The sequence below is a fragment of the Kitasatospora sp. NPDC036934 genome (assembly GCF_055608425.1).
On record NZ_JBVJQR010000005.1, the window covers coordinates 111,759 to 167,321 of the forward strand.

Here is a 55,563-nt window from a genome sequence, read left to right on the forward strand (position 1 = left end):
AGTTGACGCCGTACGCGACGACCACGATGACCGGGGAGGCGAGCACCTTGGCCATGGTCGCCGAGTCGGCGCCGCGCGCCCGCCACCAGGCGTAGAGCATGAACAGCGCGAACAGCCCGAGGCCGATCGCGGACCAGACCTTGATCAGGTCGTCCAGCCAGTGCGGGGCCGACTGCGCCCACCCGTTGACCCGGGTGTAGAGGCTGCCGTCGATCCCGCTGCCGTCGTAGACGGCCAGAGCCCGTGAGGACATCACACGTCACCTCCGTGACGGCGCACCTTACGGGCGCGGAACAGTTCAAGAACAATGGGGAGCACGGAGACAACTACTACCAGACCGATGATCGGCAGCAGATACTGGTCGATCCCGGGAATCGAGGATCCGAGCCCGTACCCGGCCAGCACCACGCCGACCGTCCAGACCGCACCGCCCGCGACCTGCCAGACGGTGAACGAGCGGACCGGCACTTCGAGTACGCCGCAGAGCGGATTCAGCACCGTACGGACCACCGGGATGAACCGGGCCAGCACGATCGCCTTGCCGTGCCCGTACTTGGCCAGCAGTTCCTCGGCCCGCGCCACGCCCTCCAGCAGGCTCCTGCGCTCGGTGCGGGAGAGCAGCGCCCGCCCGCCGCGGCGGCCGATCAGGTAGCCGACCTGCGCCCCGGCCAGGGCCCCGACGAGAGCGGCGGGCAGCACCTGCCACAGGTGCAGCTGCGGGCCCTTGGTGGCGCCGGGCACGCAGAGCAGGCCCGCGGTGAACAGCAGCGAGTCGCCGGGCAGGAAGAAGCCCACCAGCAGGCCGGTCTCGGCGAACAGCACGACGGCGATGCCGAGCGCGCCGAAGGCGGCGAGCAGCGAGGACGCGTCCAGCGGGTTCACCGCGAGGTGGGAGCCCGCGGCGAGCTGGGACACCGGATCGGCAAGGAACTGGAGCAAGGCTTGCGGACCTCCCGTACGTTGGGGGGCGGTCCCGCCGCGGTTCACCGCGGAACGCACCCCGACCGTCTACAGTGACGTAGACGGTCTACATGACTGTAGACGATAGCTGGAGGAAGCGCCGCCATGTCCGACGTACCGTCCGCCCGCCGGCCCGCCGGGGAGCTGGAGGCCGAGGTGCTGGCCGCCCTCTGGTCGGCCCGGCAACCGATGACGCCGCAGGACGTCCAGACGGCGCTCGGCGGGGACCTCGCCCGCACCACCATCGCGACGATCCTGGCCCGGCTGCACGACAAGGGGACGGTCGAGCGCACCCGGGCCGGCCGCGCCTACGCCTACATCCCGACCGTCCAGGACACGGCGGGCCTCGCCGCCCGCCGGATGCACACCGAGCTGGGCCGCGAGGCCGACCGCTCCACCGTGCTCGCCCGCTTCGTCTCCGACCTCTCCGCCGAGGACGAGCAACTGCTGCGCGCACTGCTCGGCGACGGAGGCGACGGGGCCCACGGAAGCGACGGGGCCCACGGAGCCCACGGCCGGCCGGGATCGGCGGGCACACCGTGATGCTCGCCGTCTGGGCGCCGCTGCTGCTGCCCTTCCTGACCGTCCCGCTGGCCCGCCGCCTCGCCGAGGCACTGACCCCCCGCGCCGCCGCCTGGCTGCTGGCCGGCACCGCCACCGTCCTGGCCGCCGGCACCCTCTGCTCGCTCGGACTGCTCGCCACCGCCGGACTGCTCCAGCTGCCCCCGGTCGCCGCCCTCGGCCACCTCTCGCTGCCCTGGCTCACCGCCGCCGCGCCCGGCGCCCCGCTCGCCGCCGCGGCGGCCGGCCTCGCCCTGGCCGCGCTCGCCGCTCTGGCGGTCCGCACCGCCCGCCGGCGCCGACGGGAACTGCGCACCGCCCGCGCCGCCCTGCCGACCCCGGTCCTCCCCTGCGAAACGGCCCTTCCCCACGACACCGGCGCCGAAAGCCACGTCCCCGGCCCCGGCCACAGCAACAGCAACAGCAACAGCAACAGCAACAGCAACAGCAACAGCAACAGCAACAGCAACGATCCCGGCCACGGCCCCGCCGAGACGGCCGGCGACCAGCATCCGGACATGCGCCCCTGGCACGCCTCCGTGCGCGGAGCGCGCGCCACCCGGAGTGCGCGGGGCACCGTACGGCTCCTGCCGGACTCCGCCCCCACCCGGCTCCGTCGGGCCCTGGAGCGGCTCCGGCACCCCGCCGACCACCCGCTCACCGTGCTGGACGACGACCGCGCCGACGCCTTCGCCCTCCCCGGCCGCCTGCGCCGCCCCGGCCGAACCGGGGAGCCGGGCCGGATCGTGGTCACCTCCGGGATGCTGCGCGCCCTCAGCGGCCCCGAGCGCTCGGCCCTGCTCGCCCACGAGCGCGCCCACCTCACCGGCCGGCACCACGTCTTCCTCGCCCTCGCCGAGCACGCCGCCGACCTCCACCCGGCGCTCCGCCCACTGCGCGCGCCCCTCGGGTACCACCTGGAGCGCTGGGCCGACGAGGTGGCAGCCGCCCGGGTCGGCGACCGCGCCGTGACCGCCCGCGCGGTCGGCCGGGCCGCCCTCGCCGCGAGCCGCTCACCCTGGCCGGCCCGCCCCACACTGGTCGCCGCCGCCCACTCCGGTCCGGTCCCGCGCCGGGTCGCCGCCCTGCTCCAGCCCCGCCCGGCCGCCACCCCGGCCACCCGGCTTCGGGCCGTCGCCGCCGCCCTGGCCGTCTGCCTGGCCCTGACCACCGGCGCCACCCTGGAGGCCACCGCCGACCTCCACCACACCGTCGAGGCCGCCCAGCACGAGCCCGGCACGGAACGCTGAAACCCGCCCCGCCGGGCCTCGCCTCAGACCCACCGCACCGCCGCCGGACCGTTTCCGTACCGACCGGTATGCGGACTTGGCAGACCCCATCCCCACACGCCCACCGCACCCGTACGCTTTCGTCAGCGCGTCGACCCCGGCGCGTCCTCGAACGGCGGCGAGGAGCAACGCGAGTGCGGCAGACCGGACGGCAGTCCCGACGACCAGAGCGCCGCACACCGCCGACCGCGGCAGAACTGGCCAAGGTTCACGAGCGCACCCTCGACGCCGCCGCCGCCCGCGAACTCACCCTCCCCGATACCGGCGGACCCAGCGGACCCGCCGGCCCGGGCCGCCCCGACCGGCTCGAACCCCGCCCCGAGATCGGCGACTCCTGGGCCCGGCTGCGCCGCCTCGGCCTCGACCCCGACAGCGGCGCCGCCACCGTCCTGCTCGGCCCCGCCGAACTGGAGCAGCGCCGCCGGGCCAGCGGGCTCGACAACGTCATGCCGGTGCTGCGCGAGACCCTCCTCGAACCGGTCGCCCAGGCCCCGCTGATCCTCGCCATCGCCGACGCCGAGGGCCACGTGCTCTGGCAGGAGGGCGAGCGCGGGCTGCGCCGCAGCGCCGACCGGATCGGCTTCGTCACCGGCGCCCGCTGGACCGAGGAGACCGTCGGCACCAACGGCATCGGCGTCGCGCTGCGCGCCCAGCGCCCGATGCACGTCCACTCCGCCGAGCACTACCTGCGCAGCCACCACACCTGGACCTGCGTGGCCGCGCCCGTGCACGACCCGGCCACCGGCCGACTGGTCGGCGCGATCAACCTCAGCGGCCCGGCCCACAACGTCCGCCCGTACCTGCTCCAGCTCACCGCCACCGCCGCCCGGCTCGCCGAGACCGAACTGCGCGCCCACCGGCTGGAGGCGCTGAACCAGCTGCGCACCCTCGCCGCCCCGCTGCTGGCCCGGGTCGGCGGCCCGGCCCTGGTGGTGGACGCGGCCGGCTGGACCGCCGCCGCCGCCGGGCTGCCACCGCCCAGCCGGCTGCGCGTCCCCAGCGAGGGCTGGGCCCCGGCCGCCGTGCACTGGGTGCCGGGGCTCGGCGAGTGCGTGCTGGAGCCGCTCGCGGACGGCTGGCTGGTGCGCCCGGTCCGCCCGGCCGGGGGCGACGAGCCGGACGGCTCCGGCACGCTGAGCGCCGAGCGGGCCGAGGGTGCCCGGATCCTGCTCGACCTGCGGCGGCCGGACCGCCCCGAACTGTCCGTCCGGGGCGCCGCCGACAGCTGGTCGCACCCGGTCAGCCCGCGCCACGCCGAACTGCTGCTGCTGCTCGCCACCACCCGCGGCGGCAGCACCGCGGCGCAGCTCGCCGAGGCGCTGTTCGGCGACGCCGGGCGGACGGTGACGGTCCGCGCCGAACTGTCCAGGCTGCGCCGCTACCTGGGCGGCCTGCTGGCCCACCGGCCGTACCGCTTCGCCGACTCGGTGCTGGTCACCGTGGAGGGACCGGAGGATCCGTACGACCTGCTGCCCTCCTCCGTCGCCCCCGCCGTCCGACGGCTGCGGGCCGAGCTGGCGGCGGGCCGGGGCCGGCTGCCGGGCGCCGCGGCGCCGGTACCTCAGCCGCCCGCGAGCAGCGCGAGCAACTGGTCGTCGGTGGGCCCGCAGTCGCGCTCCGCCTCGGCCGAGACCAGCGCGTAGGTGCGGTCCAGCCAGGACTGCACCCGGGGCCTGGAGGCTTCCAACAGGGCGCTGCCGTGCGGGGATTCGAGCGCCAGGTGCAGCGTCGAGCCGTGGCAGGGGCAGTAGGCCGGCCACAGCTTGACGTCGCCCTGGCCGCTCAGGGTGTGCAGGCCGTCGCGCAGCAGGTCGCGGGAGAACACCCAGTCCGCCTCGTCCGGACGCCCCACGTGGAAGGTCAACAGCACCTCGTACGGGCGGGCGGCGTCGAAGCGGAACCGGGTGCGCACCTCGCCGACCACTTCATCGCCCAGCGAGATCCGCAGCACCAGGACCTCCTCCACCGCCGCCGGAGCGGCGGTGGAGCTGCCCCCATCGCCGCCCGTGGGGGTGGCGGCGAGGGGAGCACTGGAGGCTGCTGACAGCGGGTCGGGCGGCATGACGGTCTCTCCGGGAACGGCGCGGGATGCCATCAGCCTGCGCCACCGGCGGCCGGGCGGGCAAGGGTTGCAAGGGGGTTGCAATAATCCCCGACCGGCGTAGCGGCCCCTTACCGGACTTATCAGAGTGACCGTCAACTTCCTTTTCCCACACGGGCGTCCGGAAAATCGATGGCTGCCGTCCGACCCTCGGCCACCCGCTGGTACGCTCTCCCCTCCCGACGCGGGCCCGACGCGGAGCCGGCCCCGGACGGCCGAATCCGGGCCCGGCGGCGGCGCGTGGGACAATACGGCGACGCGACGGCGACTTCGGGGAGGGAGGGGTCCGGTGGCTGTGCGTGGGGAGACCACGTGGGACGTGCAGCACGAGCCCGCACGGCAGGGTCGGCACGGCCGACCACGCCCGTTCGGCGGCCGGTTCCGGCTGCCCACCCTGCGTTTCTCCGGCGCCGCGATGGCGATGTCCACCGTCGTCGGCATCAGCATCGCCACCACCCTCCTGCTGAACGAGCAGCAGGGCATCGGCCGGCGGGCCGGCGTCGCCCGGGTCGGCACCAGCCCGCCGCCCAGCCCGAGCGGCACCGACCAGGCCGATGCCGCCACCGACCGGACCCACGACACTCCCGCGCCCAGCGGCCGTCCGCACACCCCGAAGCCCTCGGGGCACGCCCCGGCCCGCCCGTCCGGTCCGGCGAACGCCGCGGCCACGCCTCCGGCCGGCCTGCGCGCCGGGACGGCGGCCCCGGTCGTGCCGCCGACCGGCGGGCAGGCCTCCGCCGGGGGCGACCCACGGTCCGCGGGCGACTCCCCTGCCACCGACTCCCCCGTGGGCGCCACCGGGACGGACGGCCGGGCGGACGCCGGGGCCTCCCCCTCCGCCCAGCCGTCCCCGCCCGCCACGCCGCCCACCGGGCAGCCCGGCGCCGGACAGTCCCCGCACCCGCCCGGACTCCAGCCGACCACCTCGGCCCGTCCGGGGCCCGGTCCGGTCGGCGCCGCCACCGCCGACGCCCCCGAAGCCGGCACCCCCGGGAGCACCGGCAGCCCCGGGAGCGGCAGCCCCGGGAACACCGACGCCCCCAAGAGTGCGACCACCGGCCAGAACGGCGCCGACAGCGCCGACGCCACCACCCCGGAGGACGACCGGACCCTCACCGGCACCGGCCTGACCACCACCGTCGGCCGCGACGGCATCCGGCACGCCCTGGACCTCTCGGTGGCCGAGCCGGTCACCGCCCTGCAAGCCGAATTCCGGCTCGCCACAGGCGAGTTGGCCCCCGGAAGTGGCGCCGCCTGGACCGATCTGCCAGGCGCCGTGGTGACCACCCAGCAGGAGCGCGGCACCCTGGTCTACCGCTTCACCACCCCGCCCGGCACCGACGTCAAGCCCGGCCGCTACGGCTTCGTGGTGCGCGGCAGCCGCCCGGCCGAACCGCCCGGCCCGATCGGGCCGGTGCGCAAGCCGGCTCCGCCGGAGGGCTGGAACGTCGCCGCCTTCGGCATCGAGCACCCATGGGCGGTCGCCGCACTGGGCGGCTTCGGTCCGCTGTCACCGCAGCCCGCCCAGCAGTTGGCCCACCAGGCCCGCTGAACGGCCCGCTGAACGTCCATCGTCTCGTCCGACGATCAGGTAGCTCATGGGCTCATCGCCGCACCCTCGTTCGTTACTGTGGGCAGCACCCGGCCCGACGCCCCACCGGCCCCGGCCCGGGCCGCCGTTCCGCACCCGAGGAGGAGTCCTTGTCCACCGTCCTGACCCAAGGCGGCAACGCACCGCTGACCGCCGCGCGGGTGACCGTCGAGGTCACCGCGCCCAAGGCGCTGGACGTCTCCGGCCTGCTGCTGACCGACGCCGGCAAGGTCCGCTCGGACGCCGACTTCGTCTTCTTCAACGCCCCGCACGGGCCCGGCGTCAGCCTCCGCCCGGCCTCCGTCGGCGCACCGGACGCGATCACCGTCGACACCCCGGCCGTCCCCGCCGACATCAGCAAGATCGTGGTCACCGCCAGCCCGGCCGACCAGTCCGCCACCTTCGCCGGGATCGAGCCCACCGCCACCGTCCGGGACGCCGACACCGGCACCGTCCTGGTCACCTTCACCCCGCCCCGGCTGGGCCTGGAGACCGCGCTCATCGTGGTCGAGGTCTACCGGCGGGGCGGCGCCTGGAAGGTGCGCGCGGTCGGCCAGGGTTACGCGGACGGCCTGGCGGGCATCGCGACCGACTTCGGCGTCAGCGTCGACGACTCCCCGGCGCCGCCCCCGCAGCCCGCCGCCACCGCGCACCCGGCCGCCGACCCGTCCCCGGCGAGCGCGCCGACCGTCCAGATGCACTCCCCCGCCGCGGCGCCGCTGCCACCCGTCCCTCCGGTGCCTCCCGTCCCGCCGGTCCCACCGGTCCCGCCGGTCGACCCCCGGATCGCCCTCGCCACCGTCCCCTCGATGCCCGCCGCACCCCCGGCCGCGACGGCCCCCGCCCCCGACCCCGCCGAGCGCCCCAAGGTCACCCTGGACAAGGGGCGGGTCAGCCTGGTCAAGGGCAGCTCCGTCTCCCTGGTGAAGAACGGCCGCCCCTTCCTCTCCTCGGTCCGGATGGCCCTCGGCTGGGAGTCCGCCGCCCGCGGCCGGGACATCGACCTGGACGCCTCCTGCCTCGCCTTCGACTCCAAGCACCAGCGCCTGGAGACGGCCTGGTTCATGAAGCTGACCATCTTCGACGGCGCGGTCGCCCACTCCGGCGACAACCTGGTCGGCGGGGACGGCGGCGACGACGAGGCGATCACCGTCCACCTGGAGGGCCTCCCGGCCGAGGTCCACGCGCTGGTGTTCGTGGTGAACTCCTTCTCCGGCCAGAAGTTCACCGACCTGCGGAACGCCTACTGCCGCCTGGTGGACGTCCGCACCGAGGAGGAGCTGGTCCGCTTCGACCTCACCCACTCCGAGCCGCGCACCGGCGTGGTGATGTGCAAGCTGGTCCGCCGCCCCACCGGCGAATGGGAGATGACGGCGCTCGGCGAGTTCGTCGACGGCAAGACCGCCCGGGCGATGATCGAACCGTCCGCCGCCCTCCTCTGACGCCGGGCACACCGCCGAACGCGACACCGGACACAACGCCGGGCACAACACCCGACACAACCCCGAACGTCAAAGCCACGCCCACCATTTCACCCCCCTGGGGCATCAAGTCGTCCACGGATCGGCTCGATTGACTCTCAGGGGGGTGAACCGCACTCTCCGCCGCGTCCTGCACCCGCATGCCCGTGCACCCGTTGAGGAGAGACCGTGCCCCGATTCCCGTCCCGCCTCGCCGTCGCCGGCACCGCCGTCGCCCTCACCCTCGGCCTGACCGCCCCCACCGCCGTCCACGCCGCCGCCAAGCCCGCCACCCGCGCCGGCACCCTGAACTGGGCCGCCCTCGGCGACTCCTACACCTCTGGCGTCATCGAGGCCACCGGCGACCTCACCACGCCCCAGGACGGCTGCGCCCGCACCACCGGCTCCTACCCCGAGCTGGTCCGCCGCGACCTCGGCTCCCTGGTCGACCTGCACAACGTCAGCTGCAGCGGCGCCACCAGCCCGGACGTCCACATGAACAAGCAGAGCCCGCTCGGCCGCCCGCTCCCGCCGCTCGGCAGCGACCCCAACGCCCCCTACCCGCCCGTCCCGCCGCAGATCGACGCCGTCGACCCGACGAGCGACGTGGTCACCGTGGGCATCGGCGGCAACGACCTCGGCTTCGGCCAGATCCTCAAGGACTGCATCGAACTCGGCGCCGCCCACTTCGGCCAGGGCACACCCTGCAAGGACAAGTACGCCGCCCAACTTCCCGGCCGCCTCAACCAGTTGCGCACCGACTACGGCACCATGCTCACCGCCCTCCAGGCGAAGGCCCCGTCCGCCAGGATCATCACCGTCGGCTACCCGCACCTGGTCCCCGAGGACACCGCCCGCTGCCAGTACGGCAACCTGCTGCAGTTCGCCACCTTCACCCCCGGCGACCTCGCCTGGGCCCGCACCGGCATCCTGGAGCCGCTCAACCTGGCCATCGAGCAGGTGTCCTCGGCCCACCAGGACACCTACGTCGACCTCTACCCCGGCTCCGCCGGGCACAGCGTCTGCGACGCCGACCACTGGCTGGACGGCGTGCTGACCAGCGTCGTTCCGCTCAAGTACGCCCTGGTGCACCCGAACGCCAAGGGCCAGTCCTTCGCGGCCACCCAGGTCGAGAGGACCGCCCTCGGCGGCTGACCGAAAACCACTGGCGCGACCCGCCGCCGAGGATCATCCTGGCCCGATGCTCATCCGCGAAGCCACCCCCGAGGACTGGTCCGCCATCTGGCCGTTCTTCCACGCGATCGTCGCCGCCGGCGAGACCTTCCCCTACCCCCTGGACATGTCCTCCGAGCTGGGCCGGGAGTGGTGGATGCACTCCGACCCCGACCGCACGGTGGTCGCCGTCGACGACGACGGCACGGTCCTCGGCACCGCCACCATGAACCGCAACCGCCCCGGCAACGGCGGGCACGTGGCCAGCGCCAGCTACATGGTCGACCCGGCGCACCACGGCAAGGGCATCGGGCGGGCCCTGGTCGAGTACACCCTCGACTGGGCCCGCCGAACCGGCTTCCGCGCCATGCAGTTCAACGCGGTGGTCGCCAACAACCACCACGCCGTCCGGCTCTACCGGTCACTGGGCTTCGAGGTCGTCGGCACCGTCCCCGACGCGTTCCACCACCCGGTCGACGGCTACGTCGGCCTGTACGTCATGTACCGCCCGCTGTAGGGGAGTTCGCCGTAGGGGAGTTCGCCGTAGGGGAGTTCGCCGTAAAGGAGCCTCCCGCAAGGGAGTCCGCTACTCCTCGATCGCCCCGCCGACCCGCCGCAGGTGCTGCCGGAAGCTGTACGACGGGTCGGCGGCGCGCCCCTCCAGGTACTCCTCGAACCGGGTCTGCTTCCGCAGGTTGTCCCCGGCGACGATCCGCGCCGCCTGCGCCCGCTCGGTCCGGGCGATCCCGGCGGCCGCCGCCAGCACCTCGCCGGCCCGGTCGGCCGGCACGAACAGCACCCCGTCGGCGTCGGCGAACACCACGTCCCCGACACCCACCAGGTGGGGCCCGAACCGCGCCGACTCCAGCGCCTCCGGCTCCCGCCCGTCCAGCCGCAGCGGCCCCACCGGCAGCGCACCGTAGCTGAACACCGGCAGCCCGATCTCCACCAGCTCCGGCGTGTCCCGGTGCAGCCCCCACACCACGATCCCGGCCACCCCGGCGGCCCGCGCCTCCAGCACCGCGAGGTCCCCGATGCAGGCCTCGTCGGTCCGCCCGCCGTTGTCGATCACCAGCACGTCCCCGTCCAGCGCGGCCCCGTACGCCTCCAGGAACACGTCCACACTCCCGTAGTGCCGCACCGGCAGCACCCGCCCCGCGACCCGCGCCCCGGCCACCACCGCCCCCACCCCCGCCGGCGCCGCCCGCACCCCCACCCCGAGCCGCACACACGCATCCGCCACCAACGGCGTGGACAGCCCCGCGAACTCCTTCAGCATCACCAACTCCTTCCAGTAAAAGCCCAGTTGGCCAGCACCGGGATCCTATGCCAGGCCCCGAACCCACACCGTCGAGTGATAGTCCGCCGTGCACTGCATCACCCTGTCAGGCTGCGAACAGCGCGACGTCCATCCACACCGACAACGGGATGTGGGCCCTGCCCGGCGGCAAGATGGACCTGGGCGAGTCCCTCGGCGACTGCGGCATCCGCAAGACGTACGAGGAAACCGGCATCCACATCGAGATCACCGGCATCGTCGGCACCTGCACAACCCCGGGCACGTCTTCGCCTACGACGACGGGGAGGTCCGCCAGGAGCTCTCCATCTGCCTCCTCGGCCGACCGGTCGGCGGTGAACTGCGCGTGTCCAACGAGTCCCACGAGGTGGCGTGGTTCACCCCGGCGGAGACAGATGAGCTGCCCATGGTGCAGGACTTCCTCCACGGCACGGTGCTCGTCCGCGCCGCCAAAGCCCTCACCCCCGCGCAGGCCGCCGAGTACGACAAAGCCGCTGGCTGAACGGCCGGCACCGACCCCTACGAAACGCCCGTACGCGCGGCGAGTTCCCGCACACCAGCCACTGTCACCGGCGCGTACAGCAGGTCCGCCGTCAACGCCCGCAGGGCCGGGCGGCGGACCTCCTCCGGCGCCGCCTGCTCGGTGAACCGCAGGGCCGCGAATGTCCTGCGGTGGTCGCCGAGGTGGTGCCACATACGGGCACCCGGGCCAGCTGTCGAACGGGTTCCCTGGCGAGTGCCCCGGCCGGGCGCATCCCCATCCCGATCCTCATCCGGAGGAGTGCGTCATGAGCGCAACCCAGCTTCTCGAACGCCCCGCGGCCCCGAACCCGACCCACCCGCCGACCCCGCAGCCCAGTAATGTGCCGGACAGCGACCGGACCACGTCCGCCGTGTCGTGCCCGGTCTGCGGGTCGGGGTCCACCTACCAGACCATGGACGGCCGTTGGGGTTGTACTGCGTGCGGCTCCAGCTGGGGCTGAGACGGCCAGGAGGGCAGCCAGCATGTTGATCTGTGCGCAGTGTCGCACCGCGAAGGCGGCGATCGAGGACCTCGACGTGCAGCCGCCGCGGCCCTGGTGCCTCACGTGCGCCACAGCCCTCGTGCGCGCAGGTGACCCGGTGATCAACTACCGCTCGCTCGGCGACCAGGACGAGTACGGATCTGTTCTCGTCGGCGGCAGCACGGCCGCACTGCGATTCCGCTGATCAACACGATGAAGCGCCCCTGCTCTCCCGGAGGAGAGCGGGGGCGCGGTGGTTCAGTGAATGAGCGGGGCCATCGAGGCGACGACGGCAACAACAGCAGCGATGGCCGAGATCGTGGGCAGCGGCCAGCGGTTCGCCTCCAGGTGTCTCAGCCGGGACTCGTGGGCGGCGAGTCTGGAGTCGGCATCCTTCCGGTCACCCACGGGAGCGTCCAGCTTCGACTCCAGGCGGACCAAGCCGTCGCAGATCCTCCTCACCTCCTCATGCATCTGCTGCGGCGTGACGACGATGCCCAGACCTGGCAGCGACGTACTCACCCACGGCTCCCGGCCGGCGGGACAAGCGGCACGGGCGAAGCCATCCTCAGCCAGGACGGCAGCAGCCGGTCCACCGCCGGCAGGGCCATCACCCGGGTGATGCCGGCCGTGACCAGGAGCCCGTTGGCGATGCCGGCCGTGGTCTGCGGGACGCCGGAGGCGCCCACGATGAGCGGGGCCGCAGCAGCGAGGCTGAGGGCGTCCTGCACGACGGTTCGGATGGTGCGGCGGGTCGAGTCGCGCATGGTCAGCCCTTCGGGGTGGTGTTGACGGTGAGGGTGATGCCCGCGGCGAACTTCGCGGCGATCGTGTCCGGCGCCGAGTCAACCTTCTGCGAAACCGTGGAGAGTCCCGTCGCGTTGAGCTTGTAGTCGAGTACGTGGACAACTTCACGCCGGTCAAGGTGACACTCCCCTGGCGCGGCCCCGGCGGCCCGGAGAGCGGCGAGCTGACCGTCACCCTCCTGATGACCACACGGTTCGGCAACCCGATCAACCAGTCGTCGTGGAATTACGACGCCTGGAAGGCGGCCCTGTGCAACGCAGGCCTCATCGAACCGTGGGACAGCACCCGCGCGTCGCACCACCGGGGCGGCTGGGAGGCGGCACGCGAGTCTGGTCGCGGTCCCGGCTGGCCAGGGTACGGAACGGCCCGCACCCCCCGTCAGGGGTGCGGGCCGTTCCAACCTGCCGCCGGGGTCAGCTACGGGTGGCCATGGCGCGCAGGAAGAAGGTGAGGTTGGCCGGGCGCTCGGCGAGGCGGCGCATGAAGTAGCCGTACCACTCCTGGCCGTACGGGAGGTAGACCCGCATGGTGTTGCCCTCCTCCGCGAGGCGCAGCTGCTCCTCGGGGCGGATGCCGTACAGCATCTGGTACTCGAAGGAGTCCCGGGTGCGGTTGTTCCACTGGGCCAGCTGGCCGGCGATCTTGATCATGTTGGGGTCGTGCGAGGCGATCATCGGGTAGCCCTCGCCGGCCATCAGGATCTTCAGTGCGCGGACGTACGCGAGGTCGACCTCGTGCTTGCCCTGGAAGGCGACCGACTCGGGCTCCTTGTAGGCGCCCTTGCACAGCCGCACCCGGGAGCCGGCGCCGGAGAACTCGCGGCAGTCGGCCTCGGTGCGGCGCAGGTAGGCCTGGAGGACGACGCCCAGCCAGGGATAGTCCGCCCGCAGCTCGCGCGCGATGGCGAGGGTGGAGTCGGTGGTGGTGTGGTCCTCCATGTCGAGGGTCACCGTGGTGCCCGCGTCGGCGGCGGCCTCGCAGATGCGGCGGGCGTTCTCCAGCGCGATCTTCTCGCCGTCCACCGGCAGGAACTGGCCGACGGCCGACAGCTTCACGGACACCTCGGCGCCGGCCGCCAGGCCGGTCTCCTTGAGGGCCTTGAGCAGGTGCTCGTACGCCTCGGCGGTGCCGGCCGCCTGGGCCGCGTCCTTGGTGTCCTCGCCGAGGTGGTCGAGGGTGACCTTGCGGCCGGTCGCGACCAGGTCGTCGGTCGCGGTGACGGCGTCGTCGAGGACGTCACCGGCGACGAAGCGCTCGACTATCGCGTGGGTCGGGGGGAACTTCTCGACCACGGTGCGGACCTGGGGGGACCGGGAGGCCGCGAGAAGGGCGGAACGGAGCATCGTGACTCCAGGAGCTGGTGTTTCCAAGGGTGGCAGAAAGAGCCGGGGCGGCGGTACGGGGGTGGAGCCGCCGCCCCGGCGGGGCGATGCCCGGCTGCGGGGCCGGGCATCGCGGGTGACCGTTGGCTACTGGCGCAGAGCGGTCGAGAACGGGCTGGTCAGCCCATGTGCGGGTAGCGGTAGTCGGTCGGCGGGACGAAGGTCTCCTTGACCGAGCGGGTCGAGGTCCAGCGCGTCAGGTTCTGCTTGGCGCCGGCCTTGTCGTTGGTGCCGGAGGCCCGGCCGCCACCGAAGGGCTGCTGGCCGACGACGGCGCCGGTCGGCTTGTCGTTGATGTAGAAGTTGCCGGCGGCGAAGCGCAGCTTGTGCATCGCGTCCTGGGCCGCCGCGCGGTCCTGGGCGATGATCGCGCCGGTCAGGCCGTAGGCCGACACGGACTCCATCTGGGCCAGCATCTCGTCGTACTTCTCGTCCTCGTAGACGTACACGGCGAGGATCGGGCCGAAGTACTCGTCGCGGAAGTACTCGGAGGCCGGGTCCTGGCAGACCAGGACGGTCGGGCGGACGAAGTAGCCGACCGAGTCGTCGTACGTGCCACCGGCGAGGACCTCGACGGAGTCGTCGGCCCGGGCGCGGTCGATGGCGGCCTTGTTCTTGGCGAAGGCGCGCTCGTCGATGACGGCCGACATGAAGTTGGACAGGTCGGTGACGTCGCCCATGGTGAGGCCGTCGACCTCGGCGGCGAACTCGTCCTTGAGGCCGGCCCAGATCGAGGCGGGGACGTAGGCGCGGGAGAGCGCCGAGCACTTCTGGCCCTGGAACTCGAAGGCGCCGCGGGTCATCGCGGTCTTCAGCACGGCCGGGTCGGCGGACGGGTGGGCGACCAGGAAGTCCTTGCCGCCGGTCTCGCCGACGATCCGCGGGTAGGTGCGGTAGCCGGCGATGTTCTCGCCCACGGAACGCCACAGGTGCTGGAAGGTGGCGGTGGAGCCCGTGAAGTGGATGCCGGCCAGCGCCGGGTGCTTGAGCGCGACGGCGGAGACGTCCAGGCCGTCGCCGGTCACCATGTTGATGACGCCCTTGGGCAGGCCCGCCTCCTCCAGCAGCTGCATCAGCAGGTGCGCGGAGAACTGCTGGGTCGGGGAGGGCTTCCACAGCACCACGTTGCCCATCAGCGCGGGCGCGGTCGGCAGGTTGCCGGCGATCGCGGTGAAGTTGAACGGGGTGATCGCGTAGACGAAGCCCTCGAGCGGGCGGTGGTCGCTGCGGTTCCACACGCCGTCCGAGGAGATCGGCTGCTCGGCCATGATCTGGCGGGCGAAGTGCACGTTGAAGCGCAGGAAGTCGACCAGCTCGCAGGGGGTGTCGATCTCGGCCTGCTGGGCGGTCTTGGACTGGCCGAGCATGGTGGCGGCGGCCAGGGTCTCGCGCCAGGGGCCGGCCAGCAGGTCGGCGGCCTTGAGGAAGATCGCGGCGCGGGAGTCGAAGGAGAGCGCCTGCCAGGCCGGGGCAGCGGCCAGGGCAGTGTCGATGGCCTCCTGCGCGTCGGCCTGGGTGGCGTTGCGCAGGGTGCCGAGCCGAGCCGCGTGGTTGTGCGGCTGGACGACGTGGAACTCGGTGCCGCCGCCCATCCGGCGCTCACCGTTGATCGTCATGGTCAGCTGGACCGGCTCCTGGCCGCCCAGCTCCTTCAGCTTGGCCTCCAGGCGAGCCCGTTCCGGGCTGCCGGGGGCGTAGCTGTGGACCGGCTCGTTCACCGGCGCGGGGACCTGGGTCACAGCGTCCATAGAGCGCACGCTCTCCTTCGTTCAATGCGGGGGGATTGCCTGCGCGGGTCACACGCGGGCCACAGCACGAACGCTATTCCTGCCCACCCGGCCACTTGATTGGCCGGGCGGCTAAATTCCCCCGTACGGCGTTGTCCGGCCCGACGAAAGCGGTCACGCCGCGGTCACGACCACCCGTCAGGCGGCCCGACCGGAACGCCCCGCCGACCCCACCGGCACCACCCGCCGCTCCCAGTCGATCCGGTACCCGTGCACCGGCCGGAGCATCCTCTCCGGGCTCATGACCGTCCGCATCATGATCGGCGCGACCAGCCGGAACAGCAGCCGCCCGACCGGCCCGGAGGCCTTCTGGCTGTTGGTGCGCGCGGCATCGGCGGCGATCTTCTCCACCCGGGGCCGGCGCAGCGCCTCGTACGCGGCGAAGGCCTCGGCGTGGTCGGGCAGGTCTCGCAGGCAGCGGGCGAGTTCGACGGCGCTCTCGACGGCCAGCGAGACGCCCTGGCCGGAGCTGTTGGACGGCGCGTGCACCGCGTCGCCGACCAGCACCATCCGGCCGCGGTGCCAGTGCGGGACGGACGGCATGATCTCCAGCCGGGGGAAGGCCTCGACGGTCCCGGCGTCGGCGACCCGCAGCACCTCGCGGGCGGGCAGGTCGTCGGCGTGCAGTTCGCGGCAGCGGCGCAGCCACTCCTCCTGGCTGAGCGCGCGCACCTGCTCGGTGGTGAGCTGCTCGGGCTGCGGGATGTTGCTGAACCAGGCGGTGCCGCTGCCGTCGGCGAGGCTCCAGTAGCCGAAGAAGGCCCGGGCGCCGTTGGCGAAGTGCACGGTCTCGCCGCAGCCGGCCCGGCCGGGGAGCCGGTACGGGCTGTAGCCGCCGACGCCGAGCAAGCCGGTGTACTTCGCGGCGGGCGCGGCCGGGTCGATCAGGGTGCGGACGGTGGAGCCGGTGCCGTCGGCGCCGATCAGCAGGTCGCCGGTGGCGGTGGTGCCGTCGGCGAAGTGCGCGGTGATGCCGTCGGCACCGTCCTCGACGGCCACCAGCCGCTTGCCGTAGCGGATTTGGAGGCCGGTCTCGCCCAGTCGCCGCTGCAGCACTTCGTACATCTCGGCGCGCCGCATCAGCCGCCCGCGCGGCAGGTCGGCGAGGCCGGCGAACTCGGCCAGCACGCCGCCCTTGCCGTCCTCGATCACCATCGGGCCGACCGGCTGGCCGACCCGGCCGAGCTCGGCCTCCAGTCCGACGGCGGCCAGCGCACCGAGCCCGTTGGGGGCGATCATGAAGGTTCCGCCGATGCCCTCGGCGGAGTTCTCGTAGGCCTCGAAGACCTCCGCCTCGATGCCGGCCTTGCGCAGCGCCAGCGCCATCACCGGACCGGCGATGCCGCCGCCGATGACCAGGGCCTTCTTCGCGGATGTAGCGGACGTAGCGGATGTAGCGGACGTACGGGTGGTGCTCATTCCAGGCTCCCCATGAACTCCTGCAGGGTCCGGTTGAACTCCGGCTCCCCGATCTGCGCGATGAGGTTCTCGGTGTAGCGGCGCTCGGCCTCCAGCAGCGCCAGGGCGTACTCCTCCTCGACGACGAACATCGGGTGGACGTCCGCCTCGACGGCCTGGCGCAGCAGGGTGCGCGAGGTGTCGATCCGCGCGTCCAGCGCCTCCAGCCGCCGGCCGAGCAGGGCGGCCGACTCCTCGGTCGGCAGCACCACGAGCAGGCAGAGCGCGACCCCGAAGGCCGGGTACTCCTCCTGCGGTTCGGCGAGCCATTCGCGCATCCAGTCGAGGAGTTCCGTCCGGCCCTCGGGCGTGAGGGCGTAGACGGTGCGCTCCGGCCGCTGGGTGTCGCGGACGGTCTCCTGTTCGGCGACGAACCCGGCCTTCCGCAGCTGCTCCACGACCATGTAGAGCGAGCTGCGGTTGTACTTGATGTTGCGGTCCTTGCCGTGCTCCTTGAGCCGGCGCCCCATCTCGTACGGGTGCATCGGCTCGCCTCCGAGCTCGGCCAGGACCGCGAGGGCCAGGGGGTTGGAGACCTTGCGTCGCTTCGCCACGAGAACGTTCCTCATCACTTGGTCAGTACTGACTATCCATTCTCAGATAGTCAGAGTCAACTATTCAGGAGTAACCATCGCCGGGACGGCCCACAAGTCTGTCCGCCCGGCTAAAATCAACCACACCCCGTTGTCCGCCCGGATGAACCGAACGCCCGGGGCGAACCGGGCCGGCCGAACGAACCGAACGAACCGAACGCTCGGACGCACGCACCGGACCGCCCTGACGGATCGGACCGGACCGCCCGGACGGCACCGGATGAAGGAGGCCCGGAATGACCACCCCCGGCCTCCCGCTCCGCCGGCTGCTGATGTCGCTCGGCGAGCCCCTGGTCGAACTCCAGGCCGCCCCCCAGGGCCTGGACGTCCCCGTGCGCGACGTCGCGATCCTCGACCCGGAGGACCCCCCGACCGCCGCTCCCGGCGAACTCGTCCTCGCCATCGGCGCCCGAGGCCGCGCCGCCCTCCCCGCCCTGCGCGCGGCGGGCCGGGCCGGCGCCGCCGCCGTCGCCGTCAAGCTGGATGCCCCCGGCCAGGCCGACGCCCTGCGCGAGGCCGCCACCGACGCGGGTGTCGCCCTGCTCTCGGTGCGCCGCGAGACCCGCTGGGAGCACCTGGACTCGCTCGCCCGGGCGATCATCGCCGGCCCCGACGCCCCGGACTCCCCCGGCGCCCCCGAGCCCAACGCCGGCGACCTCTTCTCGCTCGCCCAGACCGTCGCCGTGCTCACCAACGGCATCGTCTCGATCGAGGACACCTCCAGCCGGGTCCTCGCCTACTCCCGCTCCTCCGACTCCGACGAGGTCGACGACCTGCGCCGACTGTCCATCCTCGGCTGGCAGGGCCCGGAGCCGTACCTCTCCAAGCTCCGCGAGTGGGGCATCTTCCAGCACCTGCGCAGTTCGGACGCCCCGATCGCGGTCGAGCCGCACCCCGAGCTGGGCCTGCGCCGCCGCCTCGCGGTCGGCATCCGGGCCGGGGCGCAGCCGCTGGGCACCATCTGGGTGCAGGAGGGCGCTCAGCCGCTGGCGCCGCACGCCGAACAGGCCCTGGTCGGCGCCGCCCGGGTCGCGGCCGCCCAACTGGTGCGCCGCCGACGCGAGTTGTCCGCCGACGTCCGACTCACCCAGACCCTGCTGACCGGACTGCTGGAGGGCTCCACCGGCCCCCAGTCGCTGGCCACCCACCTCGGACTGGACCTGCGCCGCCCGGCCACCGTGCTCGCCTACGCCGCCCGCACCACCGAGGCGCTGCACCGCTCCGACGTCACCGGCCTGATCTCGGTGCACACCGCGGCCCGGCACCGCACCGCTCTGCTCGCCCCGATCGAGTCCCGGGTCTACGTGCTGCTGCCGGAGCTGCCGGCCGGCCTGCCGATGACCACCGTGCGCGACTGGGCCGCCGAGGTGGTCACCGCGGCCCGGGAGCACCTCGGCATCCCGTTGCGGGCCGCGATCGGCTCGACCGTCGAGGGCCTGTCCCAGGTGCCGGACTCCCGCGCCCAGGCCGACCGCATCCTGGACGCGATGGGCCGCGGCGGGGTGGACCTCGACGTCGCGGCGCTGATCGACGTCCAGGCCGAGGTGCTGGTCAGCGAGATGCTGGCGCTGCTCCAGGAACGCGGCGGCCTGCGCGACCCCCGGCTCACCGCGCTCACGGCGTACGACCGCCGGCACGGCACCCGGCTCGCCGAGTCGGTGCTCGCCTGGCTGGACGCCCTGGGTGAGGTCCGGGCGGCCGCCGACGCCCTGCACATCCACCCCAACACCCTGCGCTACCGGGTGCGCCGCGCCGAGCAGTTGACCGGCATCGACCTCGCCCAACCGCAGCAGCGACTGCTGGCGATGCTGCAACTGCGGCTGCCCGCGGACGAGTGATCCGCGGGCAGCACCGCACCTGACGTTGCGTCAGGCGCCGTATCCCTGACCCCGCTTGTGCCCGTTCAGCCGGCGCCACGGCCCGCTGACGGCCAGCTGGATGCCGGGGGTCTGGATGTTGGCGAACAGGGTCCTGCCGTCGTCCGAGAAGGTCACCCCGGTGAACTCGCTGAACTCGGGCTTCTCGGCGCTGCCGATGTTCAGCTCGTTGCGGGCGATCGGGTAGACCAGCCCGTCCTCGGTGGCGCCGAACAGGTGCGAGACGCCCTCTCCGTCCTCGGCGATCACGATGCCGCCGTACGGCGAGACGGTGATGTTGTCCGGGCCGTCGTAGTTGTCGTGGTCGCCCCAGACGTCCTGGTTGACCCCCAGCAGCACCTTCAGCGTGATGGTGCGCCGCGCCGGGTTGTAGAACCACACCTGGCCGTCGTGCTGCAACGGGCTCTCCGAGCGGGCGTAGCTGGAGACGAAGTAGAAGCCGCCGTCCCCCCACCACATGCCCTCCAGCTTGCGGGCCCGGGTGACCTCGCCCTCCTTGAACTGCTTGCGCACCGAGACGGTCCGGGCGTCGCGGTCCGGCACCTTGACCCAGTCGGCGCCGTAGACGGTGCCGACCTCGGTGGCGCGGGAGAGGTCGTCGACGAACCGGCCCCGGGCGTCGAAGACCTTGAAGGCCTCCAGCACACCGGCGTCGGCGGCGAGCTTGCGCAGCTGGAAGCGGCCGTGCCTGAAGCCGACCGGCGGGGTCCAGCGGAACAGCAGGCCGTTCGGGTTGGAGGCGTCCTCGGTCAGGTAGACGTGGCCGCGCTTCGGGTCCACCACCACGGCCTCGTGGGCGTACCGGCCGAAGGCCTTCACCGGCTGCGGGTCCCGGTTGTAGTCGTCGTCGAAGGGGTCGACCTCGAAGACGTAGCCGTGGTCCTTGGTGAAGCCGTTCTTCCCGGCCTTGTCCTCGGTCTCCTCACCGGACAGCCAGGTGCCCCACGGGGTCACGCCGCCCGCGCAGTTGGTGGAGGTGCCGGCGATGCCGACCCACTGCTCCACCGAGCCGTCCCGCTTGGCGTGCACGATGGTGCAGCCGCCGGCCGCGCCCGGGTCGTAGACGTGCCCCTCGGTCAGCGGCACCGGGTACGGCCAGTTGGCCCGGGCGCCGGACAGCTCGTGGTTGACCACCATCAGGTTGCCGCCGCGCTCGTCCTCGAAGGCGGAGGTGCCGTCGTGGTTGCTCGGGGTGAACTCGCCGGTGCGCAGCCGGGTCCGGCCCGCCCGGTTGAGCACCTGGTACGAGAAGCCCTTGGGCAGCGCCAGCAGCCCGGCCGGGTCCGGCACCAGCGGGCCGTAGCCGATCGCGGCGCCGCCCGCCGCGTTGGTCCCGGCGGCACCGGCGGCGGCCGTGACCGGGGCCTCCCCGCCGACCGGCGCGGCGATCGCACCGGGGGCGCTGGCCAGCGCCTCGGCACCACCGGCGATCAGCACGCCGGCCCCGACGAGGGTGGAACGGTTGACGAAGTCCCGGCGGGACAGCGACATGGCAGCAACTCCTGAGGGGTGTACGGGCGTCGAGGCGGGTCGTCGACGCCCAGCAGAGACTCCGCCGCAGGGGTGAACCCGACATGACGACCACCTCACCACGAGGCGACCATTTGCCAACCGATGACTCGCCCATGACCCTCGCTTTACCCGGAGTCGGTCAGCCGCCCCCGGTCAGCCGCCCGGCCCGCCACTGCTCCCAGGCCGACAGCCACAGCTGCTCCACCAGCCGGTGCTCCTCCCAGCCACCGGCCCCGACCGCCCCCGGCCGCTCCCGCCACAGCTGCTCCCAGGCCCGCTGCGCCGGCAGGCTCGCCACCTCACTGGCGAACACCGTGTACCGGACGACCTCCTCGACCGCCGCTTCCCCCTCCGCCGTGCCGACCAGCCAATGCGTCTGCTGGGACAACCGGTTGAGGTGGTTGACCATCGACGTCACCGCCGCCGCGGCCTCCTCCCGGCTCTCCGTGGCGAGCCGCATCTGCTGGCGCACCGCCGCCTCCCAGCGCACCGCGCAGACGTCCCCGCGCAGCCCGCGCGGCAGCCTCGGCGTCCGCCCCACCCGCACCTGCGCCTCGATCGCGGCGGCCTCCGCGATGCTCTGGGCGATCAGCTCCCGGTGTGCCTCCAGTCCGGTGGCGGGCGGCAGTTCGCGCTCCTCGACCGGCACGTAGCGGGAGCGCCGGGAGGCCAGGTCACGCAGCAGCTCGGTGCGTCCGTGCAGGTAGCGCTCGAAGTCCCCGATCCCGCCCAGCTCCACCCCGCCGGGGGGCAGCCCGCGCCCGCACACCGTGACGGCCTGGTCGCCCACCCGCAGCCGCCCGGCCCACACCGGCCCGGCCGCCCCGACCCCGTCCGCGCCGGCCGCGTCCGCCCCCACGACGGCCACCGGCCAGTCCTCGTGCACCTCCACCGCGCACGGCTCGCCGTCCACCGTGATCCACTCGCGCAGCGCCCGCACCCGGCCCGGCCCGTCGCCCTCGTCGACGCCCAACTGCTCGTAGACCCGGTCCCGTTCGTCCTCGACCACGTCCTCCAGCTCGGGCAGCACCTCGCAGCTGTCGGCCCCCGGCCGGTAGGTGCGCACCGTCACGTACGGCCCGACCGCGGTGCGCCAGTCACCGCACTGCACCTCGACCCAGCGCAGCTCGCCGCCACAGGTCTCGAAGGCCGCCAGCGCCTCGCCCCGCCCCTCCGGGCCGGCCACGCCGTACACCGGGAAGTCCACCGCGGCGAGGGTCCGACGGGAGAACTCCTCCTGGTCGGCGAAACGGTCCTGCCCGGACGGCCGCTCCGGCCCCGACCGCTCGGCGTCCCACTCCTGGGGCCCTCCGCCGCTCTCCCGCACCATCCTCTGCCGCACCCCCGAGTCCTCGCGCCCGCACCGCTGACGCCACCTTACGTGCCCGGAGCTGCCGGGTCATCAGCTCGACTGCCGTACGGGAGCGGTGGCCGTGTCAGTCGGCCAGGTTGTCAGCCGCCCTCCCTACGCTGGGCCGCATGACCGCACAGAACAACACGGAGCAGGCCGCCTTCCCCGCCCGGATCAGCATCGTCACCCTCGGCGTCACCGACCTCGAACGCAGTGCCCGCTTCTACCAGGACCTCGGCTGGAAGCGCTCCGCCGCCTCCAGCCCGGAGATCGTCTGGTTCCGCACCGCCGACTCGGTGCTGGGCCTCTTCCCCACCGAGGAGCTGGCCGCCGACGCGGGCGTGCCCGCCACCGGGGAGCCCTCCTTCCGCGGCGTCACCCTCGCCGTGAACCTGGAGTCCCCCGCCCTGGTGGACGCCGCCCTGCGCGCGGCCGTCGAGGCGGGCGCCGTGGTGGTCAAACCGCCGGTCCCGACCAGCTGGGGCGGCTACTCCGGCTACTTCGAGGACCCGGACGGGCACCTGTGGGAGCTGGCCCACAACCCGTTCTTCCCCTTCACCGAGGACGGCTCGCTGGACCTCCCGTAGCGCGGTGTCCTGCGGATCCCGGCCGGATCCGCCGGACACCGCCGGGCGGCTCAGCCCTTGGACCGCGCCTTGAAGGCCGCCTTGCGCGCCTCCTTGGCCAGCGCCCGGTCCGTGTGCAGCTCCCCGATCGCCTCCAGGACGTCCGCCGTGTACGGGTGGTCGACCCGCCACAGCTCACCGAACCAGGACGCCGGATCGCCCTTCACCGGCAGGTCGGTGATCAGCTCGCGCAGCAGCGCCGCGTCGCCGCCGCTGTCCAGCAGCTGGGCGGCGAAGGTGTCGACCACCGTCCACAGCGCCATCGCCCGGTCCGGCACCGGTACGTCCGACCGGCCCAGCGCCGACAGCCAGGCCCGCGCCGAACCGCCCAGCTCCGGGTCGTCCAGCACCTCCCGGACGGCCGGCTCGGCACCGGCCCCCAGCAGGTTCAGCGCCGAGACGCACAGCATCCGGCGCAGCGGCCCGTACGCGTCGTCGCCGCGCGCCGCCGCGAGCAGCTCCCGCGCCGCCTGCTCCGGCTCCCGGTCGGCCACCCAGACCCGCAGCTCCTCCTCCGGCAGCACGTTGGCCGATTCGCACACCCCGCGCAGCAGCTCGGCGGCGTCCCCCTGGGCCAGCTCACCGACCAGCGGCGCGTCGTAGCCGTCCTCCAGCAGCCACTGCCGGATGCCGTACTGGCCGAGCGGGGTGAGCCGGACCAGCCCGAAGCGGGCCGACTCCTCGTCGTCCAGCGGCGCCTCCCCGACGACGGCGGGCTCCTCGCCCTCCTCCTCGTCGAACAGCTCCGGGTCGATCGGCCGGTACTCCAGCAGGCCCAGTTCGGCGAGGTCGCCCAGCATCGGGTCCAGGGCGACCATCACGTCGGTGATGTCGCCGAGCAGCTCCTCGCTCGGCTCCTCGCCCTCCGGCACCACCAGCAGCGCGGCCAGCACGCCCAGCGGCACGGTCTCGTTGCCCGGCTCGGCGAAGGCGGTGGTCTCGTACAGCACCTGGAGCGCCTCGTCGAGCAGCTCGGCGGCGGCGTCCCGGGCCTCCTCGACCTCGCTCAGGGCATCCTCGTCCTCCTCGGACCGCCCCTCGCCCTCCTCCTCGTCCTCCGGCAGCGAGTCGGCCTCCACCGCCAGCTCCCGGACGATCCCGGCGGCGGTCAGCCACAGCTCCAGGACGGTCTCCGGGTCCCCCTCCTCGGCGGGCTCCAGGTCCGGGCCGGGCACCGCGACGTGCTCACCGTCCTTGGTCGTGCCCAGCTCCACCAGGTCCAGGTCGCAGGCCAGCGACCAGGCCCGCAGCGCCTCGACCTCGGCCTCCTCCGGCACCTCGCCCTCGGCCGGGGCCAGCCCCAGCAGCCGGGCGACCGGCGCCCGGTCCTCCTGGACCAGGTCACCGAACTCGTCCACCACCCGGTGCGGGGCCGCCCAGCGGGCCAGCGCCAGCGCGTAGCCGAACATCGGCACCGCCTTCGCCTGCTCGGCCAGCTCTCGCTCGGCGGGCAGCTTCACCGGCGGTACCAGCACCGCCGCGTCGTCCAGGTCCTCGTCGTCCAGACCGTGCGCGGCGAACGCCCCGTAAAGGTCCTGGAGCTCCAGGTCCGCGGGCAGGACCGCCTCGGCCGCACCCTCTCCCGCCGAAGCCCCGGCGTTCTTCCGACGTCGTCCGGCCATCGTCGTGTGCTCTCCCTCAGCCAGCGGTCCGCTCGAACAGCTCCGCGTGTCGATCTACCACCTCAGCGTATAGGCCGGGCACCCCCGATGCCCGGCCTCAAGGGGCGCACACAGGGGCGCGCGCCGCTTCCGCGCGCCCACCCCTTATCCTTCGCATTGGTACCGCGCACAACCCCGCGCGGGCCACGGGCAACGAAGCCCCTTCTCTCAGCTCACCCGCTCCACCAGGGAGCCCCGCACCGCGGCCACCACCACAGCGCCTCCGGAGGGGCGTGCCGGCACACCCCGCCGACCCCGGTGGCGCCCGGCCACAGGAGATCCCTGCCATGGCGGACCTCTCCCCCGCCGGCTCCGCGCTGCGCGCCGCGCAGCTCGACGGACGCCGACTGTCGGAGGCCCTGCTCCCCCTGGAGCTCGCTCCCCGCGCCCAGCTCCAGCTCGCCGCGATCAGCCGCTGGAACGCGCTGCGCGGCATCCGCGTCGGCCTGGTCGCCGGCGCCCTGCTGCTGATGCTGATCGGTGCCAACCTGGCGACGCCGATCTACCCGATGATCCAGCAGCGCCTGGGCCTCGGCCCGCTCGACACCACGATCCTCTTCACGATCTACGTCTTCGCGCTGGTCCCGGTCCTGGCCGTGGTCGGCCACTGGTCCGACCACCTCGGCCGACGCGCCCTGATCCTGCCCGCCGTGGCGCTGGCCGCCGCCGGGGACGTCGTGTTCGCCACCTCCACCAGCTTCTGGCAGCTGGCCGCGGGCCGGGCGATCCAGGGCATGGCCGTCGGCCTCTCCACCGGCGCCGCCGGAGCCGCCCTCGGTGACCTCCTTCCCGACCACCCGACCCTGGCCGCCAAGCTCACCCTGGCCTGCTCCGCGGGTGGCGTCGCACTCGGCCCGGTCGTCGGCGCCCTGCTGGCCGGCGGCTCCGACCCGCTGCTGACGCCCTTCCTGCTGCACGCCGTGGCCCTGCTGGCACTCTGCCTGCCCCTCGCCCTGGTCCACCCCCGGATGCCCGGCCGCAACCGGCCGCCGGCCTCCCCGCCGCGCATCACCACCCCCGCCCACCTGCGCCCCCAGCGCCTGCGGCTGCCGCGCACCGGGCGCCGCGAGTTCCTGCTCGCCGCCTCCGCCGGGTTCATCTCCTACGCGGTCTTCGGCGTCTACCTCAGCCTGGCCCCGGCCTTCTCCGCCAAGCTGCTGCACACCCCCTCCCACCTGACCGGCGCCGTGGTCGCGGCCCTGCTGCTCGGCTCCTCCGCGATCGCCCAGCTGCTCGTCCCGCCGACCGCCGACCGTACGGTCATCGCCCTCGGCATGACCGGCCTGGCCACCGGCCTCGCCCTGGTCGTCGCCGCCGGCTACACCGGCACCCCCGCCCTGCTGTTCATCGGCAGCGTCCTCGGCGGAGCCTGCCAGGGCGTCGCCTTCCGCTCCCTGTTCACGACGGCGGTCGCCGCGATGAACCCGGAACGCCGTGGCTCCGAACTCAGCGCCCTCTGGGTCATCGTCTACCTCGGCAGCTCCCTCCCCATCGTCATCGTCGGCGCCCTGGTCAAGACCTACGGCCTCCTCCCCGCCATCAGCGGCTTCGCCACCGTCGCCGCCGCCCTCTGCGCCGCCCTGGCCCTCGCCGTCGCCCGCAAGCCCAGGCGCACGGCCTGACCCCATCCACGCGCGCACCGCTGCCCGGGACCTCCTCATCGGAAGTCCCGGGCAGCGGCGTTTCCGCAACCGGGGAGACCGCAGGGTGGTCATCGAGTTCGCCGCGCGCATACGGCGATTCCGGCGAGGCCCGTTACCCGGACGCGACGACATACGACATACGACATGCCCCGACCCTGGCGGCCCGCTGGTAGTAACACCGCCGCCGCACGGATGTTCTCCCCGAAGGGAGGAATCGCTGCAGAAAGGTCGACGGAAGAACCACGGAACCGAAGCCCACCCGCCCGCCCACGGGAGCGGGTACCTTCCGAGTACGGCCGTGCCCGGAAGGGGAACAGCGTGACTCAGTGGACCGACTACACCACAGGCGAGCGCATCAAGCTTCTACGCGGACCGGACATGACGCAGGAGCAGCTTGCCGAAGCGTCCGGCCTTTCCGTGGCGACGATCCGCAAGGCGGAACGCAACCTGGGCGGCAGCCTCCAGACGCTGCTGCGAATCTCGGCCGCACTGCACACGGACGTGTCGGTCATCCTGGGCCAACAGGCCCCCCGCCGCGCGATGCACGGCGTCGACCGGGCCATGATGCGCGAGCTGTCCCGGGCCGTCCACGACACCGCCGCGGGCATCGGCGTCGATGTGCAGCCCCCGTCCCCGGCCGAACTCGCGGCCGGACTCGCCGCCGCCTGGGAGGCCTATCGCTCCGGCGACTACGTGGGCGCAGGAGTCCGCGTCGCCCCTGTGCTGCGCGAAGCCGCCGCCGCGTTGCGGGACGCCCCCGTCGACCAGGGGAGTACGGCCGCAGGCATCCTCGCGGATGCCTACCGGCTCGCCGCCTACGTGGCGAACCAGTTCGGCGCCCGTGATCTCGCGTACGCCGGAATCGGGCATGCGCAACAACAGGCCGACCGCGCCGGGGACAGCGTCCGCTCGGCCATGGTCGCATCCGGCCGGTCGTGGATCTACGTGCGGGATGCCCGACTCGACCAGGCGGAGGAGACTGCGCGTACGTCGTACGAGTCGATCGAGCCCAGGTACGGGGATCGGGATCTCGGAATGCTCGCCACCTACGGATGGCACGTGACCTTCGCAGCCGTCGTCGCTGCCCGTCAGGGGGATGTGGATGGCGCCGACGATCTACTGTCGCAGGGGCTTGCAGTAGCCGCCCGGATGGGCAGGGACGTCATGGTGAACGGCACGGCGTTCGGGCCGGCAACGGTCACCGCGCAGGCGATCGGAATCTCCGTCTCCACCGGTCGGCCGGGCAAGGCGCTCAGCCTGTTCCAGTCGATCGGCGACACGAACTCGCTCACGCCGTCCGCGCGCAACCGGATGCTGCTGGACGTGGCGCTCGCACAAGCCGAGACCCGGCAGTCTGACACGGCCCTCGACACGCTGCTTGAGGTGTGCTCGGCCGCGCCCGGTTGGGCTCGGCATCAGGGATTGCCCGGGGTGATCGCGCAGAAGGCGAGCGCGGGTAGCGCCACCACGGCCAAGTTGCGCAAGCTCTCATCGTTCCTCGGAACATCCGTGATCATCAGCTGAGTGATACGCGCCGTATCACTCGGCACCGGTACGACTTCGGGAAGTGACACATCCCATCCGTTCACGGACAGTAAGAAATCGGCAACAGTGGGCGCATGCTGACGCTCCATCAACAGCGCCCGACGCCCACAAGCGTTCCGGTCGCCCCATACGTCACAGCGACGAACCCGATCATCAGCCGCACCCGGGGGCTTCGGTGACGACGGCACTCGCGCATCATCTTCCGCGTCCGGAAACGGCCCTGCGCTGCCCAGTCTCCGCCCTTGGAGGAGCAGCATGATGCACTCCACTGCCCGATATCGACACCGCATCGCCCGTCGGCCGAGGACGGTCGTTGTCCAGGCTGACTCCTTCTGCAACCTGGACTGCGCCTACTGCTGCCTGCCCGACCGCAAACGGCGGACACCGATGCCGGTCGCGGTCGCCGAGGCAGTGGCCCGCTCCGTCGCCGAGTTCGCCGATACCGCGTCACCGGAGCCGGTCGAGGTGGTCTGGCACGCGGGCGAACCGCTGGCCGCCGGCCGCACGCGGCTCGCGGAACTGCTGGCCCCGTTCGAGCCGTTGCGGCAGGCCCGGTTGGTCGAGCACTCGGTGCAGACCAACGCCGTACTGATCTCCCCGGCCTGGTGTGACTTCCTCACCGTGTACGGGTTCCGCGTCGGGGTGAGCATCGACGGCCCTTCCGCCCTCAACCGTCAGCGCGTTGACCGGGCCGGGCGGTCGGCCTTCGACCGGATCATGAAGGGCATCGGGTGCCTGCGCGAGTACGACGTGCGATTCTCGGCAATCGCCGTCGTCAGCGCGGAGAGCATCGGCAACCCCGAGGGTCTGCTCGACTTCATGGCCGACCTCGGCTGCCACACAGTGGGTCTGAACATGGAGGAACGGGAAGGCGTCAACACCGACCGGGCGATTCCCACCGCCGAGCAGGCCCGAGCGTTCTGGCGCAGCACCATCGCCTGGTCACGCCGCAACCGCGACCTGACCATCCGCGAGATCGACCGACTCGGCGGCTACCTGCGGGACGTCCGCGCCGGACACCGGGCTGCCTGGGATGGCGTGTTGATCGACCCGATCCCGACCATCGCCTCCAACGGCGACGTCGTCCTGCTTTCGCCTGAACTCGCGGGGATCACCGACCCGGCCTACGAGGACTTCCGGGCCGGGAACGTCCTGGAACAGAGCATCGGCTCGATGCTGGACCGCGCCCACCACCTGCGCTACGTGCGCGAGTTCCTGGCCGGACTGGACGCGTGCGAGGCCACCTGCGACGTCTTCGACTTCTGCCGAGGGGCCCAGGCCGGCAATCGCTACTTCGAGAACGGCCGCCTGGACACCACCGAGACGAACTACTGCCGTGTGTCCCGACAGGCCCTGGTCACCGCCCTGTCCGATACGGTCCACGAGGAGAAAGCCGCATGACCCTGCTCGAACTGCTGGCTGCCAGCAACACCGCCGCCGTCGCCGACCTCACCGGCCTCGCCAGCCTCACCGTGACCGACCCCGCCGCCGGGCCGTTCGACAACCGGCCCACCTGGGACAACAACGGGCCGAAGTTCGACAACCGGCCCACCTGGGACAACTGGTCGAACAAGGACAAGGGCAAGTAGCGCCCCGAACCACCCCGGGACCGCACCGGCGGTGCGACCCCGGCCCGATCCCCGAGAGAACAGAGCCCCTCATGGACAGCATCACCTTCGGGCGTGTCACCGTGACCCTGCCTCACCTGGACGAGCCCGGCCTGTACCTGTCCAACGTCACCACCCTCGAATCCGCCCGGGGCATCGTCCAGGACTTCCAGTACGGTGAGGCAGACCTGCGGGACCTGGAACTCGCCGAGACCCGCCTCGTCACCGGCCGCGTCTCCAACCTGCGGACCGACCGCACGCAGTTCGACCAAGTCCGCCTGGACTCCGTCGAGTTCGATACCTGCACCCTCGCCACCGCCCGCATCACCGACAGCAAGCTCTCCCGGGTCGTCTTCCGTAACTGCAAGATCATGGGTGCCGGCCTCATCGGCGTGACCCTGGACAACGTCCTCTTCGACAACTGCAAGCTCGACTACGCGACCTTCGAGCAGATCCGCGCCACCGGCGCGGTCGTCTTCTCCAAGTGCGCGCTCACGGAGGCATCGTTCGCTGGCTGCGACCTCGGTGGCGCACGCCTCGACGCCTGCAATATGCGGCTGACCGAGTTCGGCCGGGGCAAGTACCAGGGCCTTGACCTGCGGGGCAACGACCTCACCACACTGCGTGGAGTCGCCAACCTCGGCAAGGTCCTCATCGACCGTACCCAGCAGGCCGAACTCGCCGAAGCCCTGGTCGCCGAACTGGACGTGACCTTCGCCGACACCCTCGACGACCGGTAGATCCCAGCCTGGGAGGAATCCGTGTGACTCTCGCCATCGCCCACACCGATCCCGCCGCCCTCATCGCCAGGTGTGACAGCACCGGCGTCCGCACCGCTCGCGGCGAGCCCGACTACGAGGACGGGGCTGTCCTCCCGGCCGGCCCCTGGCGGCCCCTCACCGCCGTGCCGGCGGCAGAACTCCGCCCGACGGAGCGGAGCGCCGACAGCGCGCTGGTGGAACTGGTGAAGCTGCCCGACGGCCCGCCGCCGACCGCCCTTGCCGCTCTCGCCGACCAGCTCGGCGACCCCGACGGCGTCCACCTCGGCCAAGCCAGGAGCCCGGCCGGGGCCCTCACCACCACCCCGAATCACCAGGACGGCCGCCGCATCGGCCTGCACGTCGACAATTGGGACAGGCTCCCCTATCAGGCCAAGCACACCGGTCGCCGACGTCTCTGCTTCAACCTCGGTCCCGGGACCCGCTACCTCCTGCTCGGCGACCTCGACATCCGCGCCATCTGCCGCAACCTCCACACCGAACCCGAGAACCGCTATCCGCACACCGACGACCTGCGGGCCTACGCCGCCCTCGGGCTACCCCTGCGTGTCTTCCGACTACGGATCGACCCCGGCGAGGGCTACGTCGCCCCCACCGAACTGCTGCCCCACGACGGCTCCACCGAGGACCAGCCCCAACCGTCCACCGCCGCGTTCTGGCTCGGCCACTGGCCACGCGGCGTCCTGGCCTCGCCGATCTGACAAACCATCCCCATTCACGTAGGAGACCTCCATGGCTGCTGCGCCGCCACAAAGCCCCCGCCCGGTCACGCCTCGGCTGCCGACCAGCCCGACCTTCGACCAGGAGCTGTGCGCGCTCGTGATCGACACCGCACCCCGGTTGTTCGCCGTCGTCGAGGTTTGGGGCGAGGGCCTCCCGGACGTCGACGGGTGGATCGCGGCTTGGGGGGGTCGCTGACCACAGCGGGCAAGCGCACGTGATCAGCATCGACGGGCAGGCGCGAATGACCCTCGCATCTCCCAACCGGGCCTTGCGGCATTTCGCCGGGCGACCGGGGGTCACCGCACGGCTGGTCTGGCTCGCACAGCCGAGTGCGGCAGCAGTGGATCGGACCGAGGCCGCCTGACCTCGGCCTGCTGGCGCGAGCGGGACGCAACGAACGCGGCTGGTGCGGGTCTTGGGCGGCGGCGGCCCAACCTGATGAGCCCACACAGGCCAAGCACAGAATGTCGCAAACGTCTCACGCAGCGTCAAGTGCCGTGGTGAGTTCCGTGATCCAACCAAAAACAGGTGACCCCGGCAGCGCGCCAACGCTCCGGGGTCCGGCACCAGGAGCCAACACTCCCCACGCGCGTCCATCGTAGCGCCCACGTGCGCGACTTCACCGTGCTGCCCAACGCCGTGCTCCAGTACCGGCGGTTGAGCTACACCGTCCGAGGACTCCTCGCCGACCTGCTCTCGCGCCCCGACGGCTGGCGCGAGGACGGACGGCACATGGCCGACAGCAGTCCGCAGGGCCGGGGCGCGATCCGCAAGGCGTTGAAGGAGCTGACCGAGGCCGGGTACTACCGGGTCGAGAAGATCCGGATGACCGACGGCACGATCATCACCGAAACCCACGTCTACGACACCCCACACCTCACGGCGCCACCGGGGACCACCCGTCCGGCGCCCGGTGAGGCGGCAACCGGCCGTGCTGGCAGCCCTGTTGTAAAGAACCGGCACCAAGAACCCCCCCCCCCCCCCCCGGGGCCCGGCGGACGGAAGCGACCAGGGAGGCGAGGAGGAACCACCCGAGCTCCGCGAAGCGGTGGCCACGCTGTTCCGGGTGATCCGCCCCGAGTCCCGACTGCGCCTGGGCGAGGCCGAAGCCGCCGCACTCGCACCCCTCGTCGCACAGTGGCTGCAACGCGGTGCGGCCCACGCCGACCTCACCCAAGCCCTGCTGCCGGGCCTGCCCACCCCGATGCACTCGGCACCCGCCGTGCTCCGCTACCGCCTGGAGTGGCCCGCAAGGGCGCGGACGTGGCCGCCGCAGGCGCCGCCCGAGTTCGAACTGCTTTGCGCTCCGCAGCGACAGGCCGTCGGCCTGCACACATCGCGGCCTGAGACACTCTTTCCGGCCAGCACCGCGCGGCGAGCCCCAGGGCGGGCACCCGCCGGCAGGCGGGTGGGGCGTGGACGGTGGGGAACGGCAGTGGACCTGTCCACCGAAGCAGCTCACGCGCGGGTGAAACGCCACTGCCGCGCGAACCCCCGAAGGGTTCGCGCGGCAGCGGGTGGACGACGGAGCGGGCGTCAGACGTTGAAGCCCAGGGCCCGCAGCTGGTCTCGGCCGTCGTCGGTGATCTTGTCCGGGCCCCACGGCGGCATCCAGACCCAGTTGATCCGCAGGTCCTGGACCAGGCCGTCGGTGGCGGTCTTGGCCTGGTCCTCGATGACGTCGGTCAGCGGGCAGGCCGCCGAGGTGAGCGTCATGTCGATGGTGGCCACGTCGGACTCGTCGATGTGGATGCCGTAGATCAGGCCCAGGTTGACGACGTCGATGCCCAGTTCGGGGTCGACGACGTCCATCAGGGCCTCGGTCAGGTCCTCGACGGAGACGGTGCCGGCGGTGGTGCCGACGATGAGGCCGGTCGGCTGCTCCCCGGCGGCGGTGTCCGAAGCGGTAGCCGCGACGGTCTCCGCAGCGGAGGGGGTTTCGTCAGTCATGGTCATTCCTCCTCTGCAGGATCAGTCGTTCACGGCGGGGTGCTGGGCGAGCGCCTGGGCGGTGGCGTCCTTCCAGGCCATCCAGCTGAGCAGGGCGCACTTGACCCGGGCCGGGTACTTGGAGACGCCGGCGAACGCGACCGCGTCCTCCAGCACCTCCTCGTCGCCCTCGCCCTGGCCCTTGCTCTGCATCAGCTCCAGGAAGGCCTCCTGGACGGCCTGCGCCTCGCCGACGGTCTTGCCGACCACCAGGTCGTTCAGCACCGAGGCGCTGGCCTGGCTGATCGAGCAGCCCTGGGACTCGTACGAGACGTCGGTGACCGTCGCGCCGTCGAGCTTCACCCGCAGGGTGATCTCGTCGCCGCACGTCGGGTTGACGTGGTGCACCTCGGCGTCGCCGTCCCGCAGCCCCTTGCCGTGCGGGTTGCGGTAGTGGTCCAGGATGATGTCCTGGTACATCGAGTCGAGCTTCATGGTCGTCCTGCCCTGTCCCGTCAGCCGAAGAAGTTCCGGACGTGGTGCAGGCCGTCGATCAGCGCGTCGACCTCGCCCGGCGTCGAGTACAGGTAGAACGACGCCCGTGTGGTCGCCGGAATTCCGTACCGCAGGCAGACCGGCCGCGCGCAGTGGTGTCCGACGCGCACGGCGATGCCCTGCTCGTCCAGCACCTGGCCCACGTCGTGCGGGTGGATGTCGCCGAGGGTGAAGGAGATCGCGGCACCGCGGTCGACGGCCGTGCGCGGGCCGATGATCCGCAGGTCGGGGACCTCCAGCAGGCGCTCCACCGCGTACTCGGTGATCGCGTGCTCGTGGGCGGCGATCTTGTCCATGCCGATCGCCGACAGGTAGTCGATGGCCGCGCCGAGCCCGACCGCCTGGGCGATCGGCGGGGTGCCGGCCTCGAACTTGTGCGGAGCCGGGGCGTAGGTGGACGAGCCCATGGTGACGGTCTCGATCATCTCGCCGCCGCCGAGGAACGGCGGGAGGTCCTCCAGCAGCTCCTGGCGGCCCCAGAGCACGCCGATGCCGGTCGGGGCCAGCATCTTGTGGCCGGTGAAGGCGACGAAGTCGGCCTCCAGCGCCTGCACGTCCAGCACCATGTGCGGCGCGGCCTGCGAGGCGTCGATGACGACCAGCGCGCCGACCGACTGGGCCTTGCGGACGATCGCCTCGACCGGGTTGACCGTGCCCAGCAGGTTGGAGACCAGGGTGAAGGAGACCACCTTGGTCTTCTCGGTGATCAGCTCGTCGATGTCCGACAGGTCGAGCCGGCCCTCGTCGGTCAGCCCGAACCACTTGAGCTTCGCGCCGGTGCGCTGCGAGAGCAGCTGCCACGGGACGATGTTGGAGTGGTGCTCCATCTCCGTGATCACGATCTCGGAGTCGGCGTCGACCTTGTACGGCTCGTCGGCCCAACCGAGCATGTTGGCAACGAGGTTGAGCGACTCGGAGGCGTTCTTGGTGAAGATCACCTCGTTCCGGCTCGGCGCGTTGACGAAGGCCGCGACCTTGTCGCGGGCGCCCTCGTACAGCGCCGTGGCCTCCTCGGCGAGCACGTGCACGCCGCGGTGGACGTTGGCGTTGTGCCGCTCGTAGTAGCCGTTCAGCGCTTCGAGCACCTGGCGCGGCTTCTGCGAGGTGGCCGCGTTGTCCAGGTAGACCAGCGGCTTGTCCTCGTGCAGCAGCCGCTGCAGGACCGGGAAGTCCTTGCGGATCGCGTCGGTGTCGAGCAGGCCGCTAAAGGTATGGGTCACTCGGACGCGCCACCCTTCACATATGCCTCGTAGCCCTCGTTCTCCAGCTTGTCGGCCAGCTCGGCGCCGCCGGACTCGACGATGCGGCCGCCCGCGAAGACGTGGACGTAGTCGGGCTTGATGTACCGCAGGATGCGGGTGTAGTGGGTCACCAGCAGGGTGCCGACCTCACCGGTGGAGCGGACCCGGTTGATGCCCTCGGAGACGATCCGCAGCGCGTCGACGTCCAGGCCGGAGTCGGTCTCGTCGAGGATCGCGATCTTCGGCTTGAGAAGCTCCAGCTGGAGGATCTCGTGGCGCTTCTTCTCACCGCCGGAGAAGCCCTCGTTGACGTTGCGCTCGGCGAACGCCGGGTCCATCTGCAGGGCGGCCATCGCCTCCTTGACCTCCTTGACCCACAGCCGCAGCTTGGGGGCCTCGCCGCGGACGGCGGTGGCGGCGGTGCGCAGGAAGTTGGAGACCGAGACGCCGGGGACCTCGACCGGGTACTGCATGGCCAGGAAGACACCGGCCTTGGCGCGCTCGTCGACGGACATCTCCAGGACGTCCTCGCCGTCCAGCAGCACGGTGCCGCCGGTGACGGTGTACTTGGGGTGGCCGGCCAGCGAGTAGGCCAGGGTGGACTTGCCGGAGCCGTTCGGACCCATGATGGCGTGGGTCTCGCCCTGCTTCACGGTCAGGTCGACGCCCTTCAGGATCTCGCGCGGGCCGTTCTCGGCCTCGACGGAGACGTGCAGGTCGCGGATTTCAAGGGTTGCCATGTGTACTCAGGACTCCTGGTTGACGGAGACGAGCACATCGTCCCCTTCGATCTTTACGGGGTAGACAGCGACCGGCTTGGTGGCGGGCAGGCCGGAGGGCTTGCCGGTGCGCAGGTCGAAGCTGGAACCGTGCAGCCAGCACTCGATCATGCAGTCCTCGACCTCGCCCTCGGAGAGCGAGACGTTCGCGTGCGAGCAGGTGTCGTTGATCGCGAACACCCCCTCGTCGGTGCGGACGATCGAGACCGGCACGCCGTTGAGGTCCACGCGCTTGGGGACGTCCTCCTGGAGGTCGGCCAGCGCGCAGGCACGGAGGAAGCTCATCGGGATCAGACCGCCGCTTCCAGCTCGGCGTCGATCTTCTCCATGAGCTGCTCCTGGACCTCGGCCACGCCGATCTGCTGGAGCAGCTCGGCGAAGAAGCCGCGGACCACCAGGCGGCGCGCCTCGTCGGCGGGGATGCCGCGGGCCATCAGGTAGAACAGCTGCTCGTCGTCGAAGCGGCCGGTCGCCGAGGCGTGGCCGGCGCCGACGATCTCGCCGGTCTCGATCTCCAGGTTCGGGATCGAGTCGACCCGGGCGCCGTCGGTGAGCACCAGGTTCCGGTTGAGCTCGTAGGTGTCGGTGCCCAGCGCGGCGGCGCGGATCAGCACGTCGCCGACCCAGACCGCGTGGGCGTCCTGGCCCTGCAGCGCGCCCTTGTACGCCACGTTCGACCGGCAGTGCGGCGTGTCGTGGTCGATGACCAGGCGGTGCTCCAGGTGCTGGCCGGCGTCGGCGAAGTACAGGCCGAACAGCTCGGCCTCGCCGCCGGGGCCCGCGTAGTTGACCCGCGGGTGCAGGCGGACCAGGTCGCCGCCGAAGGTGACGACCACGGACTTGAACGAGGCGTCCCGGCCGACCAGCGCGCTGTGCTGGGCGGTGTGGACGGCGTCCCGCTCCCAGTCCTGGACGGAGACGAAGGTGAGCTTGGCACCGTCACCGACCAGCAGCTCGACGTTGGCGGCCCGGGTGCCGGTACCGGTGTGGTTGATCACCACGACGGCCTCGGCGAACGGCTTGACGTCGATCACCACGTGGGCGAAGCGGGTGCCGCCCTCGCCGTGCACGTCGATCTTCACCGGCTCGGTCAGCACCGCGTCCTTGGGGACGGTGACCACGAGCGCCTGCTCGAAGGCGCTGAAGGCCTGCGCGGCGACCCGGTCGACCGGCTTGCCGGCCTTGCCCAGGCGGGCGTCGTCGCGTCCGACGGTCTCGGCGGTGACGCCGTCCGGCAGGCCCAGCTCGACCTTGTCCTCGCCCTTCGCGGCGCCGACGGCCGAGCCGTCGTGCAGGCCGCCGAGGCGGTGCATCGGAGTGAAGCGCCAGTCCTCCTCGCGGCCGGTGGGCACCGGGAAGTCGTTCACGTCGAAGGACGGCTTGACCGCGACGCGGGCGTCGATCGGCTGCTGGACGGTGGTACGGCCGGTGCCGGGGCCGGCGAGCTGCGCGCCGGCGCCGGCGGTGCCGACCTCGATCGAACCGGCGGTGGTGGAGCCGGTGGTGTTCTGAACGTCAGCCATGGCTGTTCGTTGTGCTCTCTTCCTCAGGAATTCCGGATGGACGGCGGTGACGGCCGGTCGTCAGCCGACGGAGCCCTCCATCTGCAGCTCGATCAGCCGGTTCAGCTCCAGCGCGTACTCCATCGGCAGCTCGCGCGCGATCGGCTCGACGAAGCCGCGGACGATCATCGCCATCGCCTCGAACTCGGTCATGCCCCGGCTCATCAGGTAGAAGAGCTGGTCCTCGCTGACCTTGGAGACCGTCGCCTCGTGGCCCATGGACACGTCGTCCTCGCGGACGTCCACGTACGGGTAGGTGTCCGAGCGGGAGATGGTGTCGACCAGCAGGGCGTCGCAGAGCACGTTGGACTTGGCGCCCTTGGAGCCCTCGCCGATCTCGATCAGACCGCGGTAGGAGGTGCGGCCGCCGCCTCGCGCCACCGACTTGGAGACGATGTTGGAGGAGGTGTTCGGCGCCATGTGGACCATCTTGGCGCCGGCGTCCTGGTGCTGGCCCTCGCCCGCGAAGGCGATCGACAGGGTCTCGCCCTTGGCGTGCTCGCCCATCAGGTAGACGGCCGGGTACTTCATGGTGACCTTGGAGCCGATGTTGCCGTCGACCCACTCCATGGTCGCGCCCTCGTACGCCACGGCGCGCTTGGTGACCAGGTTGTAGACGTTGTTCGACCAGTTCTGGATGGTCGTGTAGCGGCAGCGGCCGCCCTTCTTGACGATGATCTCCACGACCGCCGAGTGCAGCGAGTCGGAGGAGTAGATCGGCGCGGTGCAGCCCTCGACGTAGTGGACGTAGGCGTCCTCGTCGACGATGATCAGCGTCCGCTCGAACTGACCCATGTTCTCGGTGTTGATCCGGAAGTAGGCCTGGAGCGGGATGTCGACGTGCACGCCCTTCGGCACGTAGATGAACGAGCCGCCGGACCACACCGCGGTGTTCAGCGCGGCGAACTTGTTGTCGCCGGCCGGGATGACGGTGCCGAAGTACTCCTTGAAGATCTCCGGGTGCTCGCGCAGCGCGGTGTCGGTGTCCAGGAAGATGACGCCCTGCTCCTCCAGGTCCTCGCGGATCTGGTGGTAGACGACCTCGGACTCGTACTGGGCGGCGACACCGGCGACCAGGCGCTGCTTCTCCGCCTCCGGGATGCCCAGCTTGTCGTAGGTGGCCTTGATGTCCGCGGGCAGGTCCTCCCAGGACTCGGCCTGCTTCTCGGTGGAGCGGACGAAGTACTTGATGTTGTCGAAGTCGATGCCGGTGAGGTCGGAGCCCCAGGTCGGCATGGGCTTCTTGCCGAACAGCTTCAGGCCCTTGAGCCGCAGGTTCAGCATCCACTCGGACTCGTTCTTCTTCGCCGAGATGTCGCGGACGACCTCCTCGCTGAGCCCGCGCTTGGCCGCGGCACCGGCGGTGTCCGGGTCGGCCCAGCCGTACTCGTAATTGCCCAGGCCTTCGAGCTCGGGGTGCGAAACGGTGTCAGTCATGCGAGCTTCCTAACGCGCGGACGCTGAATCTTCGGTGGACGCGGAATTTTCGGTGGATGTACTGGCAGTCGGCACCGCACCGGAACCACGACCCGCCGGAGGCTGGACAGGCGACGGTGCGGCACCGGGTGCCGGCACATAGGTGGTGCAGACCCCGTCGCCGTGGGCGATGGTGGCCAGCCGTTGCACATGGGTGCCCAGGAGCTGGGAGAAGACCTCGGTCTCCGCCTCGCAGAGCTGCGGGAACTGCTCGGCGATGTGCGCGACCGGGCAGTGGTGCTGGCAGAGCTGGGCGCCCGCCGGGGCCTTGGCCACGGCCGACGGGACACGCCGCACCGTGGCAGCGTACCCGTCCGCGCTCAACGCCTGGGCGAGGGCCTCCGGGCGCTCCTGGGCCCCGGCCTGCCGCAGGGTCTCCCGGTACTTCTCGCCCTGCTTGCCGAACCGGGCGCGGGCGAAGGCGGCGACCGCCTCCTCGCCCGCCTTGCCGCCGCCCACCGCGTCCGAGATCCAGCGCAGCGCGTCGGCGGCGAGCTGGTCGTATGCCTGGTAGAAGGCGTCCCGGCCGCCGTCGGTGAGGGCGAACACCTTGGCCGGGCGGCCACGGCCGCGGCTGCCGTAGACCCGCTGCTCGCGGGACTCGACCAGGCCGGCGGCGGCCAGTCCGTCCAGGTGACGGCGGACGGCGGCGGCGGTGAGGCCGAGCCGGTTCGCCAGGTCGGCGGCGGAGGAGGGGCCGTGGTCCAGGATCGACCGGGCGACCCGGTCGCGGGTGGCCCGGTGGCCTTCCAGCAGCACCTCGGCCGCCGTCACGGGCACGTCGCAGTCGGGGGCCGACTCGGCCTCCGGGTGCGTGGCGTGCTCGCGCATGTTTTTCACAACACCAGTGTTGCGTAATTACTTCCGAGAGGACAAGCCGTGATCCAGGCCTCACCCGTGGCATCTGTCACGCAGGCAAGCCTTACCTGGCCTGCGAAAACGATCACCAAGGCCGGTGTCCGGCCTGCCCGTTCGGCCCTCTTAGACTCGCCGGTATGCATTCCGAACCCGCGGTCCAGGTCGCCGGGCTGGTCAAGCGCTACGGCGACAAAGCCGCGGTGGACGGCCTCGACCTCACCATCGCGCGCGGCGCGATCACCGCCGTCCTCGGCCCCAACGGCGCCGGCAAGACCACCACCATCGAGACCTGCGAGGGCTACCGCCGCCCCGACGCCGGCACCGTCCGCGTCCTCGGCCTCGACCCGGTCGCCCAGGGCGCCGCCCTGCGGCCCCGGATCGGCGTCATGCTCCAGTCCGGGGGCGTGTACGCGGGCGCGCGCGCCGTCGAGATGCTGCGGCACACCGCCAAGCTGCACGCCCACCCGCTGGACGTGGACGCCCTGGTCGAACGCCTCGGCCTCGGCTCCTGCGGCCGCACCACCTACCGCCGGCTCTCCGGCGGCCAGCAGCAGCGGCTCGCCCTGGCGATGGCCGTGGTCGGCCGCCCCGAGCTGGTCTTCCTGGACGAGCCCACCGCCGGCCTCGACCCGCAGGCCCGCCGCGCCACCTGGGAGCTGGTCCGCGACCTGCGCCGGGACGGCGTCACCGTGGTGGTCACCACCCACCACATGGACGAGGCCGAACAGCTCGCCGACCACGTCGCCGTCGTCGACCGCGGCAAGGTCATCGCGAACGGCACCACCGAAGAGCTCTGCCGCGGCGGTGCCGAGGACGCCCTGCGCTTCGACGGCCCGCCCGGACTCGACCTCGGCCCGCTGCTCAAGGAGCTGCCCGCGGGCGCCACCGCCACCGAGACCGCCCCCGGCAGCTACCGCGTCGAGGCCGCCGTCGACCCCAGCCGGCTGCTGGCCACCGTCACCGGCTGGTGCGCGGCCTCCGGCATCCTGCCGGAGCGGCTGTCCGTGCAGCGCCGCAGCCTCGAAGACGTCTTCCTCGACCTGACCGGACGGGAGCTCCGCTCGTGACCCCTGTGGACTACGCACCGAAGCCCGGTGCCGCCCCCGTCGGCCGGATGCTGCTCGCCCAGACCGCCTTCGAGACCAGGATGCTGCTGCGCAACGGTGAGCAGCTGCTGCTGACCGTGGTCATCCCGACCGTGCTGCTGGTGCTGTTCTCCGCCGTCGACATCGTGGCCGTGGAAGGGCCCGGCAAGCGGGTCGACTTCCTGGCGCCCGGCCTGCTCGCACTGGCCGTGATGTCCACCGCCTTCACCGGGCAGGCCATCGCGACCGGCTTCGAACGCCGCTACGGCGTGCTCAAGCGGCTCGGCGCCAGCCCGCTGCCGCGCTGGACGCTGCTGACCGCCAAGACCGGCTGCGTACTGGTCACCGAGGTGCTCCAGGTCGCACTGCTGTCGGTGATCGCCCTGGCCCTCGGCTGGTCGCCGCACGGCAACCCCCTGGCGGTCGCCGCGCTGCTCGTCCTGGGCACCGCCGCCTTCTCCGGGCTCGGCCTGCTGATGGCCGGCACCCTCAAGGCCGAGGCCACCCTGGCCGGCGCCAACCTGGTGTTCATCCTGCTGCTGCTGGCCGGCGGGGTGATCGTGCCGCTGAGCAAGTTCCCGGACGCGGTGCGCTCGGTGCTGGGGCTGCTGCCGATCTCGGCGCTCTCGGACGGGCTGCGCTCGGTGCTCCAGCACGGCGCCGGGGTGCCCTGGTCGGACCTCGGTGTCCTGGCCGGCTGGGCCGTCCTCGGCCTGGCCGCGGCCGCCCGGTTCTTCCGCTGGGAGTGACCTCGGCGGCGACAACGCGACGCCCCCGGCCTGTCGAGGCCGGGGGCGTCGCGGTTTTCCGTCGGTCGGACGTCAGCTCTCGCTGCTGCCACGGCGCTTGCGGGCGAGCAGCACCAGCGCGCCACCGACCAGCAGCACGCCGCCGCCGGCCGCCGCGATCATCGGGGTGGCGTCGCTGCTACCGGTCTGGGCGAGCGCCGGGGCGCTGGTGGCGGGCGCCGGGGCCGGGGCGGCCGGGGTCGTCTGACTGGGGGTGGGGGTGGCCATCGGGGACTTGCTCGGGGTGGGCGTCGCCGACGGGGTCGGGGTCTTGGTCTGGGTGGGCGTCGGGGTGGGCGTGGGGGTCTTGGTGGGGGTCGGGGTGGGCGTCGGCGTCGGGGTGTGGCACGGCGCGATGGTCTTGGTCTCGTCGATGCTCCACCCCTTCTCCGCCGGGGTCTCGGTGGTCTTGACCACCAGGTGCGCGGTGACCGGGGCGTTGTGGTCCTTCACGGGGAAGGTGCCGTGGAACTCCGCCGGGAACGCCTTGGCGTCCAGGACCTTCTCGTCACCGATGGTGAGGCTGACGGTGTTCTTCACGTCAGGCTTGGGGCTGTAGTTGATCAGGTCGATCACGACCTTGTCGCAGGTCGTCGACCAGGTCGGCACGTGCGCCGAGGCGTTGGTGGCCAGCGCCAGCGGCAGGAGAATCCCGGCCGCCGCCGTTCCGGCGAGTGCCGCCGTGCCCATCCGAATGTGCCGCTGCTGTCGTGCCATTACCGTGTTCCCCTCCGAACGGTCTTGCGCAGCAGGCGGGTTGGAGTGGTTCGCGGTGGCCCGCTACGACATGTCCGGGGGACTCTACCGGCACTTCCACACCTCGCCACACCCCGCCGTGCGACCGGATTTCGTCTGTCGGTCCGTTCCCGGATGTGCATGACCAGCCCATCACAGCCGTCACCTCGCAGAACGCGGATCCGGCAAAGTTGAATGAACTTCGTCACCTTAGAAACACAACGGCGCCCCGGGTGATCGGGTTCAATCACCAGGGGCGCCTTGTCGATCAGTCGACGAACGTTCGGACCGGTCCGGCCCGTCAGGCCCTCTTGGCCGCCTTCCGCCGGACCGCCACCACGATCCCGCCACCGGCGGCTAGCACCACCGCACCGCCGATCGCCAGCGGCAGCACCGGGCCGGAGCCGGTGTGCGCCAGGTTGCCGCCCTCGTTCGCCTGGGCGGACGGACTGGCCGAGGCACCCGGCACGGCCGCCGAGGAGGAGGCGGACGCGCTCGGCGAGCCGCCCGCGGTCGGCCTGCCGGTCGCCGGAGCGCTCGGGGAGCCGGACGGAGCGGTCGAGGCGCTCGGCGTCACCGGGGTGGTCGGCGAGCCGGACGGCGTCACCGGCGGGGTGACCGGCGGCGTGGCCGGGGTGGTCGGCACCGTGGTGCCGGGCAGGCAGCCGGTGAACGGGTAGTGGTGGGTCTCGGCGCCGCCCTTGCCGGTCAGCGAGGCCGCGATCACCGAGCCGTTGACCGGGCCGCCGCTGCCGAGGTCGAAGGCGGCGTTGGGCGCGAGGACGGTACCGGCCCAGGCGGCTTCGCTGTTCTTGACCACCTTGGTCTCGGTGGGGAAGTTCCACAGCAGCTTGGCCCGGATCGCGCCACCCGCCGCACTCTGGTTCTTGTCGTCCAGGACCCAGCTCTCCTTGGGGGCGTCCCACAGGTGGAAGCCCGTGGTCCCGGCCGCCGCCATGTCGTACGAGCCACCAACCACGTTGATGACGGTGACCGAGCCGGCCGGCACCTTGACGAAGACGTCCTTGGCTCCCTGGAGCTTCGCGGCCTCGACGGTGAAGCTGTTGTACTTGGCGTCCCCGCCGGTGAAGGTCAACTTGGCGCCGTCCGCCTGGACGGTGGCCCCGGCGCTCTGCGGCACGGCGGCCAGCGAGGTGGCGGCGGCGCGCAGCTTGGCGAACTCGGCCTTGAAGTCGATCGGCGAGGCGCCCTGGGCGATCCTGCCCTGGTGCGCTTCGACCACCGCGCCGTCGGCCTTGGAGCCGTAGACGCCGTTGCCCCTCATCACCTGGGTGTTCTGGCCGGTGATCTTGCCGGCGACGACCAGCGCGTTCTTGCCGGGCAGGGCGTCGACCTCGGCGGCGGTCAGCTCCTGGCCGACCGAGAAGCCCCCGGTGAAGTCGGCGTTGCCGCCGACCGCGACGGCGCCCTCGGCGTCGGGGGTGTGGGTGTCGTCGCCCTCGATGAACTCGCCGTAGAGGTTGGCGACCCCGAGGCTGCGGCACTGCTCGGCGGCGCCGACAGCCTGGGCAGCCGGCGTGGCGAGTCCGGCGAGTACGAGCGAGCCGCCGACCGCGAGCGCGGCGGCGGAAGTGGATATGCGCATGTGCAGGATCTCCGCTTGCGTGCGGGAGGAGTGGGAGAGGCCCGAAAAAAGGTATGGACCAATCCGCACTCTTTCGGCCGAACGAGTGAATGGTCAAGACCATTGACCGCCTTGCCCGAACAGTCCGCTTTGCCCCCGGGGCGCGGCGGGTTCGGCCCCGCCCCAAGATCACCCGTAAAGCCACCTACGATGGAGCCCGTGCTGAACCCCTTCTCCCTGCTCGCCGAGCGCTGGCAGCCCTCCGCCGCGATGGTCCGGCGCGCCACGTTCGCCGCGCTGGTGATGAGCGTGGTGATCGTCGTCACCGGCGGCGCCGTCCGCCTCACCGCCTCCGGACTCGGCTGTACCACCTGGCCCCGCTGCACCGCCGAGAGCCTGACGCCCACGGCCGAGATGGGCTTCCACGGCATCGTCGAGTTCACCAACCGGATGCTCACCTACGTGCTGAGCGCCGCGGTCGGCTGGGCGATCCTGGCCGCCCGCTGCCACCGTCCGTGGCGGCGCAGCCTGACCAAGCTCGGCTGGGCCCAGTTCTGGCTGGTGATGAGCAACGCGGTGCTCGGCGGCATCACGGTCCTCACGGGCCTCAACCCGTACACCGTGGCGCTGCACATGATCGCCGCGATGGCGCTCGTCTGGGTCGCCCTGCTCATGTGGGAGCGGTCGAAGGAGGGCGACGGCCCGGCGAAGCTGTCGGTCGCCCGCCCCATCCACCAGCTGTCGTACGTCCTGGTCACGGTCGTCGGCCTGCTGGTCGCCGCCGGCACCCTGGTCACCGGCGCCGGCCACCACCCGGGCACGCCGCAGGACAACAAGATCGTCCCGCGCATCCCGATCGACTACGACCGGTTGGCCCAGTTCCACGCCGACTTCGCCTTCGTCTCGGTCGGCCTCACCATCGCGATGATCTTCGTCTTCGCCGCCATCAAGGCCCCCCGGGCAGCCAGGGCCCGCACCAAGGAACTGCTCGCGGTGCTGCTCCTCCAGGGCGTCCTCGGCTTCATCCAGTACTTCACCGACGCCCCCGAGCTCATGGTCGGCCTCCACATGCTCGGCGCCACCCTGACGTGGATCGCCGCCCTCCGCATCCCCCTCGCCCTGCGCGTACGCGAGGCCGAAGAAACCGTCGACCAGCTCCCCACCCAGACCCCGCGAACCGCGACCGTCTGAGCATCACCGAAGGCTCCCCCGCCCCGGGCGTTTTCCAGGGGTCGTTGCAACACCTGGTCGGTTGTCCCACGGCATTCCCCAGGTCGAGTGTTGCAACGATCCCTGGAACTCAAGAGCAGGATGGGGGCCGGCGCCGTCACGGTCAAAGGTGGCTAGCGCACGACGGGGATCTCTCCGGAGCGCCGGTCGGCCGGCCGCTTGCGGATGTTCGACACCATCGGCGACGGCCCGGCTCCCCGCGCGGGGAGCCGGGCCGTCGCCGTGTACCGAAGCCGAGGGTCAGCCGCCGAGCTGGATGCCCGCCATGCGCTTCCACTCGTAGGCGCTGGTCTTGACCTTGAGGCCCAGCTCGCCCTCGAAGTTCTCGTGCACGGTCAGGCCGGCCAGCTCAGCCGCACGGCGACCGACGGCGTACGTGGGGGCGACCTGGTCGCCCCAGGCGCCGTCCGCGCCGACCACGACGATCCGGGTGGCCACGGCGCCGACGTACTCGACGACCGCGTCGGCGCTGCCGCCGTGCTGCTGGGCGAAGCTGGTCAGGTGCTTGGCGATGCGCTTGGCGCGGCGCTCGGTGCGGGCGTCCGGCGTGGCGGCGGTGGCGGTCTCTGCGCTGCTCATGCCCGCATGCTACCCACCGGTAGAGGCGCTGGCGACGGGAGCGCCCTGTGCACCGGGCCACATACTCGGAACATGACGTTCAAAGGCTGGCCGGCCGAGGCGCTGGACTTCTACGAGCACCTCGAAGCCGACAACTCGAAGACCTTCTGGCAGGCCCACAAGGAGCAGTACGACGACGCCGTGCGCGCCCCGATGGAGCTGCTGCTCGCCGAGCTGGAGCCGGAGTTCGGGCCGGGGAAGATCTTCCGCCCCAACCGTGACGTCCGCTTCAGCGCCGACAAGTCCCCGTACAAGACGCACATCGGCGCGCATCTGGAGTCCGGCGGCTACATCCAGCTCTCCGCCGACGGCCTGGCCTGCGGCAACGGCATGTACCAGCTCGCCCCGGACCAGCTGGAGCGCTACCGCGCCGCCGTCGCCGAGGACGTCAGCGGCGCCGAACTCCTCAGGGTGATCGCCCGGGTGGAGAAGGACGGCCCGCAGGTCCACGGCCGGGACTCGCTCAAGTCGGCGCCCCGCGGCTACCCCAAGGACCACCCGAGGATCGAGCTGCTGCGCCACAAGGGCCTGGTGGCCTGGCAGGAATGGGAGCCCGCCGAGTGGCTGGGCACCCGGGCCGTCCACGCCCGGATCACCGGCTTCCTGCGCGCCTCCCAGCCGCTCCGGGACTGGCTGGACGGCCACGTGGGCCCGTCGGAACTGCCGTCCCGCTGAAACACGGAAGAGCCCCGGTCCACCAGGACCGGGGCTCTTCTCGGCAACGACCAAGCCTTACTTCACGAACGGATCGATCGCGCACACCACGAACAACAGCGACAGGTAGGTGATCGACCAGTGGAACAGCCGCATCTCCTTCAGCTTCGCGCCCACGATCCCGGCCTTGGCCCGCCCGTACAGCGCGTGCGCCTCGCGCAGCCAGAACCCGCCGAGCAGCACCGCCGCGACGGGGTACAGCCAGCTCATGTGCCCGAGCGGCCAGACCGCCAGCGAGACCGCCACCATCACCCAGGAGTAGGCGACGACCTGCTTGCCGACCGCGACGTTGCCCTTGACCACCGGCAGCATCGGCACACCGGCCCGCTCGTAGTCGTCGCGGACCTTCATCGACAGCACCCAGGTGTGCGGCGGCGTCCAGAAGAACACCACCAGGAACAGCGCGACCGCCGCCCAGGACACCGAGTTGGTCACCGAGGACCAGCCGATCAGCACCGGCATGCAGCCGGCGATGCCGCCCCAGACGATGTTCTGCGAGGTGCGCCGCTTGAGCCCCAGCGTGTAGACGAACACGTAGAACAGCAGCGCGCCGAGCGCCAGTCCGGCGGAGAGCCAGTTGACGCCGAAGCCGAGCAGCAGGGTGGAGAGGACACCGAGCGCGGTGCCGAACACCAGCGCCTCGCGCGGGGAGACCATCCCGGTGACGATCGGTCGCCGCTCGGTGCGGGTCATCAGCGCGTCGATGTCGCGGTCGATGTACATGTTGAGGGCGTTGGCGCCGCCCGCCGACAGGTAGCCGCCGACCACGACCTTCAGCACCAGCAGCATGTTCGGCACGCCCTGCTGGGCCAGGAACATCACCGGCACCGTGCTCATCAGCAGCAGTTCGATGATCCTCGGCTTGGTCAGTGCGACGAACGCGCCGACACGGGCCCCGATGGGCCGGTGCGCAGGAGTCGCCCCGGTGACCCCGGCGGGACGGGTTTCGACGGCGGTCACTAACACCCCAACTGAAGATGAATCCTCGCAGGCGTCCACAGGAACGAAGGCTCCCAAATCGTCCGCTCTGCGCGTACCACGCCACCTTAGACGCTCCATATATCCCATCCGGCCCCGGGGTCCCCCGGCGAGGCGGATCGCACACCCCCGGGTGAACCGCCTGGGTGAAGCCACGAAGCGACCCCGGAGCGCCCCCGCAACCCGTCCCGACCACCCGGGCGGCGCGGCCCGGCAAAACGGGAGAGCCTGGGACAAAAGACGCCAGAACGCCCTAGTGGGAATCACCATGCGGAAATCCCGGTTGTCCCGGCACGGAGGGTGAGCCCCGGCCCGGACGGTAGGCTCGCACGCAGAAGCGGGATCTACCCTCCGTGACCGGCACCATCCACAGTCGGGACCACAGCGCCGTGGCCGACCCGGTCCCCATTCACGGGGTCACTCTTCACAATGGAAGGAGCCCTGAGACAGGGTGAGCACTGCGCCGAAGAACGCATTCGAGTGGAGCGACCTGGACGAGCGCACGGTTGACACGGCGCGGGTCCTGGCGATGGACGCTGTCCAGAAGGTCGGTAACGGGCACCCCGGGACGGCCATGTCGCTGGCCCCCGCTGCCTACCTGATCTTCCAGCGCTTCCTGCGCCACGACCCGACCGACCCGGCCTGGGTCGGCCGCGACCGCTTCGTCCTCTCCCCCGGGCACACCAGCCTGACGCTCTACACCCAGCTGTACTTCTCCGGCTACGGCCTGGAGCTGGACGACCTCAAGGCCTTCCGCGTCGCGGGCAGCCGCACCCCGGGCCACCCCGAGCACGGCCACACCGCCGGCGTGGAGACCACCACCGGCCCGCTGGGCCAGGGCATCGCCAACGCGGTCGGCATGGCGATGGCGGCCCGCTACGAGCGCGGCCTGTTCGACCCGGAGGCGGCGGCCGGCGAGTCCCCCTTCGACCACACCGTCTGGGCCATCGTCTCCGACGGCGACCTGGAGGAGGGCATCTCCGCCGAGGCCTCCTCGCTGGCCGGCCACCAGAAGCTGGGCAACCTGGTCGCCCTGTACGACGACAACCACATCTCGATCGAGGGCGACACCGAGACGGCCTTCTCCGAGGACGTCCTCAAGCGCTACGAGGCGTACGGCTGGCACGTCCAGCGGGTCACCCCGAAGGCCAACGGCGACATCGACGTCGAGGCCCTCGCCGGTGCGCTGGCCGCCGCCAAGGCGGAGACCTCCCGCCCGTCGCTGATCGCGATGCGCACGATCATCGCCTGGCCGGCCCCGGACGCCCAGAACACCGCCAAGGCGCACGGCTCCGCGCTCGGTGCGGCCGAGATCGCCGCCACCAAGAAGGTCCTGGGCTTCGACCCGGAGAAGACCTTCGAGGTCAGCGACCAGGTCATCGAGCACGCCCGCCAGGTCATCAAGCGCGGCAAGGCCGCCCGCGACGAGTGGCAGCAGGGCTTCGACGCCTGGCGCGCCGCCAACGCCCACCGGGCCGCCGAGTTCGACCGCATCCAGGCCGGCGAGCTGCCCGAGGGTTGGAAGAAGGCCGTCCCCTCCTTCCCGGCCGGCAAGGACGTCGCCACCCGCAAGGCCTCCGGCGAGACCCTCAAGGCGCTCGGCGCGGTGATCCCGGAGCTGTGGGGCGGCTCGGCCGACCTCGCGGAGTCCAACCTCACCACGATCGACGAGGACAGCTCCTTCCTCCCCGAGGGCAACCCGCTGAAGTCCGCCAGCCCGTACGGTCGGACGATCCACTTCGGCATCCGCGAGCACGCCATGGGCTCGACCATGAACGGCATCGCCCTGCACGGCAAGACGCGCGTGTACGGCGGCACCTTCCTGGTCTTCGCCGACTACATGCGCCCGGCGGTCCGCCTGGCCGCGCTGATGAAGCTGCCGGTCACCTACGTCTGGACGCACGACTCGATCGGCCTCGGCGAGGACGGCCCGACCCACCAGCCGGTGGAGCACATGGCCTCGCTGCGCGCCATCCCGGGCCTGGCCATGGTCCGCCCGGCGGACGCCAACGAGACGGCCGTCGCCTGGCGCACCGTCATCGAGCGCCAGACCAGCCACCCGGGCCCGGTCGGCCTGGCGCTGACCCGCCAGAACGTCCCGACCTTCGACCGCGAGGTCTTCGCCTCCGCCGAGGGCACCGCCAAGGGCGCCTACGTGCTGGCCGAGGCCGGCAACGGCGACCCGCAGCTGATCCTCCTGGGCACCGGTTCCGAGGTCCAGCTGGCCGTCCAGGCCCGTGAGGTCCTGGAGGCCGAGGGCATCGCCACCCGCGTGGTCTCCGTCCCGTCCTTCGAGTGGTTCCAGGAGCAGGACCAGGCCTACCGCGACAGCGTGCTGCCGCCGTCGGTCAAGGCCCGCGTCTCGGTCGAGGCCGGCATCGCCCAGGGCTGGCGCGAGCTGGTCGGCGACCACGGCCGGATCATCTCGCTGGAGCACTTCGGCGCCTCCGCCGACTACAAGGTGCTGTTCGAGGAGTTCGGCCTGACCGCCGAGCGCGTGGTCGCCGAGGCGCACAACGCCCTGCGCTCCCTCGAAGCCGTCAACCGCTAGCAGGTCCCGCCCGCACGAGCCGAAGGGCGCGCCGGTGCCGAGAGCGACGAGCGACGAGCGACGTAGGAGCGCCGGAGCGAGGAACGTCGGCATCGGGTACGAGCGCCCGGCGGCGAGTGCGGAGTAACGGCCGGGCCCGAGACCCGCACGTCGAAGGCCCGGCCCCTCTGACTACCCCACGAAGCAGAAGAAAAAGGACTGAAGCACCATGACTGACGCACTGAAGCGCCTCAGCGACGAAGGCGTTGCGATCTGGCTGGACGACCTCAGCCGCAAGCGGCTGAACTCCGGCAACCTGGCCGAGCTGGTGCAGAACAAGCACGTGGTGGGTGTCACCACCAACCCGACCATCTTCCAGAAGGCCATCGCCGGCAGCGGCGACAGCTCCTACGACGGCCAGCTGCGCGACCTCGCCGTCCGCAAGGTCACCACCGACGAGGCGATCCGCATGATCACCACCTCGGACGTGCGCGACGCCGCCGACGTGCTGCGCCCGGTCTACGACGCCTCCAACGGCCGCGACGGCCGGGTCTCCATCGAGGTCGACCCGCGGCTGGCGCACGAGACCGCCCCGACCGTGGCCGAGGCCAAGCAGCTGTGGTGGCTGGTCGACCGCCCGAACGTCTTCATCAAGATCCCCGCCACCAAGGCCGGCCTGCCCGCCATCAGCGAGGTCATCGGCCTGGGCATCAGCGTGAACGTCACGCTGATCTTCTCCCTGGACCGCTACAAGGCCGTCATCGATGCCTACCTGACCGGCCTGGAGACCGCCAAGGCCAAGGGCCTGGACCTCTCCCAGATCGAGTCGGTCGCCTCCTTCTTCGTGTCCCGCGTGGACACCGAGATCGACAAGCGCCTGGACAAGATCGGCGGCGACGCCAGGAACCTGCGCTCCAAGGCCGCCCTGGCCAACGCCCGCCTCGCCTACCAGGCGTACGAGGAGGTCTTCGGCTCGGTGGACGGCAAGACCGCCGGCAGCGCCCGCTGGAAGGCCCTGGAGGCCGCCGGCGCCAAGCCGCAGCGCCCGCTCTGGGCCTCGACCGGTGTCAAGGACCCGGCCCTGCCGGACACCCTGTACGTCACCGAGCTGGTCGCCCCCGGCACCGTGAACACCATGCCCGAGGCCACCCTGGACGCCACCGGCGACCACGGCGTGATCACCGGCAACACCATCGTCCCCAACTACGCCGACGCCAAGGCCGTCCTGGACGCCATCGCGGCCGCCGGCGTGGACTACGACGACGTCGTGCAGGTGCTGGAGGACGAGGGCGTGGAGAAGTTCGAGCAGTCCTGGCAGGAACTGCTCGACACCGTCACCGCCTCTCTGGCCTCCTTCGCCAGCGAGAAGTGACCCCCGCTCACACAGCCAGCGCACGAAAGCGGAGCACACCAAGTGAGCACTGATTTCCCCGAGTTGACATCGGAGTCGGACGCGGACGACCTCCCGCCCGCCCCCGTCAACCCGCTTCGTGACCCCTCCGACCGGCGGCTCCCGCGCATCGCGGGGCCGTCCGGCCTGGTCATCTTCGGGGTCACCGGCGACCTGTCCCGCAAGAAGCTGATGCCGGCCATCTACGACCTGGCCAACCGGGGTCTGCTGCCGCCGGGCTTCTCCCTGGTGGGCTTCGCCCGCCGCGAATGGGAGGACGAGGACTTCGCCAAGGAGGTCCACGACGCGGTCAAGGAGCACGCCCGGACCCCGTTCCGGGAGGAGGTCTGGCAGCAGCTCGCCAAGGGCATGCGCTTCGTCCAGGGCACCTTCGACGACGACGAGGCCTTCGACAAGCTCCGCGAGACCATCGAGGAGCTGGACAAGGCCCAGGGCACCGGCGGCAACTTCGCCTTCTACCTGTCCGTCCCGCCGAAGTTCTTCCCGACCGTCGTCCAGCAGCTCAAGAAGCACGGCCTGGCCGACCCGCCGCAGGGCTCCTGGCGCCGCGCCGTCATCGAGAAGCCCTTCGGCCACGACCTGGAGAGCGCTCAGGAGCTCAACAAGGTCGTCCACGAGGTCTTCCCGCGCGACGAGGTCTTCCGGATCGACCACTACCTGGGCAAGGAGACGGTCCAGAACATCCTGGCGCTGCGCTTCGCCAACCAGATGTTCGAGCCGATCTGGAACCGGTCGTACGTCGACCACGTGCAGATCACCATGGCCGAGGACATCGGCATCGGCGGCCGGGCCGGCTACTACGACGGCATCGGCTCCGCCCGTGACGTCATCCAGAACCACCTGCTGCAGCTGATGGCGCTCACCGCCATCGAGGAGCCGGCGTCCTTCCACCCGAAGGCGCTGGTGGCCGAGAAGCTCAAGGTGCTCAGCGCCGTCAAGCTCCCGGCCGACCTCGGCCGGCACACCGTGCGCGGCCAGTACGCGGCCGGCTGGCAGGGCGGCGAGGAGGTGGTCGGCTATCTGGACGAGGACGGCATCAACCCGGACTCCAAGACCGACACCTACGCGGCCATCAAGCTGGAGATCAACAACCGCCGCTGGGCGGGCGTCCCGTTCTACCTGCGCACCGGCAAGCGGCTGGGCCGCCGGGTCACCGAGATCGCGGTGGTCTTCCAGCGTGCCCCTTACCTGCCCTTCGACTCCTACGCGACCGAGGAGCTGGGGCAGAACGCCCTGGTCATCCGGGTCCAGCCGGACGAGGGCGTGACGGTGCGGTTCGGCTCCAAGGTGCCGGGCACCTCCTTCGAGGTCCGGGACGTCACGATGGACTTCGCCTACGGCGAGTCCTTCACCGAGTCCAGCCCGGAGGCGTACGAGCGGCTCATCCTCGACGTGCTGCTCGGCGACGCCAACCTGTTCCCGCGTCACCAGGAGGTCGAGCTCTCCTGGCAGATCCTCGACCCGATCGAGAAGTACTGGGACGCCCACGGCAAGCCCGCCCAGTACTCGGCGGGCACCTGGGGCCCGGCCGAGGCGGACGAGATGCTCGCACGAGACGGCAGGAGCTGGCGGCGGCCATGAAGATCGACCTCACCAACACGACGTCCAGCAAGATCAACGCCGCGCTGATGGAGGCGCGCCGGATCAGCGGCTCCACCGCCGCCGGCATGGTGCTCACCCTGGTGATCGTGACCGACGAGGGCAGCGCGTACGACGCCCTCAAGGCCGCCAACGAGGCCTCCCGCGAGCACCCGATGCGCACCCTCGCGGTGATCAAGCGCGCCGGCCGCTCGCCCCGGGCCCGCGCCGAGACGCGGCTGGACGCCGAGATCCTGGTCGGCACGGACGCCGGCTCCGGAGAAACGGTCATCCTGCGCATGCACGGCGAACTCGCCTCGCACGCCCAGTCGGTGGTCCTGCCGCTGCTGCTGCCGGACGCCCCGACCGTGGTCTGGTGGCCGGACAACGCCCCGCTGCACCCGGCGCAGGACCCGCTGGGCGCGCTCGCCCAGCGCCGGATCACCGACGCCGTCACCGCCGAGTCCCCGGTCGGCCAGCTCGCCCAGCGGGCCCAGAGCTACGCCCCGGGCGACACCGACCTGGCCTGGACCCGGATCACCGGCTGGCGCTCGATGCTGGCCGCCGCGCTGGACCAGCGGCCGTCCGCCATCACCTCGGTGATGGTCGAGGGCGAGTCCTACAACCCCAGCGTCGAGCTGCTCGGCCTGTGGCTGCTCAACCGGCTGAGCGTGCCGGTCGAGCGGGTCGTCACCGGCGGCCCCGGCATCACCGCGGTGCACCTGCGCACCAAGGACGGGGACATCACCCTGGACCGCCCGGACGGCCTGATGGGCACGCTCTCCATGCCCGGCTCGCCGGACCGCCAGGTGGCGCTCAAGCGGCGCGAGACCTCGGAGCTGATCGCCGAGGAGCTGCGCCGACTGGACCCGGACGACATCTACTCGGCGGCCGTGCGCACGCCCGTCGAGCGGCTGCGCGAGCCCGCCGAGCCGGCCAGCGCGTCGGCGGCCGCGGCCGAACCCGTCGCGGACGCGGCGGCCGCGGCCGCCGACGCCGCGGTGGCCAACCCGGCCCGGGTGACCGCCGACGTGGAGAAGTCCACCGCGAAGAAGGCCGCGGGCAAGCGCGCCGCCAAGGGCAGCGCATGACCGCCGCGACCCCGCAGCTGGTCGTCCACCGGGACAAGGAGCTGATGGCCCAGGCGGCCGCGGCCCGGCTGATCACCCGGATCGTGGACGCCCAGGCCGCCCGCGGCACCGCCTCGGTGGTGCTCACCGGCGGCCGCAACGGCAACGCCCTGCTGGCCGCGATCGCCGCCTCCCCGGCGCGCGACGCGGTCGACTGGGGCCGGCTGGACCTCTGGTGGGGCGACGAGCGCTTCGTGTCCGCCGCGGATCCGGACCGCAACGCCGTCCAGGCGCGCGCCGAACTGCTGGACGCCGTCCCGCTCGACCCGGCGCGGGTGCACGAGATGCCCGCCTCGGACGGCGCGGACGGCTCGGACGTGGAGGCGGCGGCCGCCCGCTACGCACAGGAGCTGGCGAAGGCCGCCGGACCGGGCGACCGGTTCGGCGTCCCGGCCTTCGACGTGCTGCTGCTCGGCGTCGGCCCGGACACCCACGTCGCCTCGCTCTTCCCGGAGCACCCGGGCGTGCGGGAGACCGAGCTGACCGTGATCGGCGTGCGCGGGGCCCCCAAGCCCCCGCCGACCCGGATCTCGCTCACCCTCCCGGCGATCCGGGCGGCCCGTGAGGTCTGGCTGCTGGCCGCCGGCGAGGACAAGGCGGGCGCGGTCGCGCTGGCCCTGTCCGGCCCCGGCGAACTGCAGGCCCCCGCCTCCGGCGCGTACGGCCGCAGCCGCACCCTGTGGCTGCTGGACCGCGCCGCCGCCGAGCGGATCCCGCCCCAGCTGTACCCGCCGGCCTCGGCCTAGGGCGTCCGCGAGAACGCCGAAGGGCGCCGCCGTCATCGACGGTGGCGCCCTTTCCGCTGGTCCGACGCTCTACGCGCCTCCGGTCAGATCTCGCCGCGCAGCTTGGCCAGCGCCTCGGCGAGGATCGCCTCCCCGTCGGCGTCGGTGCGCCGCTCCCGGACGTAGGCGAGGTGGGTCTTGTACGGCTCGTTGCGCGACGGCGCGGGCGGGTTGTCCTCGTCCTGCCCGGCCGGGAATCCGCAGCGCGGGCAGTCCCAGGTGTCCGGGATGACGGCCTCGGCGGCGAAGCTGGGCCGGGTCTCGTGCTTGTTGGCACACCAGAAGGAGATCCTGTTGCGCGGAGCGGACTCGCCGCGCTCCGCCTCCCCCATCGGGCCTGCCCCGACCCTGCTGCCACGGATGGCGTTGCCACTTGCCACGGTCTGACTCCCTGCGTGCTGTTGCGCCGACCCGCCGCGGTGCGCGTCGGTGGCGAAAGTCGTCCTAGTGTAAGCAGGACTTAAGGTTCCGCCACCATCGCCTCCGCCCCCGACCGTCCCAGGATAGGCGCTCGGGCGACGGGGCGTCAGGGTTGTGTCAGCTCTTGTACTTCAGGACCAGGCCCAGCACCATGATGCAGGCGAACCAGCCGATGCCGACCACGATGGTGATGCGGTCCAGGTTGCGCTCGGCCACCGCCGAACCGCCGCCGGTGGACATCGCGCCACCGCCGAACATGTCGGAAAGACCGCCGCCCTTCCCCTTGTGCAGCAGCACCAAGAGGATCATCAGCGCACTGAAGATGATCAGGGCAATCGAGAACCCGAGAACCACGACGGGACCAACTCTCTCGTATCTTCGCGAAGGGGCCGGGCCGCGCACGGCGGTCCGGCCCCAAAGCCTACGTTGCTGCGGCGGCGTTAGCCTACTGCCTGCTCACGGTAGCGCACGATCTTGACGAACTCCTCGGCGTCCAGCGAGGCGCCGCCGACCAGGCCGCCGTCGATGTCGGGCTTGGCCATCAGACCGGCCGCGCTCGACGACTTGACCGAACCGCCGTACAGCACACGGACCTTGTCCGCCAGCTCGGCGGAGTACAGCTCGGCGAGCCGCGCCCGGATCGCGCCGCAGACCTCCTGCGCGTCCTCCGGGGTGGCCACCTCGCCGGTGCCGATCGCCCAGACCGGCTCGTACGCGACCACGATCGACTCGGCCTGGTCCGCCGGGACGCCCTCCAGGGCGCCGTCCAGCTGGGCCAGGGTGTACCCG

Annotated in this window: 55 protein-coding genes and 1 pseudogene (2 of these 56 running past the window's edge); 27 read left to right on the forward strand and 29 right to left on the reverse strand. The window is 72.0% G+C overall.

Translation table 11 applies throughout. The features are described from left to right. On the reverse strand, window positions 1-253 hold the 5' portion of the coding sequence (locus tag ACZ7BZ_RS09660) for a phosphatase PAP2 family protein (protein WP_470357878.1). Its footprint begins 410 nt before the window's first position; the window shows 253 of its 663 coding nt (coding positions 1-253); its start codon is at window positions 251-253; the stop codon falls past the left edge of the window. Next, window positions 253-939: a DedA family protein gene (locus ACZ7BZ_RS09665; RefSeq protein ID WP_470357879.1), complete on the reverse strand. Its 687-nt coding sequence runs from the start codon at window positions 937-939 to the stop codon at window positions 253-255. Before ACZ7BZ_RS09665 ends, ACZ7BZ_RS09660 begins: the two co-directional genes overlap by 1 nt. Before the next feature lie 126 nt (window positions 940-1,065). Between ACZ7BZ_RS09665 and ACZ7BZ_RS09670 the strand changes: the two genes are divergently transcribed. From ACZ7BZ_RS09670 to ACZ7BZ_RS09680, 3 genes are all read left to right on the forward strand, one after another. Further along, the gene (locus ACZ7BZ_RS09670; protein ID WP_470357880.1) at window positions 1,066-1,503 is read left to right on the forward strand and encodes a BlaI/MecI/CopY family transcriptional regulator; all 438 of its coding nucleotides are present in this window, start codon (window positions 1,066-1,068) and stop codon (window positions 1,501-1,503) included. Further along, window positions 1,503-2,771, forward strand: a complete 1,269-nt coding sequence (locus ACZ7BZ_RS09675) for a M56 family metallopeptidase (RefSeq protein ID WP_470358027.1) — start codon at window positions 1,503-1,505, stop codon at window positions 2,769-2,771. Before ACZ7BZ_RS09670 ends, ACZ7BZ_RS09675 begins: the two co-directional genes overlap by 1 nt. A gap of 173 nt (window positions 2,772-2,944) precedes the next feature. Beyond that, a complete protein-coding gene (locus ACZ7BZ_RS09680) occupies window positions 2,945-4,453 on the forward strand; it encodes a GAF domain-containing protein (RefSeq protein WP_470357881.1) in 1,509 nt (502 codons plus the stop codon). Here the strand turns inward: ACZ7BZ_RS09680 and ACZ7BZ_RS09685 are convergent. Then, window positions 4,372-4,872 (reverse strand): SsgA family sporulation/cell division regulator, encoded by a 501-nt coding sequence (locus ACZ7BZ_RS09685; protein ID WP_470357882.1) that lies wholly within the window; start codon window positions 4,870-4,872, stop codon window positions 4,372-4,374. The genes ACZ7BZ_RS09680 and ACZ7BZ_RS09685 overlap by 82 nt on opposite strands. A gap of 328 nt (window positions 4,873-5,200) precedes the next feature. Here ACZ7BZ_RS09685 and ACZ7BZ_RS09690 point away from each other — a divergent pair, with 328 nt between their 5' ends. The 4 genes from ACZ7BZ_RS09690 to ACZ7BZ_RS09705 all read left to right on the forward strand — a co-directional run bounded on the left by ACZ7BZ_RS09690 (window position 5,201) and on the right by ACZ7BZ_RS09705 (window position 9,652). Beyond that, window positions 5,201-6,463: a hypothetical protein gene (locus tag ACZ7BZ_RS09690; RefSeq protein WP_470357883.1), complete on the forward strand. Its 1,263-nt coding sequence runs from the start codon at window positions 5,201-5,203 to the stop codon at window positions 6,461-6,463. Window positions 6,464-6,624: 161 nt separating this feature from the next. Continuing rightward, window positions 6,625-7,944: a TerD family protein gene (locus ACZ7BZ_RS09695; RefSeq protein WP_470358028.1), complete on the forward strand. Its 1,320-nt coding sequence runs from the start codon at window positions 6,625-6,627 to the stop codon at window positions 7,942-7,944. A 207-nt stretch (window positions 7,945-8,151) separates the two neighbouring features. Beyond that, window positions 8,152-9,117: an SGNH/GDSL hydrolase family protein gene (locus ACZ7BZ_RS09700; RefSeq protein WP_470357884.1), complete on the forward strand. Its 966-nt coding sequence runs from the start codon at window positions 8,152-8,154 to the stop codon at window positions 9,115-9,117. A 46-nt stretch (window positions 9,118-9,163) separates the two neighbouring features. Then, complete coding sequence (locus ACZ7BZ_RS09705; protein WP_470357885.1) at window positions 9,164-9,652, forward strand: GNAT family N-acetyltransferase; 489 nt, start codon at window positions 9,164-9,166, stop codon at window positions 9,650-9,652. Window positions 9,653-9,721: 69 nt separating this feature from the next. On the opposite strand, the gene ACZ7BZ_RS09710 is transcribed toward ACZ7BZ_RS09705, so the two are convergent. Then, window positions 9,722-10,414, reverse strand: a complete 693-nt coding sequence (locus ACZ7BZ_RS09710; protein WP_470357886.1) for an RraA family protein — start codon at window positions 10,412-10,414, stop codon at window positions 9,722-9,724. A gap of 47 nt (window positions 10,415-10,461) precedes the next feature. Here ACZ7BZ_RS09710 and ACZ7BZ_RS09715 point away from each other — a divergent pair. Then, window positions 10,462-10,934 (forward strand): annotated as a pseudogene (locus ACZ7BZ_RS09715) (NUDIX hydrolase). 17 nt (window positions 10,935-10,951) lie between these two features. On the opposite strand, the gene ACZ7BZ_RS09720 reads toward ACZ7BZ_RS09715, so the two are convergent. After that, window positions 10,952-11,128, reverse strand: coding sequence for a hypothetical protein (locus ACZ7BZ_RS09720; RefSeq protein WP_470357887.1), 177 nt, complete (start codon window positions 11,126-11,128; stop codon window positions 10,952-10,954). Window positions 11,129-11,437: 309 nt separating this feature from the next. On the opposite strand from ACZ7BZ_RS09720, the gene ACZ7BZ_RS09725 reads away from it, so the two are divergent. Then, window positions 11,438-11,641 carry a hypothetical protein gene (locus tag ACZ7BZ_RS09725; protein WP_470357888.1) on the forward strand — a complete coding sequence of 68 codons (204 nt, stop codon included), beginning with the start codon at window positions 11,438-11,440 and terminating at the stop codon, window positions 11,639-11,641. Between the two features lie 53 nt (window positions 11,642-11,694). Here ACZ7BZ_RS09725 and ACZ7BZ_RS09730 read toward each other — a convergent pair whose 3' ends face one another. From ACZ7BZ_RS09730 to ACZ7BZ_RS09755, 6 genes are all read right to left on the reverse strand, one after another. After that, window positions 11,695-11,958 (reverse strand): hypothetical protein, encoded by a 264-nt coding sequence (locus ACZ7BZ_RS09730; RefSeq protein WP_470357889.1) that lies wholly within the window; start codon window positions 11,956-11,958, stop codon window positions 11,695-11,697. Further along, a complete protein-coding gene (locus tag ACZ7BZ_RS09735; protein WP_470357890.1) occupies window positions 11,955-12,203 on the reverse strand; it encodes a hypothetical protein in 249 nt (82 codons plus the stop codon). The genes ACZ7BZ_RS09730 and ACZ7BZ_RS09735 overlap by 4 nt, the downstream gene beginning before the upstream one ends. A 453-nt stretch (window positions 12,204-12,656) precedes the next feature. Then, a complete protein-coding gene (locus ACZ7BZ_RS09740; RefSeq protein ID WP_470357891.1) occupies window positions 12,657-13,586 on the reverse strand; it encodes a proline dehydrogenase family protein in 930 nt (309 codons plus the stop codon). A 158-nt stretch (window positions 13,587-13,744) separates the two neighbouring features. Then, entirely contained in the window at window positions 13,745-15,373 is a 1,629-nt protein-coding gene (gene pruA, locus ACZ7BZ_RS09745; RefSeq protein ID WP_380461782.1) for an L-glutamate gamma-semialdehyde dehydrogenase, read from the reverse strand. Window positions 15,374-15,550: 177 nt separating this feature from the next. Further along, entirely contained in the window at window positions 15,551-16,831 is a 1,281-nt protein-coding gene (locus ACZ7BZ_RS09750; RefSeq protein WP_470357892.1) for an FAD-dependent oxidoreductase, read from the reverse strand. Then, a complete protein-coding gene (locus ACZ7BZ_RS09755; RefSeq protein ID WP_470357893.1) occupies window positions 16,828-17,424 on the reverse strand; it encodes a PadR family transcriptional regulator in 597 nt (198 codons plus the stop codon). The genes ACZ7BZ_RS09750 and ACZ7BZ_RS09755 overlap by 4 nt, the downstream gene beginning before the upstream one ends. A gap of 275 nt (window positions 17,425-17,699) precedes the next feature. Between ACZ7BZ_RS09755 and ACZ7BZ_RS09760 the strand changes: the two genes are divergently transcribed. Next, entirely contained in the window at window positions 17,700-19,301 is a 1,602-nt protein-coding gene (locus ACZ7BZ_RS09760; RefSeq protein ID WP_470357894.1) for a PucR family transcriptional regulator, read from the forward strand. 30 nt (window positions 19,302-19,331) lie between these two features. Here the strand turns inward: ACZ7BZ_RS09760 and ACZ7BZ_RS09765 are convergent, their stop codons facing one another. After that, on the reverse strand, window positions 19,332-20,831 hold the full coding sequence (locus ACZ7BZ_RS09765) for an alkaline phosphatase PhoX (RefSeq protein WP_470357895.1): 1,500 nt from the start codon (window positions 20,829-20,831) through the stop codon (window positions 19,332-19,334). A 160-nt stretch (window positions 20,832-20,991) separates the two neighbouring features. Further along, window positions 20,992-22,194, reverse strand: a complete 1,203-nt coding sequence (locus ACZ7BZ_RS09770) for a hypothetical protein (RefSeq protein ID WP_470357896.1) — start codon at window positions 22,192-22,194, stop codon at window positions 20,992-20,994. A gap of 137 nt (window positions 22,195-22,331) precedes the next feature. Between ACZ7BZ_RS09770 and ACZ7BZ_RS09775 the strand changes: the two genes are divergently transcribed. Further along, entirely contained in the window at window positions 22,332-22,790 is a 459-nt protein-coding gene (locus ACZ7BZ_RS09775; RefSeq protein ID WP_470357897.1) for a VOC family protein, read from the forward strand. A gap of 50 nt (window positions 22,791-22,840) precedes the next feature. On the opposite strand, the gene ACZ7BZ_RS09780 is transcribed toward ACZ7BZ_RS09775, so the two are convergent. Beyond that, window positions 22,841-24,451 carry a hypothetical protein gene (locus ACZ7BZ_RS09780; protein WP_470357898.1) on the reverse strand — a complete coding sequence of 537 codons (1,611 nt, stop codon included), beginning with the start codon at window positions 24,449-24,451 and terminating at the stop codon, window positions 22,841-22,843. A gap of 326 nt (window positions 24,452-24,777) precedes the next feature. Between ACZ7BZ_RS09780 and ACZ7BZ_RS09785 the strand changes: the two genes are divergently transcribed. From ACZ7BZ_RS09785 to ACZ7BZ_RS09815, 7 genes are all read left to right on the forward strand, one after another. Continuing rightward, window positions 24,778-26,112: an MFS transporter gene (locus tag ACZ7BZ_RS09785; RefSeq protein ID WP_470357899.1), complete on the forward strand. Its 1,335-nt coding sequence runs from the start codon at window positions 24,778-24,780 to the stop codon at window positions 26,110-26,112. A gap of 339 nt (window positions 26,113-26,451) precedes the next feature. Further along, the gene (locus tag ACZ7BZ_RS09790; RefSeq protein WP_470357900.1) at window positions 26,452-27,657 is read left to right on the forward strand and encodes a helix-turn-helix domain-containing protein; all 1,206 of its coding nucleotides are present in this window, start codon (window positions 26,452-26,454) and stop codon (window positions 27,655-27,657) included. Window positions 27,658-27,933: 276 nt separating this feature from the next. Continuing rightward, window positions 27,934-29,079 (forward strand): cyclophane-forming radical SAM peptide maturase AmcB, encoded by a 1,146-nt coding sequence (amcB, locus tag ACZ7BZ_RS09795; protein ID WP_470357901.1) that lies wholly within the window; start codon window positions 27,934-27,936, stop codon window positions 29,077-29,079. Further along, complete coding sequence (amcA, locus tag ACZ7BZ_RS09800; RefSeq protein ID WP_470357902.1) at window positions 29,076-29,267, forward strand: multiple cyclophane-containing RiPP AmcA; 192 nt, start codon at window positions 29,076-29,078, stop codon at window positions 29,265-29,267. Before amcB ends, amcA begins: the two co-directional genes overlap by 4 nt. A gap of 71 nt (window positions 29,268-29,338) precedes the next feature. Next, window positions 29,339-30,025, forward strand: a complete 687-nt coding sequence (locus ACZ7BZ_RS09805) for a pentapeptide repeat-containing protein (protein WP_470357903.1) — start codon at window positions 29,339-29,341, stop codon at window positions 30,023-30,025. Between the two features lie 23 nt (window positions 30,026-30,048). Beyond that, window positions 30,049-30,765 carry a cupredoxin domain-containing protein gene (locus ACZ7BZ_RS09810; RefSeq protein ID WP_470357904.1) on the forward strand — a complete coding sequence of 239 codons (717 nt, stop codon included), beginning with the start codon at window positions 30,049-30,051 and terminating at the stop codon, window positions 30,763-30,765. Window positions 30,766-30,796: 31 nt separating this feature from the next. Beyond that, window positions 30,797-30,982, forward strand: coding sequence for a hypothetical protein (locus ACZ7BZ_RS09815; protein ID WP_470357905.1), 186 nt, complete (start codon window positions 30,797-30,799; stop codon window positions 30,980-30,982). Between the two features lie 1,341 nt (window positions 30,983-32,323). On the opposite strand, the gene ACZ7BZ_RS09820 is transcribed toward ACZ7BZ_RS09815, so the two are convergent. Genes ACZ7BZ_RS09820 through ACZ7BZ_RS09855 form a run of 8 tightly spaced genes read right to left on the reverse strand, consistent with a single transcriptional unit; the run spans window position 32,324 to window position 39,160 of the window. Continuing rightward, on the reverse strand, window positions 32,324-32,737 hold the full coding sequence (locus tag ACZ7BZ_RS09820; protein WP_470357906.1) for a metal-sulfur cluster assembly factor: 414 nt from the start codon (window positions 32,735-32,737) through the stop codon (window positions 32,324-32,326). A gap of 21 nt (window positions 32,738-32,758) precedes the next feature. Next, entirely contained in the window at window positions 32,759-33,211 is a 453-nt protein-coding gene (gene sufU / locus ACZ7BZ_RS09825) for a Fe-S cluster assembly sulfur transfer protein SufU (RefSeq protein WP_188303625.1), read from the reverse strand. Between the two features lie 20 nt (window positions 33,212-33,231). Further along, window positions 33,232-34,491 (reverse strand): cysteine desulfurase, encoded by a 1,260-nt coding sequence (locus ACZ7BZ_RS09830; protein ID WP_470357907.1) that lies wholly within the window; start codon window positions 34,489-34,491, stop codon window positions 33,232-33,234. Then, the gene (gene sufC, locus ACZ7BZ_RS09835) at window positions 34,488-35,252 is read right to left on the reverse strand and encodes a Fe-S cluster assembly ATPase SufC (RefSeq protein ID WP_188303623.1); all 765 of its coding nucleotides are present in this window, start codon (window positions 35,250-35,252) and stop codon (window positions 34,488-34,490) included. Before sufC ends, ACZ7BZ_RS09830 begins: the two co-directional genes overlap by 4 nt. A gap of 6 nt (window positions 35,253-35,258) precedes the next feature. Next, a complete protein-coding gene (locus ACZ7BZ_RS09840; RefSeq protein ID WP_380462301.1) occupies window positions 35,259-35,576 on the reverse strand; it encodes a bifunctional 3-phenylpropionate/cinnamic acid dioxygenase ferredoxin subunit in 318 nt (105 codons plus the stop codon). A gap of 5 nt (window positions 35,577-35,581) precedes the next feature. Next, window positions 35,582-36,814, reverse strand: a complete 1,233-nt coding sequence (sufD, locus tag ACZ7BZ_RS09845) for a Fe-S cluster assembly protein SufD (protein ID WP_380462300.1) — start codon at window positions 36,812-36,814, stop codon at window positions 35,582-35,584. Between the two features lie 60 nt (window positions 36,815-36,874). Beyond that, on the reverse strand, window positions 36,875-38,290 hold the full coding sequence (gene sufB / locus ACZ7BZ_RS09850; protein WP_380462299.1) for a Fe-S cluster assembly protein SufB: 1,416 nt from the start codon (window positions 38,288-38,290) through the stop codon (window positions 36,875-36,877). A 9-nt stretch (window positions 38,291-38,299) separates the two neighbouring features. Beyond that, complete coding sequence (locus tag ACZ7BZ_RS09855) at window positions 38,300-39,160, reverse strand: helix-turn-helix transcriptional regulator (protein WP_470357908.1); 861 nt, start codon at window positions 39,158-39,160, stop codon at window positions 38,300-38,302. A gap of 164 nt (window positions 39,161-39,324) precedes the next feature. Between ACZ7BZ_RS09855 and ACZ7BZ_RS09860 the strand changes: the two genes are divergently transcribed. Both ACZ7BZ_RS09860 and ACZ7BZ_RS09865 read left to right on the forward strand, forming a co-directional pair. Continuing rightward, complete coding sequence (locus ACZ7BZ_RS09860; protein ID WP_470357909.1) at window positions 39,325-40,254, forward strand: ABC transporter ATP-binding protein; 930 nt, start codon at window positions 39,325-39,327, stop codon at window positions 40,252-40,254. A 47-nt stretch (window positions 40,255-40,301) separates the two neighbouring features. Beyond that, entirely contained in the window at window positions 40,302-41,021 is a 720-nt protein-coding gene (locus ACZ7BZ_RS09865) for an ABC transporter permease (RefSeq protein WP_470358029.1), read from the forward strand. A 72-nt stretch (window positions 41,022-41,093) separates the two neighbouring features. On the opposite strand, the gene ACZ7BZ_RS09870 is transcribed toward ACZ7BZ_RS09865, so the two are convergent. Beyond that, a complete protein-coding gene (locus ACZ7BZ_RS09870) occupies window positions 41,094-41,777 on the reverse strand; it encodes an LAETG motif-containing sortase-dependent surface protein (RefSeq protein WP_470357910.1) in 684 nt (227 codons plus the stop codon). A 319-nt stretch (window positions 41,778-42,096) separates the two neighbouring features. After that, entirely contained in the window at window positions 42,097-43,401 is a 1,305-nt protein-coding gene (locus ACZ7BZ_RS09875) for a choice-of-anchor A family protein (protein ID WP_470357911.1), read from the reverse strand. A gap of 189 nt (window positions 43,402-43,590) precedes the next feature. On the opposite strand from ACZ7BZ_RS09875, the gene ACZ7BZ_RS09880 reads away from it, so the two are divergent. Further along, complete coding sequence (locus ACZ7BZ_RS09880) at window positions 43,591-44,571, forward strand: COX15/CtaA family protein (RefSeq protein ID WP_470357912.1); 981 nt, start codon at window positions 43,591-43,593, stop codon at window positions 44,569-44,571. A 279-nt stretch (window positions 44,572-44,850) separates the two neighbouring features. Here ACZ7BZ_RS09880 and ACZ7BZ_RS09885 read toward each other — a convergent pair whose 3' ends face one another. Continuing rightward, complete coding sequence (locus tag ACZ7BZ_RS09885) at window positions 44,851-45,189, reverse strand: hypothetical protein (protein ID WP_470357913.1); 339 nt, start codon at window positions 45,187-45,189, stop codon at window positions 44,851-44,853. A gap of 72 nt (window positions 45,190-45,261) precedes the next feature. On the opposite strand from ACZ7BZ_RS09885, the gene ACZ7BZ_RS09890 reads away from it, so the two are divergent. Further along, entirely contained in the window at window positions 45,262-45,903 is a 642-nt protein-coding gene (locus ACZ7BZ_RS09890; RefSeq protein WP_470357914.1) for a DUF2461 domain-containing protein, read from the forward strand. Between the two features lie 57 nt (window positions 45,904-45,960). Here the strand turns inward: ACZ7BZ_RS09890 and ACZ7BZ_RS09895 are convergent, their stop codons facing one another. Further along, window positions 45,961-46,908 (reverse strand): heme o synthase, encoded by a 948-nt coding sequence (locus ACZ7BZ_RS09895; RefSeq protein ID WP_470357915.1) that lies wholly within the window; start codon window positions 46,906-46,908, stop codon window positions 45,961-45,963. 463 nt (window positions 46,909-47,371) lie between these two features. Here ACZ7BZ_RS09895 and tkt point away from each other — a divergent pair, with 463 nt between their 5' ends. From tkt to pgl, 5 genes are all read left to right on the forward strand, one after another. After that, window positions 47,372-49,471, forward strand: a complete 2,100-nt coding sequence (gene tkt, locus ACZ7BZ_RS09900) for a transketolase (RefSeq protein WP_470357916.1) — start codon at window positions 47,372-47,374, stop codon at window positions 49,469-49,471. Window positions 49,472-49,679: 208 nt separating this feature from the next. Then, on the forward strand, window positions 49,680-50,822 hold the full coding sequence (gene tal, locus ACZ7BZ_RS09905) for a transaldolase (protein WP_470357917.1): 1,143 nt from the start codon (window positions 49,680-49,682) through the stop codon (window positions 50,820-50,822). Between the two features lie 63 nt (window positions 50,823-50,885). After that, window positions 50,886-52,442, forward strand: a complete 1,557-nt coding sequence (gene zwf, locus ACZ7BZ_RS09910) for a glucose-6-phosphate dehydrogenase (RefSeq protein ID WP_380462304.1) — start codon at window positions 50,886-50,888, stop codon at window positions 52,440-52,442. Then, window positions 52,439-53,530 carry a glucose-6-phosphate dehydrogenase assembly protein OpcA gene (opcA, locus tag ACZ7BZ_RS09915; RefSeq protein WP_470357918.1) on the forward strand — a complete coding sequence of 364 codons (1,092 nt, stop codon included), beginning with the start codon at window positions 52,439-52,441 and terminating at the stop codon, window positions 53,528-53,530. The genes zwf and opcA overlap by 4 nt, the downstream gene beginning before the upstream one ends. After that, complete coding sequence (gene pgl / locus ACZ7BZ_RS09920) at window positions 53,527-54,315, forward strand: 6-phosphogluconolactonase (RefSeq protein WP_470357919.1); 789 nt, start codon at window positions 53,527-53,529, stop codon at window positions 54,313-54,315. The genes opcA and pgl overlap by 4 nt, the downstream gene beginning before the upstream one ends. Before the next feature lie 83 nt (window positions 54,316-54,398). Here pgl and ACZ7BZ_RS09925 read toward each other — a convergent pair whose 3' ends face one another. From ACZ7BZ_RS09925 to tpiA, 3 genes are all read right to left on the reverse strand, one after another. Continuing rightward, window positions 54,399-54,734: an RNA polymerase-binding protein RbpA gene (locus tag ACZ7BZ_RS09925; RefSeq protein WP_184938344.1), complete on the reverse strand. Its 336-nt coding sequence runs from the start codon at window positions 54,732-54,734 to the stop codon at window positions 54,399-54,401. Between the two features lie 157 nt (window positions 54,735-54,891). Then, window positions 54,892-55,128, reverse strand: coding sequence for a preprotein translocase subunit SecG (gene secG / locus ACZ7BZ_RS09930; RefSeq protein ID WP_380462823.1), 237 nt, complete (start codon window positions 55,126-55,128; stop codon window positions 54,892-54,894). 86 nt (window positions 55,129-55,214) lie between these two features. Then, window positions 55,215-55,563, reverse strand: the 3' portion of a protein-coding gene (tpiA, locus tag ACZ7BZ_RS09935; protein ID WP_380462821.1) for a triose-phosphate isomerase. The gene runs 437 nt beyond the window's last position; the window shows 349 of its 786 coding nt (coding positions 438-786); its start codon lies off the right edge, out of view — the gene reads right to left on this strand; the stop codon is at window positions 55,215-55,217.

Bases quoted from the DNA above. Each gene is read 5' to 3' on its own strand.
- sufU (WP_188303625.1), bottom strand. From the start codon at position 33,211: ATGAAGCTCGACTCGATGTACCAGGACATCATCCTGGACCACTACCGC.
- sufC (WP_188303623.1), bottom strand. From the start codon at position 35,252: ATGGCAACCCTTGAAATCCGCGACCTGCACGTCTCCGTCGAGGCCGAG.
- ACZ7BZ_RS09865 (WP_470358029.1), top strand. From the start codon at position 40,302: ATGCTGCTCGCCCAGACCGCCTTCGAGACCAGGATGCTGCTGCGCAAC.
- ACZ7BZ_RS09670 (WP_470357880.1), top strand. From the start codon at position 1,066: ATGTCCGACGTACCGTCCGCCCGCCGGCCCGCCGGGGAGCTGGAGGCC.
- ACZ7BZ_RS09785 (WP_470357899.1), top strand. From the start codon at position 24,778: ATGGCGGACCTCTCCCCCGCCGGCTCCGCGCTGCGCGCCGCGCAGCTC.
- ACZ7BZ_RS09720 (WP_470357887.1), bottom strand. From the start codon at position 11,128: ATGTGGCACCACCTCGGCGACCACCGCAGGACATTCGCGGCCCTGCGG.
- ACZ7BZ_RS09780 (WP_470357898.1), bottom strand. From the start codon at position 24,451: ATGGCCGGACGACGTCGGAAGAACGCCGGGGCTTCGGCGGGAGAGGGT.
- ACZ7BZ_RS09765 (WP_470357895.1), bottom strand. From the start codon at position 20,831: ATGTCGCTGTCCCGCCGGGACTTCGTCAACCGTTCCACCCTCGTCGGG.
- ACZ7BZ_RS09685 (WP_470357882.1), bottom strand. From the start codon at position 4,872: ATGCCGCCCGACCCGCTGTCAGCAGCCTCCAGTGCTCCCCTCGCCGCC.
- sufD (WP_380462300.1), bottom strand. From the start codon at position 36,814: ATGGCTGACGTTCAGAACACCACCGGCTCCACCACCGCCGGTTCGATC.
- ACZ7BZ_RS09885 (WP_470357913.1), bottom strand. From the start codon at position 45,189: ATGAGCAGCGCAGAGACCGCCACCGCCGCCACGCCGGACGCCCGCACC.
- ACZ7BZ_RS09870 (WP_470357910.1), bottom strand. From the start codon at position 41,777: ATGGCACGACAGCAGCGGCACATTCGGATGGGCACGGCGGCACTCGCC.
- ACZ7BZ_RS09725 (WP_470357888.1), top strand. From the start codon at position 11,438: ATGTTGATCTGTGCGCAGTGTCGCACCGCGAAGGCGGCGATCGAGGAC.
- ACZ7BZ_RS09860 (WP_470357909.1), top strand. From the start codon at position 39,325: ATGCATTCCGAACCCGCGGTCCAGGTCGCCGGGCTGGTCAAGCGCTAC.
- amcB (WP_470357901.1), top strand. From the start codon at position 27,934: ATGATGCACTCCACTGCCCGATATCGACACCGCATCGCCCGTCGGCCG.
- ACZ7BZ_RS09775 (WP_470357897.1), top strand. From the start codon at position 22,332: ATGACCGCACAGAACAACACGGAGCAGGCCGCCTTCCCCGCCCGGATC.
- ACZ7BZ_RS09815 (WP_470357905.1), top strand. From the start codon at position 30,797: ATGGCTGCTGCGCCGCCACAAAGCCCCCGCCCGGTCACGCCTCGGCTG.
- ACZ7BZ_RS09805 (WP_470357903.1), top strand. From the start codon at position 29,339: ATGGACAGCATCACCTTCGGGCGTGTCACCGTGACCCTGCCTCACCTG.
- opcA (WP_470357918.1), top strand. From the start codon at position 52,439: ATGAAGATCGACCTCACCAACACGACGTCCAGCAAGATCAACGCCGCG.
- ACZ7BZ_RS09735 (WP_470357890.1), bottom strand. From the start codon at position 12,203: ATGCGCGACTCGACCCGCCGCACCATCCGAACCGTCGTGCAGGACGCC.
- pgl (WP_470357919.1), top strand. From the start codon at position 53,527: ATGACCGCCGCGACCCCGCAGCTGGTCGTCCACCGGGACAAGGAGCTG.
- amcA (WP_470357902.1), top strand. From the start codon at position 29,076: ATGACCCTGCTCGAACTGCTGGCTGCCAGCAACACCGCCGCCGTCGCC.
- ACZ7BZ_RS09820 (WP_470357906.1), bottom strand. From the start codon at position 32,737: ATGACTGACGAAACCCCCTCCGCTGCGGAGACCGTCGCGGCTACCGCT.
- ACZ7BZ_RS09890 (WP_470357914.1), top strand. From the start codon at position 45,262: ATGACGTTCAAAGGCTGGCCGGCCGAGGCGCTGGACTTCTACGAGCAC.
- ACZ7BZ_RS09675 (WP_470358027.1), top strand. From the start codon at position 1,503: ATGCTCGCCGTCTGGGCGCCGCTGCTGCTGCCCTTCCTGACCGTCCCG.
- ACZ7BZ_RS09855 (WP_470357908.1), bottom strand. From the start codon at position 39,160: ATGCGCGAGCACGCCACGCACCCGGAGGCCGAGTCGGCCCCCGACTGC.
- tal (WP_470357917.1), top strand. From the start codon at position 49,680: ATGACTGACGCACTGAAGCGCCTCAGCGACGAAGGCGTTGCGATCTGG.
- sufB (WP_380462299.1), bottom strand. From the start codon at position 38,290: ATGACTGACACCGTTTCGCACCCCGAGCTCGAAGGCCTGGGCAATTAC.
- ACZ7BZ_RS09840 (WP_380462301.1), bottom strand. From the start codon at position 35,576: ATGAGCTTCCTCCGTGCCTGCGCGCTGGCCGACCTCCAGGAGGACGTC.
- ACZ7BZ_RS09880 (WP_470357912.1), top strand. From the start codon at position 43,591: ATGGAGCCCGTGCTGAACCCCTTCTCCCTGCTCGCCGAGCGCTGGCAG.
- ACZ7BZ_RS09705 (WP_470357885.1), top strand. From the start codon at position 9,164: ATGCTCATCCGCGAAGCCACCCCCGAGGACTGGTCCGCCATCTGGCCG.
- ACZ7BZ_RS09710 (WP_470357886.1), bottom strand. From the start codon at position 10,414: ATGCTGAAGGAGTTCGCGGGGCTGTCCACGCCGTTGGTGGCGGATGCG.
- pruA (WP_380461782.1), bottom strand. From the start codon at position 15,373: ATGGACGCTGTGACCCAGGTCCCCGCGCCGGTGAACGAGCCGGTCCAC.
- ACZ7BZ_RS09875 (WP_470357911.1), bottom strand. From the start codon at position 43,401: ATGCGCATATCCACTTCCGCCGCCGCGCTCGCGGTCGGCGGCTCGCTC.
- ACZ7BZ_RS09760 (WP_470357894.1), top strand. From the start codon at position 17,700: ATGACCACCCCCGGCCTCCCGCTCCGCCGGCTGCTGATGTCGCTCGGC.
- ACZ7BZ_RS09750 (WP_470357892.1), bottom strand. From the start codon at position 16,831: ATGAGCACCACCCGTACGTCCGCTACATCCGCTACGTCCGCTACATCC.
- ACZ7BZ_RS09740 (WP_470357891.1), bottom strand. From the start codon at position 13,586: ATGCTCCGTTCCGCCCTTCTCGCGGCCTCCCGGTCCCCCCAGGTCCGC.